Below are 57218 nucleotides of genomic sequence, written 5' to 3'. Positions count from 1 at the left end.
TATTACATGCAGGACCGCTACCGCATCAACAGCGCGCTGGACCCGGAGCGTTTTGCCCAGGCCTGGCAAGCGGTGATCGCCCGCCACGAAGCCTTGCGTGCCTCGTTCTGCTGGAACGTCGGCGAAGACATGCTGCAAGTGATCCACAAGCCCGGCAGCACGCCGATCGAATACCTGGACTGGAGCGCCGACCCGCAGGATGAGCAGGAGCCGCGTCTGCAAGCCTTGCTCAAGGCCGAGCGCGAAGCCGGTTTTGACCTGCTCAACCAGGCGCCTTTCCACTTGCGCCTGATTCGCGTGGACGAGGCGCGCTACTGGTTCATGATGAGCAACCACCACATCCTGATCGATGCCTGGTGCCGTTCGCTGCTGATGAATGACTTCTTCGATATCTACACAGCCCTGGGCGAAGGCCGCGATGCGCAATTGGCGACGCCGCCGCGCTATCGCGACTACATTGCCTGGCTGCAACGCCAGGACCTCAACGAAGCGCGCCAGTGGTGGCAGCAAAACTTGCAAGGCTTCGAGCGCGCCACGCCGATCCCGAGTGACCGCCCGTTCCTGCGCGAACACGCCGGTGGCAGCGGCGGCATGGTGGTGGGCGACTGTTACACCCGCCTGGATGCCCGCGACGGTGCGCAGTTGCGCGAACTGGCCCAGGCGCATCAGCTCACCGTCAACACCTTCGCCCAGGCGGCGTGGGCCCTGGTGCTGCGGCGTTTGAGTGGCGATCGCGACGTGCTGTTCGGCGTCACCGTGGCCGGGCGCCCGGTGGACATGCCCGAGATGCAACGCACCGTGGGGCTGTTTATCAACAGTATCGCGCTGCGGGTGAAACTGCCCGAGGACGGCCAGACGTGCAGCGTGCGCCAGTGGTTGAGCGCCTTGCTCGACAGCAATATGCAACTGCGCGAGTACGAATACCTGCCGTTGGTGACGATCCAGGAACACAGCGAATTGCCCAAGGGCCAGCCGCTGTTCGACAGCCTGTTCGTGTTTGAGAACGCGCCAGTGGAAGTCTCGGTGCTGGACCGTGCGCAAAGCCTGAACGCCACCTCGGATTCCGGGCGTACCCACACCAACTTCCCGCTGACGGCGGTGTGCTACCCCGGCGATGACCTCGGCTTGCACCTGTCCTACGACCAGCGTTACTTCGACGAAAGCACCGTGCAAGGCATGCTCGCTGAGTTCAAGCGCCTGTTGCTGGCGCTGGTGCAGGGCTTCCATGGCGACATGGCCGAGCTGGCGCTGATTGGCGAGCAGGAACGTGAATTCCTGGTGGCGGGCTGTAACCAGAGTGAGCGAGCCTATCCGCTGGAGACGAGCTACATCGAGCTGTTCGAGGCCCAGGTGGCAGAGCATCCGCAGCGCATCGCCGCCAGTTGCCTGGACCAGCAATGGAGCTACGACGAACTGAACCGCCGCAGTAACGGCCTGGGCCACGCGTTGCTTGCGGCCGGTGTGGGCCTGGACCAACCGGTGGCGTTGCTGGCTGAACGTGGGTTGGACTTGCTCGGCATGATCATCGGCAGCTTCAAGGCCGATGCCGGTTACCTGCCGCTGGACCCAGGGCTGCCCGGCCCGCGCCTGAGCCGCATCATCGACATGAGCCGCACGCCGCTGCTGGTGTGCACCGAGGCGTGCCGCGAGCAGGCCGTCGAGTTGCTGCAAGGGGTTGATTGCCAACTGCTGGTGTGGGAGGAAGTGCCCGCCCGTGGCGAAAACCCCGGTGTCTACAGCGGCCCGGACAACCTTGCCTACGTGATCTACACCTCGGGTTCCACCGGCTTGCCCAAGGGCGTGATGGTCGAACAGCGTGGCATGCTCAATAACCAGTTGAGCAAGGTGCCGTACCTGAACCTGAGCGATGCCGATGTGATTGCCCAGACCGCGTCGCAAAGCTTCGATATTTCTGTGTGGCAGTTCCTCGCCGCGCCGCTGTTTGGCGCACGGGTGGACATTGTGCCCACTACCATCGCCCATGATCCGCAAGGGTTGCTGGCCCATGTTCAAGCACAGGGCATCACCGTGCTGGAGAGCGTGCCGTCGCTGATCCAGGGCATGCTGGCCCAGGAGCGTATCAGCCTCGAGGGCCTGCGCTGGATGTTGCCGACCGGGGAGGCCATGCCACCTGAGCTGGCCCATCAGTGGCTGCTGCGTTATCCGCAGATTGGCCTGGTGAATGCCTACGGCCCGGCGGAATGCTCCGATGATGTGGCGTTCTTCCGCGTCGATCTGGCGTCGACCCGTGGCACTTACCTGCCGATTGGTACGCCGACCGACAACAACCGCTTGTACCTGCTGGACGGCGCTTTAGAGCTGGTGCCTCAAGGAGCGGTGGGCGAGTTGTGCGTCGCCGGCACCGGTGTCGGTCGTGGCTATGTCAGCGATCCGCTGCGCACCGCCCAGGTGTTTGTACCCAACCCCTTTGGCGCGCCTGGTGAGCGCCTCTACCGTACCGGCGACCTGGCACGGCGTCGCAGCGATGGGGTGCTGGAGTATGTCGGGCGTATCGACCACCAGGTGAAGATTCGCGGCTACCGCATCGAACTGGGTGAAATCGAAGCGCGCCTGCATGAACAACCGCAGGTGCGCGACGCGGCGGTGGGTGTGCAAGAGGGGGCCAATGGCAAACATCTGGTCGGCTACCTGGTGGCCGCAGACGCCACGCTGGAATCGAGTGAACAGTTGGAGCGCGTCAAGCAACGCCTGCGTACCGAACTGCCGGAATACATGGTGCCACTGCATTGGCTATGGCTTGAGCGCCTGCCCCTGAATGCCAACGGCAAGCTCGACCGCAAGGCCCTGCCGGCCCTGGAGATCGGCCAGTTGCACAATCAGGACTATGTGGCGCCGCGCACTGAACTGGAAACTACGTTGGCGGGTATCTGGGCCGAGGTGCTGAAGGTCGAGCGGGTCGGGGTGCAGGACAACTTCTTCGAACTGGGCGGGCATTCGCTGCTGGCCACGCAGATTGCCTCGCGGGTGCAGAAGACACTGCAACGCGATGTGCCGTTGCGGGCGATGTTCGAGTGCAGCACCGTGGCGGAGTTGGCCGAGTATATCGAGGGGGTGGCAGGCAATGAGATCAGTGCCGAGAAGGTGGATCGGTTGAGCGATTTGATGGCGGAGTTGGAGGGGCTTTAATCTTCGTTGTCTGTCAGGGCCTCATCGCAGCATAGGTATTTACATAACTCTGTAAGCTCAACGGTAACCACGATGCGAAGCGAGCCGCTCTTGATCTTGATCTGCTTTTGATCTTAGGCGCCCCGTTAAACCACGCTGGCGGATTACGGGCACACCGAGCCTAAGCGAGGTGCCGAGTGGTGGGGCAAGAGCGTTTTGCTTACTTTTGTCTGGGCCGGCATTCCGGCTTTTCGAAAGTGAGCCGCCGTCAGGGCGGAACCCTAAGTGGCCGTTACCGCAGGAATGGATATGTACACGGTCCAACTGTGTTGACTGTCAGGCCGTCTTCGCAGGCAAGCCAGCTCCCACCTTGGATCGCGGGGCATCAGTTATATCTGTGTCGGCTGCCAGGCCGTCACGGGAGCAAGCTCCCTCGCCACAGATTTAGCGTCGTGCCGAAGTTGTGTAGATACCTATGCTCATCGCAGGCAAGCCAGCTCCCACATGTTGAGTTGTGAATACATTCAAATGTGGGAGCTGGCTTGCCTGCGATGGCGCCCGCGAGGGCGGCGCTTATTTTGGTCCGAGAATCTTCACTAACTTATCCGGCGAAGGCGCCCCTTGCTGCTGCTGCAACCCACCCTTGTCATCCAGATAGAAAATCGCCGGCGTCGCCGACAACTCCAGTTCATCCATCAGCTTCATATTGGCATCAAGCTTGGCCTCGACCTCGGCCGGGATCTTTTCCAGCGCCTTGAGCTTGCTGCCCTTGCCGGCGGCTTCGTGTTCTTGCAGGGCTTTTTGCGGGTCTTTGGCGGCGAGCAGGGCGGCGGATTTGCCTGGGCTGTCTTCGCGGATGATGCCGACCATGATGTGGCGCAACTGCACCTTGCCGGCCTTCACCCACGGGCGGGCCTGTTCCCAGAACATGTTGCAGTACGGGCAGTTGGGGTCGCTGAACAGGTAGACGGTGCGCGGGGCGTTTTTATCGCCATCCTGGATCCAGCTGCTGTTCTCCATCTTGGCCCAGACTTCCTTGGCCATCGGCGCGTACACCAGTTTTTCCAGGGGCGCGGTGCTCAGGTCATTGCCTTGGGCGTCGTACAGGTTGCCCGCGATCACGTGCTTGCCGTCGGCGGTCAGGTACAGGGCCATGCCACGGTTCTGGTACTGGGCGGCATAGCCGGTGAGGCCGCTGGGGGCATCGAATTTGCCGATGATCTTGGCACCTTTGGCTTCGATCTGTTTGATCGGGGCCGGCAGGTCTTCGGCCTGGGCCAGCGTAGCGGCTAGCGTCAAAGGCAGCAGGGTCAGCAGGTGGCGGAGGCGAGGCATGTCGGTTTCCTTGTCGTGGTGTTGTCGAAGGGTTCCATGGCACGGGCCAGGCTGGCTTCGGAGAGTTCGCCCAGGTGGCTGTTGATCAGGCGCCCATCGGCTTGGTAGAACAACGTGGTCGGCAGCGCCATGGAACCCACAGCCTGGCCGAGGCGGCCGCTGGCGTCGAACAGCACATTGTCGAGGTTCAGGCCCTGGGTGGCCAGGTAGGTGCTGACGCTCTGCATGCTTTCGGCCTGGTTGACGAACAGGAAGGTCACATCGGGGCGCATGCGCTGGGCGTTTTCCAGCACCGGCATTTCGCGTCGGCACGGCGGGCACCAAGTGGCCCAGAGGTTGATCACCAACGGGCCGCCTTGATAATCCGCCAGTTGCACCACCTCGCCATTGGCATTGCGCAGGGTGATATCCGGCAGGCGCGTGCCTTTTTCGTACAGACTGAGGGACAGGCTGGTCATGCCCCAGAACAACAGGCCGGTGATCACCCCGGCGCTGAGCGGCTTGCGCAGGGCAGGGCGACGCCAGCCGTAGACCAGCGCGCCGAGAATCAGCGCGATGATCCCGGGCCAGGCGAGAAAGCCGCCGTCACGCAGGTCGACCATCTCTACCCAGTCGTTGCTGTAATAACTCCAGTACATCAGCACAAAGCTGACGCGGGCGGCGAGCAGGCCCAGCAGAAACAGGCTGAACAGCACCGACTCCGGGTTTTCGCCGCCGCGCTTGGCCACGCGCCAGCCCACCAGGGTGGCGAGAATCAGCGCGCTGATCAGCAGCAGGTGATTCAGGGCGATGGCGAAGGTGCCGATGGTGAGGGTCAGCATCAGAGAGCGTCCCGCGTCTGGGTCCAGCGTTGCAGGAAGGCGGCGGCGTCTACTTCGCCGGTGATGCGTTGGGCGCGGCGTTCTTCACCGTCCGGGCCGATCCACACGAAGCTCGGTGGCCCTGGCACTTTGTAGCGGCCCAGCAGCTCGCGGCTGGCGGCGTTGTCGGCGGTGACGTCCAGGCGTAACAGGCGCACGTCTTTGAGCGCGTCCATCACCTCGGGTTTGCCGAACACCTGTTTCTCCATGATCTTGCACGACACGCACCAGTCGGCGTAGTAGTCCAGCAGCACCCATTGGCCCTGGGCCTTGGCGCTGTCGAGCTGGCTTTGCAGCACGGCCGGGTCGTTGATCGTGGTGAAGGCATCGTGGGCGCTCGGTGCACCGGCGACCTTTGAGCCGCTGTAGACCTTCAACGGTTGCCACAGCTCATCGCTGCCACCGGCCGCACCCACCACCAGCACCGCGCCCCACAGGCCCAGCACCAGGGAACCAGCGCCGAATACCTTGGCCGCCAGGCCGGGCTCACGGGCCAGCGCCCAGCCACAATAAGCCATCACCAGTGCCAGGGCGCCCCACAGGCCGATCCACAGGCTGTCGCCGACCACTGGGCGAATCATCAGCACCGCGGTGCCCAGGAACAGGAAGCCGAAGATGCCCTTGAGCACGTTCATCCAGGTGCCCGGCTTGGGCAGGAAGCGATTGCCCACGGTGACCAGCAGCAACAGCGGAATGCCGATACCGATGCCCATGGCAAACAGGATCAGGCCACCGTGCAGCGCATTGCCGCTCTGGGCGATGTACAGCAGGGCGCCAGCCAGGGGCGCGGTCATGCACGGCCCCACCAGCAGGCCGGACAATGCGCCGAGCACACCGGCACCCACCAGGCTGCCACCGCTTTGCTGGCGGCTGACGTTATCGAGGCGGTCGCGCAGGAAGGCGGGCAGTTGCAGTTCAAAGAAGCCGAACATCGGCAGGGCGAGCAGCACGAACAACGCCGCAAAGCTGCCGAGGATCCACGGGGTTTGCAGCAACGCCGCCAGGTTGGCGCCGAGCAACGCGGCCATCACCCCCAGGGCGGCATACACCAGCGCCATGCACACCACGTAGCTGCCGGCCAGGGCAAAGCCGCGACGCGGGCTGGCGCCGCTACCGACCACCAGGCCAGCGAGGATCGGCAGCATCGGCAGCGAGCAGGGCGCAAACGCCAACAGCAGGCCCAGGCCGAAGAACACCAGCAGGCTCCACCCCAGGCTGCGCTGCTGCAGGCCGCTGGCCAGGCTTTGATCCTGGGCTTGCGCGGTCGCGGCGACGGCCGGGTTGCCGCCCAGGTCCACGGTGATCGACTGCGGCGGATAGCACAGGCCTGCATCGGCGCAGCCCTGCCAGCCGAGCTTGACCTGGCCGGTGGTGCCAGCGGGGATCTTCACTTCCAGGCCTTGGCGATACACCTGTTGTTCGCCAAAGAACTCGTCGCTATGGGCTTCACCCTCGGGCAGCACGGGTTTTTCGGCCAGACCGTCGAACTTCATGCGTTGCTGGTACAGGTAGTAACCGTCGGCAATCTGCCAAAACAGCTGGGTTTCGCCGCTTTCAAGACGTTCGGAGGTAAAGGCGAAGGCTTTGCCTACCGGGAGGAAGTCGGGTTTGGTTTCGAAGGGGCTGCCCGGCGCTGCCTGGGCGAATCCCGCGAACAACACCAGCAGAAAGGTAAACAGATGCCGCATGGTCAAGCCTTAGTTCGATGCAAGTGAGGCACACAATGTGTGGCGTTGATTAACCGATGATTAACCGCCGCTATTCTAGAGCGTAGAGATTGTCCGGTGTTGCGAACTTTAGCGGCATAATGCGCGCTTAATCCGTGGCTTTTCTAATCGCGCCATCTTTCATGAAGGGTTAACCATGCACGTACTGGTCTGTGAAGACGACGAACTGATCGCCAGTGGCATCGTGGCCGGCCTGACCGCCCAGGGCTTTACCGTGGAGCGCGTGGCCACGGCCTCGGCGGCGCGGGCGATGCTCAAGGCCGCGGCCTTCGACATCATGGTGCTCGACCTTGGCCTGCCCGACGAAGACGGCCTCAAGCTGCTGCAACAACAGCGCAGCCAGGGGTTGGACATTCCGGTGCTGATCCTCACCGCGCGGGACTCGGTGACCAACCGCGTCGACGGCCTGCAAGCCGGCGCCGACGATTACCTGCTCAAGCCCTTCGACTTGCGTGAACTCGCCGCTCGCCTGCAAACCCTGTTGCGCCGGGTAGCGGGGCGCAGCGTCAACCTGATCGAACATGGCCGCCTGGCCTACGACCCCAGCAGCCGCGAGACCTTCCTCGGCGGCCAGCCGGTGGACCTGTCCCGGCGTGAACAGGCGTTGTTGCAGGCGCTGTTGCACAACAAGGGCCGCGTACTGTCCAGCGAACAGCTCAAGGACAGCGTCTACGGCTTCAGCGACGAACTGGAAAGCAACGCCCTCAACGTGCATATCCACCACCTGCGGCGCAAGTTGGGCAATGGCATCGTCGAAACCGTCAGGGGGCTGGGCTATCGCCTCGGCACGGCTGATGGCGGAGAAAACACGCCGTGATGAGCTTGCGTCTGCGCCTGACGTTCAAGCTGGGCGCCGCTTTTGTACTAATCTGGGTGCTGGCGGCCGCCTGGATGCTCAACGATTTGCGCAACCAAATGATGTTTTCCCTCGACCAGCGCCTGGTGGCTTCGGCGCGCATGGTGGCCGGGCTCACCGAGCAGATGCCGGGCCTGGCCAGCGTCAGCGGGGGCGCGCATTTGCGCACCGAACAACTGAATGTGCCGGGTGGCATGGCTTGCCAGGTCAGCTCCTTGCGTGGCGAGATCCTGGCGCGCAGCCATACCACGCCGGAGGAAGGGTTGGAGTCGCGCCGCAGCGGCTTTCGCGACCAGATCATCGACGGCGTGGGCTGGCGCAGTTTTACCCTGTCCCGTGGCGACTTGTTGATCACCACCGCCGACCGCCAGGTGGAGCGTGAAGCCCTCAACCTGTCGATCCTGCTGGCGGCGTCGGTGCCGGTCGGCGTGGCATTGCTGGGCTGCCTGTGCCTGCTTTGGCTGGGCATTGGCCAGAGCCTGGTGCCGCTCAACCGTATGCGGGATGCCCTGATGCGGCGCAGTGTCGACTCCCTCGAGCCTCTGCAGATTCACCCGCTGCCCAGTGAACTCAAGCCGTTGCTCGACACCCAGAACCAATTGCTGCAGCGCATCGCCAAGACCATCGAGCGCGAACGTCGCCTGACCGGTGACGCCGCCCATGAACTGCGCAGCCCGTTGACCGCGATCAAGACCCACCTGCAAGTCGCGCGCATGACCGAGGGCGCGGCCCGCGACCAGTCCCTGGCGCACGCCGAGGAGGGCGCCGATCGCTTGCATCGCACCCTGGAGCAACTGTTGTTGCTGGCGCGGGTGGAGGGCAGCCTGTCGTTTGACGATGGCCTGCAGTCCAGTGCCGAGGAAGTCGCCCGGTTGGCGATCCAGGATGCCAACGCCGGCGACAATTCACGCATTGATCTGATCCTGGCGCCGGATCTTTCCCCTGTTCCAGTGGCAATGCCTGTGGGTCTTGCCGTCGCGGCCTTGCGTAACCTGTTGGACAACGCCTTGCGCCATACCCCGGCCGATACCCGCGTGGAACTGCAGGTGTTTTCTACCCCGGATAACGTGGTGTTCCGCGTGCGTGACCATGGCCAGCAGATCTCCAGCGAAGACCTGCAATACCTCACCCAACGCTTCTGGCGCAATGGCAGCAGCGAAGGCTGTGGCCTGGGCCTGGCGATTGTCCAGGCGATCGTGCAGCGCTGTTCCTGCTCGCTGCACTTCGACAGCCAGCCCGACGGTATGCGGGTTGATCTGGGAATGCCGTTGCGGCGCTGAGCTGCCCTTTTCACGTGGCAAATAATTACCGCCCGCCTGAGGCTCAAGCCTTCAGGATGGCGGTAATTTTTTTGCGCTTGAACGGGCCGAATGAGTCGGCCTGAATTGAAAAGGACTGTTCTTATGTTGGTGATCGACACCAGTTTCCCCGCCAGGGATTTCAACGACCGCCGCGGCGAATCCGTGCAGCAGGTGCTTGTGCACTACACGGCCGCGCCCTTTGCTTCCTCGCTACGCACCCTCACCCAAGATGGCGTCAGCGCCCACTATCTGCTGCCCGACCCCGCTGAACCCAGCTACCGCGCTGCCGGTTATGAAGAGCTGCGGGTGTTTCGCCTGGTGAACGAGGACCAGCGCGCCTGGCACGCAGGCGTGAGCTATTGGGCGGGGAAGGCCGATCTCAACAGCCGCTCGGTGGGCATTGAAATCGTCAACCTGGCGCGGGATGAAGCGGGGGTCTTTACCTTTCCGGAGTACGCACCGGCACAGATTGACCTACTGATTGAATTGCTTCGCGACCTGCTGGAGCGCTATCCGCAGGTGGGCCCCACTGACTGGCTCGGGCATTCGGACGTGGCCTACTGGCGCAAGAGCGACCCTGGGCCTCGGTTGCCCTGGCGTGTGCTGCATGAGGCCGGCATCGGGGCCTGGTTTGATGAGTCGAGCCGGGCGATGTACCAGCGCCGCTTTTGTCTCGGCTTGCCGCCGGAGGTCGAAGTGGAGCGGGCGTTTCAGCGTTATGGCTACAAGCCCGCGCAGAATCGCCGGGCCTTTGAGCAGCGCACCCGGGCGTTCCAGATGCACTTTCGGCCACGGGATTATTGTGGATTCCTGGATGCAGAGACGTGCGCGATTCTTTATGCGCTGAATGAAAAATACCGCGGGCTTCGGAGCTGAGCGCTGTTCAAATGTGGGGCTGGCTTGCCTGCGAAAGCGGTAGTGCCGTAACAGATGCAGCGACTGACACACTGCCTTCGCGAGCAAGCCCGCTCCCACATTTTAATCTCCCCACTATCGGTAAATATCCGACCAACCTCCTAAATCCCCGTGCACCTGAAGCGTCTCCACAACAGGAAATCCGTGCGCATGCCCTTGGGCCAGACGCCAACGGATCGGCAGTTTGGTCACGATCATCAGCGTATTGAGGGATCCAGAGATGTCAGTCGCTACCAGCCGTATCGAAGACGCCCCGGTGCAGGCCGCGGAAACGCTCTATCAGTTTGACGAAAGCCCGCTGCTGGCCCGCCAGCGCCAGCAGGAATCCAACGCCCGCAGCTACCCACGGCGCATCCCCCTGGCACTTAAACGCGCCAAGGGCATTTACGTGGAGGACGTGGAGGGGCGCCGGTTCATCGACTGCCTGGCCGGCGCCGGAACCCTGGCGCTGGGGCATAACCACCCGGTGGTGATCCAGGCCATCCAGCAAGTGCTGAGCGACGAACTGCCTCTGCATACCCTGGACCTGACTACGCCGGTCAAGGATCAATTCGTGCAGGACCTGTTCGGTTTGCTCCCATCGGAACTGGCGCGAGAAGCGAAAATCCAGTTCTGCGGCCCCACCGGCACCGATGCGGTGGAAGCCGCGTTGAAGCTGGTGCGCACTGCCACCGGGCGCAGCACTGTGCTGTCGTTCCAGGGCGGCTATCACGGCATGAGCCAGGGCGCGCTGAGTTTGATGGGCAGCCTGGGGCCAAAGAAACCCTTGGGCGCCTTGCTCGGCAATGGCGTGCAATTCCTGCCGTTCCCGTATGACTACCGTTGCCCGTTTGGGCTGGGTGGCGCCGAAGGTGTGCGGGTCAACCTGCATTATCTGGAAAACCTGCTCAACGACCCGGAAGCCGGCGTGCTGTTGCCAGCGGCGGTGATTGTCGAAGTGGTCCAGGGCGAGGGCGGTGTGATCCCGGCAGACCTCGACTGGCTGCGTGGCCTGCGCCGTATCACCGCGCAAGCGGGGGTGGCGCTGATCGTCGATGAGATCCAGAGCGGTTTTGGGCGTACCGGCAAAATGTTTGCCTTCGAACACGCCGGCATCATTCCGGACGTGGTGGTCATGTCCAAGGCGATTGGCGGCAGCCTGCCGCTGGCGGTGGTGGTGTATCGCGACTGGCTCGACACCTGGCTGCCGGGCGCCCATGCCGGGACCTTCCGCGGCAACCAGATGGCGATGGCGGCGGGCTCGGCGGTGATGCGCTACCTCAAGGATCACGACCTGGCAGGCCATGCGGCGACCATGGGCCAGCGCCTGGGCGAACACCTGCGCATCCTGCAGCGCGACTTCCCGCACCTGGGGGATATCCGTGGGCGTGGGCTGATGCTGGGGGTGGAGCTGGTAGACCCGACTGGTACGCCTGATAGTCAGGGCCACCCACCGGTGCATCGCCAGTTGGCGCCGCTGGTGCAGCGCGAATGCCTCAAGCGCGGGCTGATCCTGGAACTGGGCGGGCGCCATGGCAGTGTGGTGCGTTTCCTGCCACCGCTGGTGATCACCGCTGGCGAAGTCGACCAGGTGGCTGAGATTTTCGGGCGCGCCTTGGCGGCGGCCGTGGCCAGCCTGTAATTTTCCAGGCCCTTGGTACGTTTCTACAGATATCAGTGCTGCGCGTGGTGCGCAGCCAGCCTTTGAGCGACGGAGAACAGCAATGACCTCAGTATTTGACCGCGACGACATCCTCTTTCAGGTAGTGGTCAACCATGAAGAACAGTATTCGATCTGGCCCGACTACAAGGCTGTGCCGGAAGGCTGGCGCACCGTGGGCAAGAGTGGCATGAAGAAGGAGTGCCTGGCGTATATCGAGGAAGTGTGGACCGACATGCGCCCGTTGAGCCTGCGCCAGAAAATGGATGGCGCGGCCCTCGCCAACTGATTCACCTGGGTTCAAATGTGGGAGGGGGCTTGCCCCCGATTGCGGTGTATCAGCCAGCCAATGTTTAGCTGACACACAGCTGTCGGGGGCAAGCCATCTCCACATCAAGCATTACCGTGATGTGTGGGTATAGAGGTAATCCGTCGCCAACGACGCCAGCGTCCTCACGCCCACCACCAACGCCGACTCATCCACAAAGAACCCTGGGTTGTGATTCGGCGCCGCCTTGCTCATGTCCTGGTCCCTTGGGGTCACCCCCAGGAAGACAAACAGCCCCGGCGCCTCCTTGGCATAGAACGAGAAGTCTTCGGCACCACCCACCAACGGGCCCTGCACCACGTCATCCTGAGCCGCCCAGCGCAGGCTCGGCAGCATTTTCTCGGTCAGCGCCGGGTTGTTGATGGTGGGGTCGTACTTCTCGATGATCGTCACTTCGGCCTTGGCGCCACCGCTTTCGGCGATTTTCTCTACGGTTTGACGCACGTCTGCATGCAGCTTCTGGCGGATACCGTAGTCGTAGGAGCGAATGGTGCCGCTCATGTCCACCGACTCGGGGATGATGTTATAGCGGGTGCCACCGTTGATGGTGCCGATGCTCACCACAGAGGGGAATGACGAAATATCGGTACGGCGGCTGACCACGGTCTGCAGGCCGACAATGGTTTGCGCGCCAACGGTGATCGGGTCGATACCGTCCCAGGGGCGGCCGGCGTGGGTCTGTTTGCCGAGGATCCTGATGCGCAGGTCATCGGAGCTGGCCAGGGTCGGGCCCGGGCGGTAGGCGATTTGCCCGGCAGGCACGCCGGCCCATACATGCAGGCCAAACACCGCGTCGGGCTTGGGCGCTTTCATCACGCCTTCCTGCACCATCATCTTCGCGCCCCAGGTGTTCTTGCCGTCGGGGATAAAGTCGCTGGGGCCTTCTTCGGCCGGTTGGAAATAAAACACCACGGTGCCGGGCAGTCGCTCGCGCATCCCGGTAAGAATCTTCGCAGTGCTCAGCAGGATAGCGGTATGGGCGTCGTGGCCGCAGGCGTGCATCACGTCGACTTCTTTGCCCAGGTAGGTGCCCTTGGCTTTGGAGGCGAAGGGCAGGTCGGCGACTTCCTTGACCGGCAGCGCATCCATGTCGGCGCGCAGGGCCACGGTCGGGCCGGGCAGGGCGCCTTTCAAGATGGCGACGACGCCAGTGCGGGCCACCCCGGTCTTCACCTCAAGGCCGAGTTCGCGCAACTGTTTGGCGACCAACTCGGCGGTGCGGGTTTCGGTATTGCCCAGTTCCGGATGGGCGTGGATATCGCGGCGGGTTTCCAACAGGCTGGGTTCGAGGATTTTTGCCTGGGCGGCAATGGTTTCCCGGGCACTGTCCTGGCCGCTGCTGGCGGCGATCACTGCACTGCTCGCGACCGCGCCGAGCAGACCCAAAACCCATTGGTGTGTCAGACCGTTCATTCGCATACCAACCTCTCCTTGCTTATTGTTGTGGATCTTTCTCCTGCACGCTGCCGGCGGTCAGCACTTGCACGCTCAAGCGCGGTGTCGCCAGGTCAAGCCCAGCTTCATCCAGATGCCGCTTGAGCGACAGGTTGAACGCCCGCGACACTTCCCACTGCTTGATCGGCGCGGTCTTGAAGCGTGCGCGCAGGATTGCGCTGCCGGACTCGAAGCTTTCCACGCCCTGGATCTCCAGCGGCGACCAGATATTGCGGCGTTGCAGCGGGTCGTTGCGCATGGCATGGCCGACCTCGCGCATCAGTTTGATCGCGTCGTCGATTTCCATGTTGTAAGGGATCGCCACCCGGAAGATCGCGTAGCCGAACTCGCGGGAGTAGTTCTTGATGCTCTTGATTTCGCTGAACGGGATGGTGTGCACGATGCCGTCGATATCGCGCAGGCGCACGGTACGGATGGTCAGGCCCTCTACGGTACCGAGGTGGCCGCCGACGTCCACGTAGTCGTCGATGGCCAGGGAGTCTTCGATGATGATGAACAGGCCGGTGATCAAGTCCGCCACCAGCGATTGCGCACCAAAGCCGATGGCGATACCGATCACGCCCGCACCGGCCAGCAGGGGCGTGACGTTCATGCCCATGTTCGCCAAGGCCACGATGGCTGCGATGATAAAGATGGTCACGAACAGCACGTTGCGGATCAGCGGCATCATGGTTTGCGCACGCGCGTTGGCCAGGCCTTTGCGCGAGCGGGTCAGGGCGTGGTGAATGGCCGTGTCGCTGAGGATCCAGATCAGCCAGGCAAACAACAAGGTCCCACCGAGGCCGAACAGCTTTACGGCTATTTCATGGCCTTCACCTTCGGTAAAGCGAATCATCGACAGGCCCCAGACCCGCAGCCCCAGTTCGATAAATACCAGCCACACCATCAGGTGCACCAGGGTGTAGACAAAGCCTTTGAGGCGTTCGGAGTACAGCGCGTGGCGTTTGTGCCCGCGTTGCGGCTTGAGAGCGTGGCGGCGCACCAGGCCGTTGATCACCATGCACAACACCAGCAGCACCGTGCACAGCAACGACTGGCGCAGGGCGGTGCTGGTGTCGCCGGCCGACAGGAAGGTGGCGAACAGTGAGATGCCCACCAGCAGAAGAGCCGGGATGTACCAGAAGGTGCCGATGATCGACAGAGTATCGGTGAGGGCGCGGCGGGTCAGTCGGCGCGACAGCGGCTGGTTGCGGATCAGGTGCGCGATGGGGCGGCGGAAACGCAGGATAAACACCCCGGTGGACAACGCCGCCATGACATTGGCCACGGTCGCGGCGGTGTGGGCCAGATGCTGGCCGAGCGCGGCAACCAGGCGCGGGTCGCTCAAGGCTTCACCGAAGGCGGCAAAACTGCCGATCCACCACAGCGGGCGGAACGCCTGGTGGCGCAGGATATACAGGGCGCGGTGGCGGTGCGGGCCGTCGAGTACGGAGAAGGCAATCACGCAGATTGCCGAGAAACAGGTGCCGACTACCAAGGCATAGGCCAGCACCATGGCCAGGGATTTGCCCAGGGAGGAAGGCAGGGCGTAGCTCAGGTAAACCGTGATCACCAGGGCGATCAACCAGGGGCCCAGCTTGCGCAGGGCAAAGCGCAGCATGTCCCAGGTGCGTGGGTGTTGCGGCAGCTCTTCGGGCAGGCCGAAGCGCTCGCGCACCCGGTGGCTGAGCCAGATCAGCGCGGCGGCCAGCAGGCTCCATACGGCCAGGATCACGGCAAAACCGAAGATGATCGGCAGCCATTCGCTGGCCGGCAACATCAGGGCGGCCAGTTCATCCTTGGCCAGGTCGACTTCATTGGACCAGCGCCCCAACGGGCTGTCGGCGCCGGAAAACTGCTGCTCAAAGCCCGACAGCGTACTGCCGATCAACCCGAGTACCCCGAGTTCGGCGGCGGGCTGGGCCTTTTGCGTGGCGGCGCGCAGTTTCTTCAGGTCGCTGAGCAACTGGGTGCGCTGTTGGTCGTTTTCCAGGGTTTTGATCACTTCGTCCAGCGACTGCCCCAGGGGCACTTCCGCCTGGGGTTGGGTCTTGCTGGAGCCGCCCAGCATCCCGGGCAAGCCCACGGCTTGGGCGGGCATCACTGGCAGCAGCGTGAGCAGGGCGATCAGCAGGTAGCAGGGCAGGGCAAACAGACGGGAGAACACGAGGCGGTCAACCTTGAAAACGACGAATTGACCGAGTGTACGAGGCCGCTATGCCCAATGCGAGCGCATTTGTCACTGCGCCAGTTTGGCGAGGATCTTGTAGAGCACGGTGCCGAGGATCAACAGCATGCCGATCCACATGCCAAACACGCCCAGAGGCTTGTCGCGAAAGTTGAAGCCGACCGCGAGCATGATCATGCCGATCACGATGGGGATCAGCATGGCGTGGAATGAGGACATTGAGATCATGGCGAGGGGCGGCCTTGTCGGACTGGAAGTTCTGACAAGTCTAGGCCGGATTGGCAGAAGTGCAGTTGATGTGAGTCAGATAGCCTTATATCTGTTTGGAAACCCATCGCGGGCAAGCCCGCTCCCACACTGAAATGCATTCACAGATCAAATGTGGGAGCGGGCTTGCCCGCGATGGGCGCGCCTCGGTCTCAGGGTAAATCGCGGCTGGCGTAGAACGCTCCCAGCACCTTGACCAGATGCGCCAGGTCATGGCTGCCGCACAGCTCGCGGATCGAGTGCATGGCAAAGGTCGGCAAGCCGATGTCCACGGTGCGCACGCCCAGGTGGCTGGCGGTGATGGGGCCGATGGTCGAGCCGCAGCCCATGTCGCTGCGCACCACGAAGCTTTGCACTGGCACTTCCTGGGCCATGCACAGGTGGCGGAAGAACCCGGCGGTTTCGCTGTTGGTGGCGTAGCGCTGGTTGCTGTTGACCTTGATCACCGGGCCGGCGTTGAGTTTCGGGCCGTGGTTGGCGTCGTGTTTCTCGGCGTAGTTGGGGTGTACACCGTGAGCGTTGTCTGCCGACACCAGCAGGGATTTCTGGATGGTGCGTACGAATTCCTCACCTTCTGGCAACAGGCGGCGCAGGGTCTGTTCCAGCATCGGGCCATCGGCACCGCAGGCCGAGCAGGAGCCGACTTCTTCGTGGTCGTTGCACACCAGCACGCAGGTTTCATCGGTGTCGCTGGTGAGCAAGGCTTGCAAACCGGCGTAGCACGACAGCAGGTTGTCCAGGCGCGCACCGGCGATGAAGTCGCCATTGAGGCCGATGACTGCCGCGCTTTGGGTGTCGTAGAAACTCAGCTCGTAGTCGAGTACCACATCGGCGTTCAGCCCATGCTCGCGGGCCAACTGTTCGGTGAGCACGGCGCGAAAATCCACGCGCTCGTCACCGGCAAACTGCGCCAGGATCGGCGGCAGCTCGGTCTGGGCATTGATTGCCCAGCCCTGGTTGGCTTCACGGTTGAGGTGAATGGCCAGGTTGGGAATGATGGCGATCGGCAGCTTGAAATCGATCAGTTGGCTCTCGACCTTGCCATCGCGGCGGAAGGTGACACGCCCGGCCAGGGACAGGTCGCGGTCGAACCAGGGCGCCAGCAGCGCGCCGCCGTAGACTTCCACGCCCAGTTGCCAGAAGCCCTGACGTTGCAGCTCCGGCTGGGGCTTGACCCGCAGGCACGGGCTGTCGGTGTGGGCGCCGACCATGCGGATACCGTCCTGCAGCGGCGATTGGCGGCCGAGCTTGAAGGCGATGATCGAGGAATCGTTGCGGGTCACGTAGTAGCGACCGTTGGCCTCGGTGGTCCAGGTATCGCGCTCGTCGAGACGCTGGTAACCGGCCGCTTCCAGGCGTTGGGCCAGGGCGGCAGTGGCATGAAAAGGAGTAGGGGAGGCCTTGAGGAAGTCGATCAGGCCTTGATTCAACGCTTCGCGCATAAATAGCTCCAGACAGCAGTGGCGAGAGTTTACCGTATTGGCCAGATATTTGGAGTGAGCGTGCAGGGCCGAGAACCACACCAAACCCTGTGGGAGCTGGCTTGCCTGCGATAGCGGTCTTTCTGTGCCAGATGTATTGGCTGGCACGCCGATATCGCAGGCAAGCCAGCTCCCACATTTGACCGCATCAGCCCTTCAAAAAGGGGCTGGGCACTCGAAGCGCAGGCGCTCGCCGCTTTGCGGATGGGTGAAGCTGAGCATGCTTGCATGCAGGCACAGGCGTGGCCAGGCGGTCAGGGCTTGTTCATGGGCGTACAGACCGTCACCCAGCAACGGATGCCCGATGGACAACATATGCACGCGCAACTGGTGCGAGCGCCCAGTGATGGGTGTCAGCTCTACGCGGCACCAGTCGCCGCAACGCTCCAGGACTTTCCAGAAGGTCAGTGCATGTTTGCCGAACTCATGGTCGACCACATGGCGGGGCTTGGTCGGCGGGTCATAGCGCAGGGGCAGGTCGATGCTGCCGCTGTCCAGTGCCGGCTGGCCCCAGGCCAGGGCGGTGTAGGCCTTTTCGGTCTCGCGGTCGTGAAACTGGCGGGACAGTTCGCGGTGGGTATCCGCGTCCCGGGCCAGCAGGATGATCCCTGAGGTTTCCCAGTCCAGGCGATGGACGATGCGGGCTTCGGGGTAGCCGTTTTCCTGCAGGCGAGTGATCAGGCAGTCCTTGTTGTCGTCGGCGCGACCAGGCACCGAGAGCAGCAGGGTCGGCTTGTTCACCACCAGGACGGCGTCGTCCTGATGCAGGATATGGATATTGGACAGCGGCATTAAACAGCCTCGTAACAAACGCCAACGGCGGCTCGCCCACCCGGTTCCCCAAAAGGGATCAAGGTGATCGAGCCGCCGTGGCGACCGCCCGTTCGATCAACGATCGGGCAGGGTGATATTGAGTTCCAGAATCGAGCAGCTGCCGTCATTTTCCAGGGCGACATGCACGTCATCGTTGCCGATATTGACGTACTTGCGGATCACCTCGACCAGTTCCTTCTGCAAGGCTGGCAGGTAATCCGGCGTGCTGCGTTGGCCGCGTTCGTGCGCCACGATGATCTGTAGACGCTCTTTCGCTACCGACGCGGTACTTGGCTTTTTGTTGGCGCGAAAGAAGTCGAGAAATTTCATTGTTTAGTTGCCTCCAAAGATACGCTCGAAGAATCCCTTCTTCTTGACATCGAGGAAGCGGTGTTCCACGGTCTTGCCCAGCAAGCGATCCACGGCATCGCTGTACGCCTGGCCGGCGTCGCTCTGGTCGTCGAGAATCACCGGTACGCCCTGGTTGGATGCCTTCAGGACGGCCTGGGATTCCGGAATCACGCCCAGCAGGGTCACGGCGAGGATTTCCTTCACGTCTTCAACACCGAGCATTTCGCCGTTGTTGACGCGCTCCGGGTTGTAGCGGGTGAGCAGCAGGTGTTCCTTGATCGGGTCCTGGCCTTCTTCGGCGCGCTTGGACTTGCTGGCCAACAGGCCGAGCATACGGTCCGAGTCACGTACCGAGGAGACTTCCGGGTTGGTTACCACGATGGCTTCGTCGGCGAAGTACATCGCCAGGTGAGCACCGGTTTCGATACCGGCCGGAGAATCGCAGACCACGTATTCGAAGGTTTCCTTGAGCTCGGCGAGCACTTTGCCGACGCCTTCTTTGGTCAGCGCGTCTTTGTCACGGGTCTGGCTGGCGGCCAGCACGTACAGGTTCTCAAGGCGCTTGTCCTTGATCAGGGCCTGTTGCAGGTTGGCTTCGCCGTTCACCACGTTGACGAAGTCATACACCACGCGACGCTCGCAGCCCATGATCAGGTCAAGGTTACGCAGACCGACGTCGAAGTCGACGATGACTGTCTTGTGGCCGCGCAGAGCGAGGCCGGTACCGATAGCGGCGCTGGTGGTGGTCTTACCCACACCACCCTTGCCGGATGTAACCACGAGAATCTTGGCCAAGGTGTTTCACCCCTAAGGAAAAAGGACTTTCGGTCCCTGAAAAACATCTCTTGGAACTCGCCGCAGGCGGACAGCCTTTGCAGGAAAAAGACGGGGTTTCCATGGGGAAACACCAACTTCCAAAAAGTCCTACACAAGTCTTGCCGGTTTCGCTTTGCTATCAGAGTCTAGAGATGCTTGGAAAATGCGGCAGTATCCGTTAAAGACGGATGATGTTCAACACATCGCCCGACAGGTTGACCTGTACCGAAGCGCCCCACAGTGGATCGCGGCGCAAATCTTCGGAAACCTTGTACTGACCCGCGATGGAAACCAGCTCGGCGGTCAACTGCTGGCAAAAAATACGTGCCTTGGTATCCCCCTTGATGCCGGCCAGGGCGCGTCCGCGCATCGGGCCGTATACATGGATGTTGCCATCGGCAAGAAGTTCCGCCCCCGGGCTGACCGAGGAGACCACCACAAGGTCGCCACCCTGGGCGTAAATCTGCTGCCCGCCGCGTACCGGCGAGGTGATGATCTTTGTAGGCCTGATCGCAGGCTCGGGTGGTTTTTCCGGTTTTTTCTTTTCTTCGCCGACCAATGGTTCCAGCGCACGCTCGCGGGCGCCGGACGGCGGCAGTACTGGCAGTTCAATGGCGATGGCGGCGGCAATGTCTTCGATGCGGCTGGCGCGGATGGCCAGTGTGCGCAGGCCATGGGAACGGCATACGCGCATCAGGCCGGGCAAATCAATCACGCCCTGGCCAGCCGGCAGCTTGTCCAGCGCCAGCACCAGCGGGGCGTTGTTGAAGAAGTTCGGCGCCAGGGCGACCTTGGCGGCCAGTTGGCGGTCCAGGGCGTCGAGGTCATTGCGGGCCAGTTCCAGCACGGTAATGGCGAGCATGCTGCCTTTTAGCTGGAACACGGGATCTTGGTCTAGCGGTTCGGTTTGGCTCATGGTCGGCGAAAGCGGCTTGTCACGAAAAGTGTCGAGACTTATAACGAGAACACTCACCCGCCGCAAGCCGAGTCGAACCGTTGTAGAATGCGCGGCCCTTGTCTTTACCGGAATCTGTAATGGATCGCCCGCGTTTTCGAGCTGTATTTCTTCACCCGCGTTTTTGGCTGCTATGGCTGGGGCTCGGCCTGCTGTGGCTGGTCACCCAGTTGCCGTACCGGGCATTGTTGACCATTGGTCGCCTGCTCGGTGCGGGCATGTACCGTGTGGCGGGTGATCGTCGCCGTATCGCAGCGCGCAACCTTGAACTGTGCTTCCCGGAAAAATCCGCCAAGGAACGCAAACGCCTGCTCAAGGAAAACTTTGCCTCCACCGGTATCGCCTTCTTTGAAATGGCCATGAGCTGGTGGTGGCCCAAGCCGCGCCTGGCGCGCCTGGCCCATGTCGAAGGGCTGCAACACCTCACCCAGGCACACTTGGAAGGCAAAGGCGTGATCCTCATGGCCTTGCACTTCACCACCCTGGAAATCGGCGCGGCGCTGCTGGGGCAGAAGCACACCATCGATGGCATGTACCGCGAACACGGCAACCCGTTGTTCGATTTTATCCAGCGCCGTGGCCGCGAACGCCATAACCTCGATTCCCTGGCCGTGGAGCGTGACGACGTGCGCGGCATGCTCAAGCTGCTGCGCGCTGGCCGGGCCATCTGGTACGCGCCAGACCAGGACTACGGCGCCAAGCAAAGCATCTTCGTGCCGCTGTTCGGCATCCAGGCCGCCACCGTCACCGCCACCAGCAAGTTCGCACGCCTGGGCAAGGCGCTGGTGGTGCCGTTTACCCAGGAGCGCCTGGCTGACGGCAGCGGTTACCGCCTGGTGATCCATCCGCCGCTGACCGACTTCCCGGGTGAAACCGACGAGATCGACTGCCTGCGCATCAACCAGTGGGTCGAAGCCTCGGTGCGCGAATGCCCCGAGCAATACCTGTGGACCCATCGCCGCTTCAAGAGTCGGCCGCCGGGTGAGCCCAAGCTGTACGAAAAGCGCCGTCGATAATCCCAACCCCTTCTCACCATGGAGTGACGCAATGCGCCCAGCGGAACCGGTCACAGGCTTGATTCTTTCCGGCGGCGGGGCGCGAGCGGCTTATCAGGTGGGGGTGCTGGCGGCGATTGCCGAATTGCTGCCGCCAGGGGCAGCGAATCCTTTTCCGGTGATCGTCGGCACCTCCGCCGGCGCGATCAATGCGGTGAGCCTGGCCAGTGGAGCCAGTGACTTCTGCGCGGCTGTCCAACGGCTGACCGCATTCTGGCAGGGCTTTCGCAGCCATCAGGTGCTGCGCAGCGATTGGCCGGGGGTGATACGCCAGGCCAGTCGCTTCCTGATCCATAGCCTGTTGGGCCTGGGTCGCCAGGTGCCGGTGGCGTTGCTCGACAGCTCGCCACTGTGCGACTTGCTGCAAGCGCGCTTGAACCTGGACGGCATCGACGAGGCGATCCGCCGCCAGCACTTGCAGGCGGTGGCGGTGACGGCCTTTGGTTATGAGTCCGGGCAAGCGGTGACCTTCTATCAGGGCGGCGGCACCATCGATGCCTGGCTGCGCCATCGGCGGATCGGCGTGCCGACCCAACTGACGGTGGAGCACTTGCTGGCGAGTTCGGCGATTCCGCTGTTGTTCGCTCCGGTCAAACTCGATGAAGAGTACTTCGGCGATGGCGCAGTGCGGCAGTCAGCGCCCATCAGCCCGGCCTTGCACCTGGGGGCCAGCCGCGTATTGGTCGTCGGTGTGAGCGGCAACCCAAGGGGCAATGAAGCCTCGACGCAACGCACCTACACCGGCCAGCAACCGACCCTGGCGCAAATCGGCGGGCACATGCTCAACAGCACCTTCATTGACAGCCTGGAAAGCGATATCGAGCTGCTGGAGCGCTTGAACCAGTTCAGCCGCGTCGTGCCTGCGGATGCGGCGGTGCAGGGCCTGGCGCCGGTAGAGGTGTTGGTGATTGCCCCCAGCCAGCCCATCGATGAAATCGCCGCGCGACATCGCCAGGAATTGCCGGCGGCGTTGCGTGTGTTTTTACGCGGGCCTGGGGCAACCAAGACCAGCGGGGCAGGAGTGTTGAGCTATCTGTTGTTCGAGGCGGGATATTGCAGTGAGTTGATCGAACTGGGGCGCAAGGATGCGCTGGCCAAGCGCGAAGAAATCACCCGTTTCCTGGGCCTGACGCCGAACTGAATGTGGGAGCTGGCTTGCCTGCGATAGCGGTATGCCAGCCAACACTGCTGGCACAGACACATCGCGATCGCAGGCAAGCCAGCTCCCACAGGGAACCGCGATCAACCTTTAGAAGTGGTATTTGACCAGGAAGCTTGCTGTGTCCTGAGTCGTTTTGAATGCCCCCGAATCCTCGATCCCGTACTTGTTCTTCCAGTAGTCGTATTCAAAACCCACATATAACTGCTTGTCGCCCCAATGCAGCGCCTTGCCCAGGTCGTATTTGACCTGTGGGTTGAAGTGCAGGTTGGCGTGATAAGTGCCGCGGGCGTTCTTGTCGTTATCCACCACCCAGTCCATGAAACCGTCGATCAGCACGTCGGAATTGCCCACGGGAATAGTGTAGGACCAGACCGGAGTGATCTGCCACACGCCGTCACCCGGACGATTGCCCTCGGTCTGGCGCTGGTAGAAGTTCAACTGGAAGTAGTCGAAACCGGGGATGTTCAAGTCGAATGCCGGACCCAGCAGGTAGGACTCGTTATCGCCCTCGCCGAACTCATAGGTGAAGGCCAGCAGCACGTCCTTGATCGGGCCGAACGACAGGTCCTTGTCCAGGATCTTGCCGAACGACAAACGCGGGCTGAACTCGCCGTAGTAAGTATTCGGGCCGACATTGCCGTCTTCCTTGCCGTTGTAAAAGATACGGTCGAGGAAGAAGAAGTTGTCGCCGTACTTCCATGCGTCGGCATGTTCGAAGGTGACGGTTTGCTGGATCTGCGGGTTGACGGTAAAGCTCTTGCCCCACAGATAAGTCAGGCTGTTGTTTTGCCACTGCAACAAGTCACCGGCGACGGCCTGGCCACCGGCCAACAGTGATCCTGCCAGCATCAGGCCTTTGAACATGGGTTTCATTCGGTTGCTCCCGAGTTAAAGTTTTATGGTTTTTTTTCTTCTACGCAGGCGCTCTGGTATGGCGCCTTTTGGTTCGCTGCAAAAATCGTCTGTTCGGTCAGCTTTAATGCTTTTAGCAAGAGCTGCGCCAAGGTGTTTAAAAAGCCAAAAAATCCCCGTCGGCTGCAGCGGATGCAGTCGAATTCAGGGGACTTTTGCGCACTTTGGCAGCAAACATCAGGCCGGGATAAGTTGGCCTTGAGGTCAGCTTTTACATTCGCTGTTTTTTTTTGAGTCGATTCGAGCGGGCGCGGAGAATACTGGCTCCCAGGCCTGGGCTCAAGTGCGCTGTAACAGAGCGCGAGGGGCAAGAATGGGGCGCGGCGTGTGGCCGGCCCCATGTCAAGGTTGTGCATGTGGGGGTTCCCTGTTTGTTGTTATTTTTGTACTAACAAAGGAATCAATGCGTATGCGCGACTTCGGGGCGCTCAGCGCCGCCGAGGATGTTGAACAGGATGTTGAGCGACAGCGCGCTGAGGGTGGCCATGGCGATGCCGCTGTGGGTAATCGGGCTCATCCACAACGGCAGCTGTGCGAAGAACTCCGGGCGTACCACGGGGATCAGGCCCATGCCGATGCTCACTGCCACCAGCAACTGGTTACGGCGGCCGGCGATGTCGGCTTCCTGCAGAATCTTGATCCCGGTTGCCGCCACCATCCCGAACATCGCAATCGCCGCGCCGCCGAGTACCGCAGGTGGAATTGAAGCCACCAGATAGGCCGCCTTGGGCAACAGGCTGAGCACGATCAAGAACGCGCCGGCCATGAGCGTGACCGAGCGGCAGCGCACGCCGGTCATCTGCACCAGGCCGATATTCTGCGCGAAGGAGGAGTGGGTAAAGGTGTTGAAGAAGCCGGCAAAGAACGACGCGCCGGCATCACACAACAGGCCGCGTCGCAGCATCTTCGGCGTGACCTCCTGGCCGGTGATCTTGCCCAGGGCGAGGAACATGCCGGTGGACTCGACAAAAATGATCACCACCACCAGGCACATCGACAGGATCGGCGCCAACTCGAACTTGGGCATGCCAAAGTGCAACGGCGTCACCACCTGCACCCACGGCGCCTGGGCCAGGCCACTGAGGTCGACCATGCCGATCACACCACATAGCGCGTAACCCAGGCCCATGCCGATCAGTACCGAGATGTTCACCCAGAAACCGCGCATGAAGCGGTTGATCAGCAAGATCGTGGCCAGTACCAGGGCGGCAATCGCCAGGTAGACCGGCGAGCCAAACGTGGCGGCGGCGCTGCCCCCGCCGGCCCAGTTCACCGCCACGGGAAACAGCGAAAGGCCGATGGCGGTGATCACCGTACCGGTCACCAGCGGCGGGAAAAAGCGCACCACCTTGGACATGAACGGTGCGATGAGCATGCCGAAGAACCCGGCGGCGATAGTCGCGCCGAAGATGCCCTGCAAACCGATGCCGGGCATGCCGGCCATGGCGACCATGCTGCCCACGGCGGCAAAACTGGCGCCCATCATCACCGGCATGCGGATGCCCATCGGGCCGATGCCGAACGACTGCACCATGGTGGCGATACCGGCCACCAGGAGGTCGGCGTTGATCAGAAAGGCGATTTCTTCACGGCTCAAGCCGGCGGCCTGGCCAATGATCAGGGGCACGGCGACGGCACCGCCGTACATCAGTAAGACGTGTTGCAGGCCTACCAGGATCAGTTGCAAGAGGGGCAGCCGCACCATGGCGGGCGCGGCAGGAGTCTGCGTTTCTAACTGGGACATGCAACACCTCGAATCTTTTTATTTTTGTGTTGTTTGGCATTCAATTGCCGGATGAAACTTAATCTTCAAGCCATCACTGATCTCCCTTGTGGGAGCTGGCTTGCCTGCGATGGCGGTGTGTCAGTCACCGAAAGCGTTGGTGATCTGCCGCTATCGCAGGCAAGCCAGCTCCCACATGGGAACGGTGTGAAACAGTCAGTTGGTGCGGGCCCCCTGATTGATCCAGGTGCCGATCAGGTCTCTTTCCTGCTGGGTCATCTGGGTAATGTTGCCCAGCGGCATGATCTGGCTGGCCACGGCCTGCGCTTGAATCCGCGCCGCCTGCTGCTGGATCTGTGCCGGTGTGTCGAACATCACCCCAGCCGGGGCCGTACTGAACAGCGGGCTGGTGGGCTTGGCCGAATGGCACACGGTGCAGCGTTGCTCGATCACGTGGTGCACCTGGCCGAAGTCCGTGGTGGCCTGGGCCGGTGCCGGTTCAGCGGCGGGTGCGGCAGGCGCGGCCGGTTTCAAGCCACCGCCCAGTGCGGTTTCTGGCAGGGGTTGGTACTCGATGGCAGCCGGTGCCTTGGCAATCGGTTCAGCCGGCTTGGGCCCGGTCACGTAGGCCAGGCTGATCATCGCCAAGGCGCCCACGGGCAAGGTCCATGCATACTTCTGGCTGTCATGCCGGGTGTTGAAGTAATGGCGCACCAACACTGCTGCCACCGCGATACCGGCCAGGATCAGCCAGTTGTATTGGCTGCCATAGGTGCTCGGGAAGTGGTTGCTGATCATGATGAACAGCACCGGCAAGGTGAAGTAGTTGTTGTGGCGTGAGCGCAGCAGACCTTTGGCCGGCAGCGCCGGGTCGGGCGTGCGGTTCTCGGCGATGGCCGCCACCAGCGCGCGTTGGGCCGGCATGATGATACGGAACACGTTGCCCACCATGATCGTGCCGATCACTGCACCCACGTGCAGGTAGGCACCGCGGCCGCTGAACACCTTGCTGAAGCCGTAAGCCGCCGCAATCAACAGCACGAACAGGATCAAGCCGAGCAGGGCGGGGCGTTTGCCCAGGGCCGAGTCGCACAGGAAGGAGTAGATGAACCAGCCGGCGAACAGTGAGCCGATGCCCAGCAACACGCCTTCGGTACCGCTGAGGCTGCTGCCGGGGGCGAGCAGGTACAGCGTCGGGTTGAAGTAGAACACCACGCACAGCAGCGCGACGCCCGACATCCAGGTGAAATAGGCTTCCCATTTGAACCAGTGCAGGTTGTCCGGCATGGTCGGCGGGGCCAGTTTGTATTTTTCCAGGTGGTAGATACCGCCACCGTGGATCGCCCACAAGTCACCGGCCAGGCCGTTCTTGGGGTTGACGCGATTAAGGTTGTTTTCCAGCCAGACGAAGTAGAAAGAAGCGCCGATCCAGGCGACGCCAGTGATCATGTGAACCCAGCGCACGCTCAGGTTCAGCCATTCCAACAGATGTGCTTCCACAGTCTTTACCTCTCGCCTGTCACCCTTGTTGTCGGGTGATCAGACCTTCTCTTATTGGTGGGGGGCGAGGATCAACCGCTCATCCTCTTTGAAAAAATGCTCATCGCAGTTATTGCCTGTGCCACTGCGATCAACCACCAGGAAGTCATCCCGCTTTTCGATCGTCAGCACCGGGTGGTGCCAGACGCCGCGATGGTAATTAATGCCCTGCCTGCCGTTGGTGACGAAGGCGCGGACCAAGCCCGATACAGGTTCATCGCCAAGTGGCGCGACCACGATCAGAAAGGGGTTGCCGAGCAGCGGAATGAAAGCCTGGCTGCCCAGCGGGTGTCTCTCCAGCATGCACACGGTCAGCGGCATGTCCTGCGCGTCGGCGCGGAAGATGCTGATGATGGCGTGGTCTTCCGGCTTCGCGGTGTCGACCGTGGCCAGTTTGTGAAAGCGCATGGTCGACCCGTTGTTGATCATGAAGTGATCGCTGCCGTCGGTTTCGATAACGTCTCCGAAGGGGGCGAAGGCTTCTTTGGTCAAAGGTTCGATCATCAGTGTGCGCATGGCTGTCTTCTTATCCGAATACTGTGTTGTTTGGTCTATTGCTATCGCGGGCAAGCCCGCTCCCACATTGGGAATGCATTCCCCTGTGGGAGCTGGCTTGCCTGCGATGGGGTCACCGCTTACTTGGCGACTTTGCCCAAAACCCGCAGGCGACTCACACCACCATCCGGGAACACGTTCAAGCGGATGTGGGTAATCGGCCCCAGCGCCTTGATCTGCTCGGCGAAGGTGTGTTCGGCGTGCATTTCCAGCTTCTGCGCCGGCAGCAGTTCGCGCCAGAACAGCGACTGGGTTTCGATCTGGCTGTCGGTGCCGCCTTTCACGAAGGCGCCCTGGATCGAGCAGGTGTCCGGGTAGTTGCCCTTGAAGTGCAGGGTGTCCACCACGATTTTCTCGATCTCGCCCGGGTGGCCCAGGGCGACGATCACCCAGTCATTGCCTGGCGTGCGACGACGCGCGGTTTCCCAACCATCGCCCATGTTGATGCCGCGGCCCGGGTTGAGGATGTTGCTCATGCGGCCGAAGTGTTCGTCGGAACAGGCCAGGGCACGGCCGCCATTGAGCGCGGCGGCCAGGTCGACCTGTTCGTTGTCGCCCACCGAAGACCAGTCGCGGAACGGCACGCCGTACACACGCAGACGGGCCACGCCGCCATCCGGGTAGATGTTGAAGCGCAGGTGGCTGAACGCCTGGTCGTTGTTGATCTCGTGGTAGTGGTGGCTGTTGCCTTGCAGCTCGACGGCTGACAGCACTTCCACCCACTGGGTGTTGGCATCCGGCTCGCCCGAGGCCAGGAAGCAGGCTTCCAGGGAAGCCGACGGCGGGAAGTTGCCGGTGAAGAATGAAGTGTCGATGTCCACGCCTTTGATCGAACCCGGCACGCCCAGGCGGATCACCGCACTGTCGTAGCCTTCGAAGCGCTTGCGGCGTGACTCCCAGCCGTCCATCCACTTGCCGTTGTCATCGAAAACGCCCTCCTTCCACACGGCCGGGGTCGGCTGGAACAGGCGGTTGGCGTCAGCGAACCAGTCATCGGTCACCGAGATGATCTTGGTGCCCAGGCGGGCGTCGGCCAGGTTGACGAACTTTTCGAAAGGTACGGCGTAAGCTTTCATTCTTCTTGTCTGCCTTAGATAGAGTGGCTGGGGATGGACTGCTAGAGGGTCAGTAAACGGAACAACGCGATCTTGTTGATCTCGTCCAGCGCGCACTTGAACTCGGTGTCTGCCGAGTTGTGGATGCGCGTTTCGAACGCGGCGAGGATCTGATGCCGGTTGCTGCCTTTTACCGCCATGATGAAGGGAAACTTGAACTTGGCTTTGTAGGCCTCGTTCAGCTCGGTGAAGCGAGAAAACTCTTCGGCCGTGCATTGGTGAATACCCGCGCCCGCTTGTTCATCGGTGCTGGCTTGGGTCAGTTGGCCCTGGACGGCAGCTTTTCCGGCCAGGTCCGGGTGAGCATTGATCAGCGCCAGTTGCGAGGCGTGATCAGCACTCAACAGGATATCGCTCATGCGCTGGTGCAGGGTTTCGATCTGGTCGATCGACGCGTCCTGGCCCAGGTCGAAGGCCTTTTCGGCCACCCATGGCGAGTGTTCGTAGATATCGGCAAAGGCCTGGACAAAGGCGTCGCGGCTCAAGGTCGAAGGTTTCAGGGTCTGGAACGCAGTCATTTCGCCGCTCCCGGGAAAGGGTGGGTTTGGTGCCAGTGACGGGCGATGTCCACGCGACGGGTGAACCACACCTGATCATGGCTTTTGACGTATTCAATGAAGCGCTTGAGCGAGGCCAGGCGTGCCGGGCGACCGATCAGGCGGCAATGCAGGCCGATCGATAGCATCTTCGGCGCTTCGGCACCTTCGGCATACAGCACGTCGAAGGCATCCTTGAGGTACTCGAAAAAGTCATCGCCCTTGTTGAAACCCTGCACCTGGGTGAAGCGCATGTCGTTGGTGTCCAGGGTGTAGGGGATCACCAGGTGCGGCTTGCCGTTCGGGGTGTTGGGTTCCCAGTAGGGGAGGTCGTCGTCGTAGGTGTCGCAGTCGTACAGGAAGCCGCCTTCCTCCATCACCAGGCGACGGGTGTTGGGGCCGGTGCGGCCGGTGTACCAGCCCAATGGGCGTTCACCGGTGAGTTCGGTGAGGATGCGGATGGCTTCGAGCATGTGCTCGCGCTCCTGAGCCTCGTCCATGTACTGGTAGTCGATCCAGCGGTAGCCGTGGCTGCAAATCTCGTGGCCGGCGGCGACCATGGCGCGGATCACATCCGGATGCCGCTGGGCGGCCATGGCCACAGCGAAGATGGTCAGCGGGATGTCGAATTCTTTGAACAACTTGAGGATGCGCCACACACCGGCACGGCTGCCGTACTCGTACAGCGACTCCATGCTCATGTTGCGCTCGCCTTGCAGCGGTTGCGCCGAGACCATTTCCGAGAGGAAGGCTTCGGACTCTTTGTCACCGTGCAAAATGTTGCGCTCGCCGCCTTCTTCGTAGTTGAGTACGAACGACAGCGCAATGCGTGCCTTGCCCGGCCAGTGGGGGTGAGGAGGGTTACTGCCGTAACCGATCAGGTCGCGTGGGTAGTCAGCGCTCACTGCAGTCTTCCTTCTTGTTCGTGGTAGCAGGTGTGTGTGGCGTCCGGGCAGTGGAATGACTGAGTGGCGTCACAGCGATGAGTGATTGTATACAACTTATTGCAAACTTTGTAAGCCTGCATTTCTGCATTTTTTCTGAACGGGCTCTCTACGGGTCTCTGCAAGAAACTTGCCTGAGTGGTCAGGTTAAGATCAAAAAGCCCACTGTAGGAGCGAGCTTGCTCGCGAATAACCTGAGGGCGCCACTTTTCATCCTGGGAGCCCGCGTTATCGTTGGCGTTTTTCGCGAGCAAGCTCGCTCCTACAGGGGGTTGAAGCGCTGTGAAATTTATTGTGTACAATTTTCTTTGAAAATGTCTTAATCAGCCATCGCCGGCTTTTTCACTGCCCTGAAAGAGTGCGGGTTTCTCTATGACTGACTTCGGGAGGCGCATAAAAGCCATGGGACGTTTGACCACACACGTTTTGGACGCCGCGCACGGTTGCCCCGGCAGCGCAATCAAGGTTGAGCTGTACCGCGTCGAAGGTGCGCAGCTCGAGCTGGTCGCTACCGCCACCACCAACAGCGACGGCCGCTGCGATGCGCCGCTGTTGCAAGGCGACGATTACCGCAGCGGTGTCTACCAACTGCAATTCAACGCCGGCGATTACTACCGCGCCCGTGGCGTGCAGCTGCCGGAGCCGGCTTTCCTGGATGTAGTGGTACTACGCTTTGGCATCAGCGCCGAGCAAGAGCATTACCATGTACCCCTGTTGATTTCGCCTTACAGCTATTCCACCTATCGCGGTAGCTGAGTCGTCACCTCGCTTCATACCCCCAAATGCTCTTCGTTGGTTTCGCCCGCGCACACTGCGGGCTTTTTTTCGCCCGTGGTGTGTTCAACTATCTAACGCCTTTTGAGCCGCGACGCTGCCTAGGCTGGTGTTTGTCCTTCCATCAAGAAGAAAGCACCATGACTTCAGCCATCGGCAACATCTATTCAGATGATCCGGATATCACTGCCGAACGCGTGCAGCAGCACATGCGCGATCAACTGACTCGGCGCATCAACACTCATCCCCAGCCCGGCCGCCTGGTCAACCAGCTCGCGCAGGCCGACCGGCGGTGTTTCCAGTCGACCAGAGTGCTCGCCCGCTTGATAGGTCATGCGCCCCGGGTTCTGGGAGTGATTCGTGCCGCGCTGCGCAAGGAATTTGAAATTGACCCCGACAGCCTGCTGTTTACCCAGGCGGCATTGCCGGGAGCGGCCGCTAAAGTTGACAGTTTGACCGACCGGGCGCTGCTGTCGCTGGCATTGCCTTCGGTACCGGACAACCTCAATCAATTCACCTCCTTGAGTGTCAAGGGCGATCCAAACCGTCGGCTGCCGTATACGCCTTTGCAGGTGTTGCGACGCATGATCGCGATGAACCTGCTGGAGCGGCTGCCTCAAGCGGTAACGGAATATTGGCAGGCTTTGGCGCATGGATCGTGGCACACACGTCAGGAACGCTGGGCTGAATCATACGCCGCAGCTTTTGCCGAGCAGGCTTTCATGGCACGGCAACTGGATGAGATTTCCATTGCGGGAATGACCCTGGTCCAGCAATTGGTGGATGCCCCCGACACCGAGGCCCGCCAGCGCGCCGGGGGCAGTTGGGCCAGCGTGCGGGTAAGCCAATTGATGTGGCCAGGCTTGCCTGCAGTCGCGATTCCCGGGGCACTGCATATTTATCGAGACGGCGACCCCGAGGGTGCGCCGCATGTGATTTACCTGCCGGGCGTGGCCCGCCATTTTTACGAGTACCCGTCGTTCTTCTCGCTTCAATGCGGCCTGTTGGCGTTGACCAGTCAAACGCTGTTCGATGAACTCTGGCAATGCTTGCCATTAAAGCGTCGTCACCAATTATGCAGACCTGATCACCTGAGCCCAGCCTCCGTTGTCGTGCGTGGCGCGGCGGTGACGGAGGATGCGTTGGCGTTGAGCGCCCGGTCGTTGCTGGATGGCCAGTGGGCGAATGAGTTGGCCTGCGCGCTGGCGATCAATCATGCGCATGTGTTCGCTGCAAGCAGGCCGCGGCCTGAAACGTTGTCGGCCACAGCCTTTCTCCGTTCGATCGAGCAAGCTCGCAAACGGCTGGCAGGCAGCGCCCGGCTGCACAACGTGTGCGACCAATTACTTACCTGGGACCGGCAACGACGGCAGCCGGAAATCCTGTTTGCCAGTGCGCTGCCCGAGCTGGCCCGGCTTACGGCAGAGCAACAGGTCAAACGCTATGAAAAAGGCCTGGTTGCGTTGCTCAACCAGGATGATCTGAGTGCGCAGAGCGCGGCGTTCGAACAGGTGTTGGCGCTCGAGCGTCAGCGCAAGGAGCACACGCAGGTGCTGAGTGCACAGATCAAGGATGCGCAGCATCAACTGTTCGATTTGCCGTTCTGGCTTGCGCGCCCTGGGGGAGGGCGCAGGCGTGCTGCGCTGTTTTTGCGCGCCCAGGTCGAAGCATTGCGCTGTGAGGTTGAGTTGCAACACCAGCTCAAGCTCATATCCACGGCGCATCGTGACGTGATTAGCGAAGTGCTGGACCAGCCTGCAGCGCGCAAACGCCCTGGCAGTCAAACCCAGGTGCTGTCGGTCTCGGTGGGCAGCGCGCCGGATGCCTTCTATCCGCTGCATAACCTGTGGGTGGTGACTCGAGTGGCGGCGCTGAAAAAACCGGCAGGCGCAATTCCAGTGGTGCTGTATGCATTTGGAGACTATGGCGGGCTTATGGCTTTTTCCGGCCTGGAGGCGCTGACGCAGGGGCTCAAAGCGACACTGGGCAGCAGTGACTATTCCAGGTTATGGGGTTGTGTCGAACGGGATAAGCTCCACGACTTGCGCGCCCATGCGGTGCGCAACACGCTGGCTGTGCGTTACGAGCCTGTCGACATCAGCCCCACTGGTCTCTCGCTGAAAAACCTGGTGATGTACTACGCAGGGTTGAGCAAACGCATCGGTGGCATGGCGGGGCTTTTCGGCGAGGTGAAGGATGCGATGGTCAGCCGCTTGTTGTGGGTGGTCGAGCTGCACCAACATCTCGCGTTTCCTCCCAACCATGCTTTAAGCCAGGCGTTGGCCAATGTAGACGTGCTGCGTAAAGTTGCGCTTGAGATGAAAAGCTCCCCAGCGTGGCTGGCCAGCGCAACGCCTACCCAAGTCAAACAATTCCAACGCCTAAAGCGCAGGTACCTGGGTAGTGCCGCTGCCGCTGAAAGCGGGCTTGTGCAGATCCTGCCTGACCTGGACACCTTCGCCCGCAGTACGTTGATCGCTCGTTTGACTGAAGACGGTTTTTACCCGGAACTGGACATCGACAAGCCGTTGATCGACTTACCGGATGACACCTACAGCAGTTTTTGTGGCCACGAAAGTCGCTGCATGCCGGGCGATCGCAAAGTCATCGTGACACCCAGCCTCAAACGCCACACGTTCAGCATGCTGCAACTGGCGTTGCATAACCTTGACTCGCAAGCACCCTGGACACGCCCGCGATTGACACGCGGCCGCTATCTGCAACCGCAGTGGCGCCAGCGACTGAACGCCGATTATCTGATCAACACCGTGTCTTCGCTGGATATCGGCGGTAATTACGCGATACGGGCCCACCGTGCATTTTACCCTGCGGGGGCGAGCGGTCAGAGGGAAGAACGTATCCCTGTGCTGATAAATCGCACGTTGCGGGACTGCGCGCAGATGCAGCTTTTTTCGGCGACCGCCCAGGGTTTGAGCGCCCAGGCGCAGAGCCTGTTCAAGGTTGCAATGGCAGCCCGCACGGCTGAGGACCTGTTAAAGAACGGGCATCGGCTGACGCTCAGTGTGGTTCATTTGGTAGGACACACGATGCTGCATGATCGTTACATCGCAGGCATTGTGGTGATGGCGGACCAGGCCAGCGGACGCTGCGTGGTTTACTGGCCGGCCGCGCCCCAAGCCTTGGTCATCAGCGAATACACCAGTGTGGGAGTAGCCCTGGCGGCGCTCAATCGTATGGCTGCAGAGCCCGATTACGTTAAGGTTCTGGCGCGACAGGTTGCACCGGGTTGGGCATTCGAGGCCATTACCCATAACGTCGATGCAACAAATGAGAACAGCTCGATTTCTGACGTGGATTATATCCTCGCCGGTTTTTCGTTCATCGCAGGCGTGTGGAAGGGCTATGAGTTTTTCCGCTCATTCAAAATCACGCACCTTGAGCCTACGCCAGCGGTCAGTGAAATCGAAGCGCTGATCCACGAGCAGATTGCCAGTGCACCGTCGAACTGGTTGGCGGTGGTGCCCACCACCTACCGTGACGCCATGGCACTGCTGCACGCGGCCAGCTCGCTGGAGCTGCAAGGGCGGGTTCAAGCCGTCAGTAACTCCAGCTGGATGTTGGCGACTTATCGGGTTCAACGCCTTGAAGAGCAGAGCGAGGCCACAAGGCGCGGGTTGCTGGGTATTTTGATTCCGTTTTTCGGGAAGGTTAACGCCTTCCACGAGTTGCTGTTGGCTGCCCGACGCTATCATCGCTTTGGTGACCCTAACGATGCCGTGGATGTGGCGTTCATGACCCTGTTTCTGGCGGTCGAACTAGCGACAGACTTTGCGCCTGTTCCCAAAGTGAAGGGCGGTAAGGTCACAGGCATGCGTTCGCCGATGAAGGTTCTGAGTCGTATCCGTCGCTTGCCGATGGCAATGCGTAGTCATTTGCCCAGCGCGTCGTCGTCGCTGGTGGCGCAATCGAAGCTCTTGGAGCGTTTCAGAATCAAGGGTAAGCCCGAGGGCGCCGTAGCGTTGAAAGGACCGGGCAGGCAAGGCGTGCATGTCAAGAACGGCGAGCAGTTCGTCGCGGACGATACGCACCATTACCCGGTTTACCAGCGTGAAAACGAAGAGGTATTTCGCCTGCGAAATAGCCGGGAACCGGGGCTGGATGAGTTGGTCCTCAACATTCAAGAGCCTAAAGAGTGGTTGTTGGGCATGAATGCGCCACAACCTGGGCCCAGCTCCGGGGTGCATAACCCATGGCCCGTTTCCCCATTGCCGGATTGGCAACCCCCTCGTACGCGCACGGCTACTGAGAATCGGATTGTTCAGTCACGTACAACGGACACCCAGTGGCTGAGTTGGGGAATTCAAGTCAACCGCAGTCAAATTGTGGACTTCCCTGCGCCTGGAGTGTTTGAGGTTGGTGCAGCTCCCAGAGGTTCTTCGCTCAATGCCAGGTTTTTACGCGTGGCTCCTCCTTATACCGACATCCAGGATCCGAACAGCGTTTTTTACCGGATGCTCCCGCAGGGTGATCGTGCACCGTTGAACGGCCTGGTGTTTATCACCCGAAATGAGCCACCGGGGCGATCCGCGCTAACCGATATCATGCGCTGGACAAGCACTGATATTCGCGACCAGCCTATTCCCGTATCACGCTTGCCTTCAGGTGGGTGGCAAAATCATCCGGCACTGTTCGACAGGCCGTTGAGGCACTATGTGAGCATGGCCTTTCCCACCCTGACGAATGACGCTCGAACGTTTGCCGTCATAAGGTTGGTTGAGTTGTCAGGTCCTTCCCGGGCTGCCACGGCAAGCCATTTGCTCGACATCCGCGCGACGCTGGACGAATGGCTACCTGCGCCTCCTGCGAGGAGCGGCCAAACGGATGATTTACTCCGGATGTTGCGACCTAATGAACGGCGCAGCGAATATCTACACATCGGTTTTGAAGGCAAGGCGCCCGGCTTCACGCGTGTTGACTTCATGCCGCCTCATCCGTTAGACCCGAGCCTGCAATATGCTGTCAGACCGGTCAGGACGCAGAGGCTTGAAGCAGAGCGCGCCGCCGTCAGAACCGTGTTGGAGCAGCAGGGGTACCGCGTTGAGGACTTGTCTGTGCGACGCCCAGGGTTACCTCTTGGAGAAAGCAGTATTGAATCAGTCGTGACTCATCCCCGTTCGAGCACAATTTACTACGTGGCCTACCAATGGTTTGAGACAGGGCGAATTCGCGTGAGAACGAAGCTTTCGGACAAGTGGGTTCGGGTAGCCATCAACTCCCACCCTGACTCTCTTTTATTAAGGGCGGTTGACAACGCGATGCAAGAACAACGCTTGGTGCGGATTGCGGCCGGCATCCAGTGGCCCACAAAGGGACAGCTGGCCCCCACTGTTTATTTCGTCAAATTGATCCCTTAGCGTTGATGAGAGCCATTGCACCGGCACCGCCAAACAGCGCGGCGCTGGTGCGGTTGAACCAGCTCTGGCCCGAACCGCTGCGCAAATACCGCGCGGCGCCATGGGCGCCCAAGCCGTAAGCCAACTTGCATAACAGGTCGAGCACCGTCCAGGTGGCGATCATGATCAACAGTTGCGGTAAAAACGCCTGCTCGGCGCTGAGAAACTGCGGCAGGAAGGCCGCAAAAAACAGGATGTCCTTGGGGTTGCTGGCCCCCAGTACGAAGGCCCGGCCAAACAACGCACCAAAGCGCGGCACAGCCGGGGACTGTGGCACTTCGGCGCCTGCGCTCGGCAGCCGCGATTGCTGCCAGCTTTGCCAGGCGAGGTAGAACAGGTACAGCGCGCCGACGATCTTCAGTGCGCTGAACAATTGCTCGGATGCCAGCAACAGCGCGCCGAGGCCAAGTGCCGAGGCGCTCAGCAGACAGATCGAAGCAAATACGCCGCCCAGAAACGCCGGGTAAGAGCGGCGCAGGCCGAAGTTGAGGCTGTTGCTGATCATCAGCAATGACAGCGGGCCGGGAATCAGAATCACCACCAGCGCAGCGCCGCTGAACAACAGCCAGGTATCCAGGTTCATCTACAGTTCTCCCTTACGTGCAAAAGCCCCACCCGAAGGTGAGGCGGTTTCTCAGCCCTTCCTGAACTACAGAAAGATGAACTTGGCGATAAAGATCGCGCACAGCACCCACAGGCTGATGGAAATCTCACGGTACTTGCCGGTGCCGGCCTTCAACGCCACATAGGTGATAAAGCCCAGGGCGATTCCGTCGGCGACCGAAAATGTCAACGGCATCATGATCGCGGTCACGATGGCCGGAATGCTGTCGGTGGCTTCATCCCAATTGATATGGGCCATGCTCGCCATCATCAGCATTGCCACGTAAATCAATGCGCCCGCCGTGGCATAGGCGGGAATCATGCCCGCCAGCGGCGCGAAAAACATCGCCGCCACAAACAGCACGCCTACGGTCACGGCAGTCAAGCCGGTGCGGCCGCCGGCAGCTACACCAGCAGCACTTTCCACATAGCTGGTCACGGGCGGCACGCCAACCATGGCGCCGAACACGCTGGAAGCACTGTCGGCCTTTAAAGCACGAGACAGGTTGTCGATCTTGCCGTCTGCCTTGACTAGCCCGGCGCGTTGGGCAACGCCCATCAGTGTACCGGCAGTGTCGAACATGTGTACAAAAAGAAAGGCAAATACCACGCTTATCATGCTCACATTGAACACACCCATCACGTCCATGGCCATCCAGGTCGGTGCCAGGCTCGGTGGGGTAGAGAGAATGCCGTTGTAATGCACCAGGCCCAGGCCCCAGCCCACCAGGGTCACGGCGATGATGCTGATCAGGATCGCGCCGAATACGCGGTGGTAACTGAGGATGGCGATCAGCAGGAAGCACACCGCCGCCAGCAATGGGGCGGGTTCATGCAGGGAGCCGAGCTTGATCAGAGTGGCCGGGCTGTCGACGATGATGCCGGCGGTTTTCAGGCCGATCACCCCCAGGAACAGGCCCACGCCCGCGCCCATGGCATGACGCAGGCTGACCGGGATACTGTTGAGCAACCATTCGCGGATACGCGACAGCGTCAGGATCATGAACAGCACACCCGAGACAAATACCGCACCGAGGGCGGTTTCCCAGTTGTAGCCCATGGTGCCGACCACGGTGTAGGTGAAAAACGCGTTCAAGCCCATGCCCGGCGCCAGGCCCACTGGCCAGTTGGCGTACAGGCCCATCAACAGGCAGCCCAGCGCGGCGGCGATGCAGGTGGCGACGAAAGCCGCGCCGTGATCGATACCGGCATCGGCCATGATGTTGGGGTTGACGAAAATGATGTAGGCCATGGTGATAAAGGTGGTGAGGCCGGCGATCAGCTCGGTCTTCACTGTGGTGCCATGCAAGCGCAGTTTGAACAGGCGCTCCAGCCAACCGCCTCGGGGCGCGGCCAGATCCAACGTAGGGGCTTCGGTTTTACGGCTATCCACAGCGAGTACTCCTCAATCGTTTTATTGTTATTTCCAGCGCCGGTTACATGAGTGGGCAACCGCGCTTTGAGGTACTGGCGGGCTTTGTTGACCAAAAGGTCAGAAACTCGCACGAGGCGAATTATGCTTTTGTATACAAATAAAGCAAATAATGTTTTCGATTGTCTCGGCGAAAACGGATGAAAGGCCCAGGCCAAGGGATTTATTCTGCACGACGCCTTGAAACAAGCCTTCGATACCCGCACCTTGTGGGCGCAAGCATTCGGTCAGCGCGGCGAAAAGGGGAGCCCCATGTACAAGGTTTATGGCGATTACAAGTCGGGCAATTGCTACAAGGTCAAATTGATGCTCAATCTGTTGGGCATCCCGTATGAATGGATCGATATCGATATCCTCAAGGGCGATACCCAGACCCCGGCGTTCCTGGCCAAGAACCCCAATGGCAAGGTCCCGGTATTGGAGCTCGAAGATGGCACCTGCCTGTGGGAGTCCAACGCGATCCTCAACTTCCTCGCCGATGGCAGCGAATTTCTGCCGACCGAACCGCGCCTGCGCACGCAAGTCCTGCAGTGGCAATTCTTCGAGCAATACAGCCACGAGCCCTACATTGCGGTGGCGCGGTTCATTCAGTTTTACCTGAACATGCCCGAGGATCGGCTGGAAGAATACAAGACCACCCACAAAGGCGGTTACAAGGCCTTGAGAGTGATGGAGCGTCAGCTTCAAGCCACGCCTTATTTAGTGGGTGAGCAATTTTCCATTGCCGATATTGCGTTGTATGCCTACACCCATGTGGCCCATGAAGGCGGCTTTGACCTGGCGCCGTATCCGGCGGTGCAGGCGTGGTTGCAGCGGGTGGCCAGTCATCCTCGGTATGTGCCGATGCTCGACTGATTCACTCGGTCCAATGTGGGAGCTGGCTTGCCTGCGATAGCGTCACCCTGGTGCCCCGGCTAAACCGAGGTGTCTGCATCGCAGACAAGCCAGCTCCCACATTCAGCGCGGCGGCGTGTCAGGCAGTGCTTTGTTGAGCAGTTCAAAGCAGCGCTGCGCCGCCGGGCTCAAGCCCATCCCGCTACGGCTGATCAACCCGATCTCCCGATTCACCCCGGGATGATCGATGCTGATCCGCTTCAAACCTTCCAGGCTATCGGCCGCTGACTCCGGCAACACACTGATGCCCAGGCCCTGGCGCACCAAGGCCAATACGGTCGACATGTAGTTGGCCTCCATGCCGGCGTTCAGCGTCAACCGTGTCTCATCGAACAGCGTGTCCACTTGCTCGCGCACACTGCTGTCGCGCCCGGTCAGGATGATCGGCTGGTCCGCCAATTGTTCCAGCGTCAGTTGGCGATGGCGGGCGAGCGCATGGCCTGACGGCACAAATGCGCACAAACGATCATTAAGCACGGGCACGAAGTCCAGGCCGTGGCTCAGGCGGGCGCGCACGCCGATGCCGAAATCCACTTCGCCGTTGCGGACCTTTGCGTGAATGCGCTGGGCCACCAGGTCATGCAGGCGCACTTCAATGCCGGCGAAGCGTTCGCGAAACAGGCGCAAGGCTGGGGGCAGGGCGCCAGCGCAGACTGAGGGCAGGGCGGCGATGGTTACCACTCCACGGCGCAAGGCGGCGAGGTCGCGGGAGCCGGTGACGATGTTGTCCAGGTCCAGCAGCAGTTTTTCCATGGGCCCGCGCGCCTCCTGGCCCGCAGCGGTAATGCTCACGTGGCGCGGGCTGCGGTCGAGCAGCGCGACGCCGAGCCAGTCTTCCAGTTGTTGCACCTGCACGGTGAGGGCCGACGGCGAAAGGTGTAACTCGTTGGCCGCTTTGGTGAAACTGCCAGTGCGGGCCACCGCGAGGAAGGCCTGGATGTGCTGGATCGAGTTTTTCATTTTGTTTTTCCGAACGTGCTAGGCCGAATATTCCAATTTACAAAGACTAACCCGCTTCCAATACTCCAGGGAAAACAATAACCGGCCAACCAGGCCGCCCTGGAGTAACCCATGCTCGCAACCCTGGGTGTCATCACCATCCTGTGCCTGCTCACTGCCGTCATGAGCAAGCGCCTCTCGCCACTGGTGGCCTTGATCGCCTTGCCGATCATCGCTGCGCTGATCGGCGGCTTCGGCCTGCAAACCAGTGCCTTCATCATTACCGGTATCAAGAACGTCGCCCCGGTGGTCGGCATGTTTGTGTTCGCGATACTGTTTTTCGGGATCATGACCGACGCGGGCATGCTCGATCCCATCATTGATCGCATCCTGCGCACGGTCGGCACGCGTCCTACACGGATTGTGGTGGGGACCGCGACCCTGGCGTTGCTGGTGCACCTGGACGGCTCTGGCGCGGTGACCTTTCTGGTGACGGTGCCGGCGATGCTGCCGCTGTATACGCGGCTGGGCATTGATAAACGCATCCTCGCCTGCGTGTGTGCGATGGCCGCCGGCGTCAACTTCCTGCCCTGGACCGGCCCGGTGCTGCGTTCGTCGGCGGCGCTGCATGTGCCGGTGGCCGACCTGTTCCAGCCGCTGATCCCGGTGCAGATCGTCGGGCTGATCTTTGTTTTCGCCTGCGCCTGGTGGTTGGGCCATCGCGAAGAAAAACGCCTGGGCCTGGGCGCCGGTTCCAGCGTGGAGGCGGTGCCGCAACGAGTGCTCAGCGATGACGACATCAAGCTGCGCCGTCCACGGTTGTTCTGGGTCAACCTGGTGCTGACCGTGCTGGTGATGGTGGTGATGATCGCCGGCTGGGTCGACCCGGTGGTGATGTTCATGCTCGGCACCGTGGTTGCGTTGTGCATCAACTACCCCAACGTGGACGCCCAGCGTGCGCGCATTGACGCCCATGCGAAAACCGCCCTGACCATGGCCAGTATCCTGCTCGCCGCTGGGGTATTTACCGGCATCATGCAAGGCACCGGCATGCTCAAGGCCATCGCCGAAGTGGCGGTGGCGCAGATTCCGGCGGGCCACGGCAAGTTGATCCCGGCCGTCGTGGGCTTTTTGTCCATGCCCATGAGCATGTTGTTTGACCCCGATTCCTACTATTTCGGCGTGATGCCGGTGATCGCCGAAGTCGGCAAGGCCCTGGGCGTCGACCCGCTTCAGGTGGCCCAGGCTTCGCTGCTGGGCGTGCACACCACCGGCTTCCCGGTCAGCCCGCTGACCCCTGCGACCTTCCTGCTGGTGGGCCTGTGCAAGATCGAACTGGCCGATCACCAGCGCTTCACCATTCCTTTCCTGTTTGCCGCCTCGGTGTTGATGACCCTGACGGCGTTGCTCCTGGGAGTGATTTGACATGAACACCTTGCGCATCGGCTCCGGCGCCGGCTACTCCGGCGACCGTATAGAACCTGCTGTAGAACTGGCCGAACACGGCGACCTGGATTACCTGGTCTTCGAATGCCTGGCCGAACGCACCATCGCCCTGGCGCAACAGGCGCGTATCAGCGACCCGCAAGGCGGTTATGACCCGCTGCTGGCTGAGCGCATGCGCCGTGTCTTGCCCTTTGTGGGGCAGGGGACGGGGCGTCGACGCCTGCGGGTGATCACCAACATGGGCGCGGCCAGCCCGCTGGCGGCGGCCAGTGAAGTACGGCGCATTGCTGGCGAGCTGGGCCTGGGCCTCAAGGTTGTGGCAGTGGTCGGGGATGACGTGCTGCATACCTTGTCTGCCGAGCAGTTGCTGGATAACGGCCAGACCGTAGGCGCATTGGGTGAGCGGTTGATTTCTGCCAATGCCTACCTGGGCGTGGAGGGCATTGTTCAAGCGTTGCGCGCCGACGCCGATGTGGTGATCACCGGGCGCGTGGCCGACCCTTCGCTGTTCCTGGCGCCGCAGATGTTCGAGTTCGGCTGGGCCTTCGATGATTGGCCGCGACTGGGCCGGGGCACGCTGGTGGGGCATTTGCTTGAGTGCGCGGGGCAGGTCAGTGGCGGTTACTTCGCCGATCCCGGCTTCAAGGATGTGGAGGACCTGGCGCGCCTGGGCTTTCCCCTGGCCGAGATCGACGCCGACGGCAATGCAGTGATCACCAAGGTGGCAGGCTCGGGTGGGCGGGTCAGCCGCGCGACCTGCGCCGAACAACTGATTTATGAAGTTCACGACCCGGCAGCCTACTTGACCCCGGATGTGACGGCCGACTTTTCCCAGGTCGGGTTTGTCGAGGAGGGCGTGGACCGGGTGCGTGCCCAGGGAGCCAGTGGGCGTGCCCGGCCTGATCAACTGAAGGTCAGCGTCGGTTATCTGGACGGTTGGATTGGTGAAGGGCAGATGTCTTACGGCGGTCCCGGCGCTGTCGCACGGGCCGAGTTGGCGCGGGAAGTGGTGCTCAGGCGTCTCGCGTTGATAGGGGTCAACATGCAGGACCTGCGTGCCGAGTTGATCGGCATGGATTCATTGCACGGCCCTCGCAGCAGCGTCGAGCCTTGGGAAGTGCGCCTGCGGGTTGCCGCCCGTTGTGACGAGCGCAGCGACGCCGTGCGGGTCGGCAATGAAGTAGAGACCCTCTACACCAACGGCCCGGCCGGCGGCGGTGGGGCGAGCAAGAGCGTGCGTCAGGTGGTGGCGGTGGCGTCGTTGCTGTTGCCCCGTGAAGCGGTCAAACCGAGGATTGAAGAATGAAACTGCACAGGCTGGCCCATTCCCGCACCGGGGATAAGGGTGACACGTCGAACATCTCTATCATTGCCTATCGCGCCGAGGATTATCCGTTGCTGTGTGAACAGCTGACGGCTGAGCGCGTGGCCGAGTTCTTTGTCGATTTACGCGATCCCGATGCGGCACCGGTTCAGCGCCATGAGTTGCCGAACGTGCAGGCCCTGAACTTCGTCCTGCCGGGAATCCTGCGCGGCGGCGTAACCCGCTCGCTGGCCCTGGACGCCCACGGCAAGTGCCTGGGTTCGGCACTGCTGGATCTCGACCTGACAATACCGACTTAAGAACACCGCAGAGCAAATGTGGGAGCTGGCTTGCCTGCGATGCGGGCACCGCGGTGCAGCAGATGTACGGCGGTGATGCAATCGCAGGCAAGCCAGCTCCCACATTGACCGCCGTGTGCTTCAGATCGCAGCGAAGCGCTTGTCCAGGTAGTCAATGATCACCTTGGAGTCATACATCCAGGTGGTCTGGCCGTTCTCTTCGATGCGCAGGCACGGCACTTTGATCTTGCCGCCTTGCTCCAGCAGGGTCTGGCGGTCCTGCTCGTTGTTCTTCGCGTCCTTGAGCGCCACCGGCACATTCAGGCGGTGCAGGGTGCGACGGGTCTTCACGCAGAACGGGCAGGCGTGGAACTGATACAGGGTCAGGTCCTTGGCTGCAGCATTGACCTTGGCCTGTTGCTCGGCAGGGCGTTGTTTTTTACGTGGGCGGGTAAGAAAGTCGCCCGCGATGATGACGTGGCCGAGGCCCACTCGAAGTGCTTTGACGAACATGGCTGAAACCTCTTGCCCATGACTGAGGGGGCGCAGCTTACCTGATTTCTGCAGGCGAAAAAAAACCGGCGATGAGCGCCGGTTCCTTCCTGCCCAGCCGGTTACTTGATCAGGCTGAGAAATTCGCTGCGGGTGGCCGCGTTCTCGCGGAACTCACCCAGCATCACCGAGGTGATCATCGACGAATTCTGTTTCTCGACACCGCGCATCATCATGCACATGTGCTTGGCCTCGATCACCACGGCCACGCCCAGGGCGCCTGTCACTTCCAATACGGCGTCGGCGATCTGGCGGCTGAGGTTTTCCTGGATCTGCAAGCGGCGCGCATACATGTCGACAATACGCGCGACCTTCGACAGGCCCAGCACTTTGCCGCTCGGAATATACGCCACATGGGCCTTGCCGATAAACGGCAGCAGGTGGTGCTCGCACAACGAGTACAGCTCGATGTCCTTGACCAGCACCATTTCGCTGTTGTCAGAGCTGAACAAGGCACCGTTGGTGACTTCCTCGAGTGTCTGTTCATAGCCGCGGCAGAGATACTGCATTGCCTTGGCGGCACGCTTTGGCGTGTCGAGCAGGCCCTCGCGGGACACGTCCTCGCCGAGTTGACCGAGGATCGCGGTGTAATTCTGTTCCAGGGACATGAAACTACCTGTGGGATTTTCGCAAAGCGCAAGGTTACGGTGGCGGACACATCGCTGCAAGCCTGACGATGGCACTTGTTACTCGTCGCGCCCTTCCATCATGGTGCGCTTGAGCATCACATACACCGCGCCGGCACCGCCGTGACGAGCCTGGCAGGAGGTAAAGCCGAGCACCTGGGCATGCTGGCGCAGCCAGGTATTGACGTGGCTTTTGATCATCGGCCGCTTGCCATCCAACCGCACCGCCTTGCCGTGGGTGACGCGCACGCAGCGGATTTCGAATTTGGTCGCTTCGGCCAGGAAGGCCCAGAGGGTTTCCCGGGCTTTTTCCACGGTCATGCCGTGCAGGTCGAGGCTGCCTTCGAACGGGATCTGGCCGGCCTTGAGCTTGCGCATCTGGCTTTCCTGCACGCCGTCGCGGGCCCACATCAGTTCATCTTCGGGGCCGACGTCGATCACGAACTGGTCCGACAGGCCGTCCACGGTAGTGGCATCGGTGCGCACGGTCGCGGCCTGGCGCAGCTTGGCGATCTGCGCCCGGTCAGTCTTGGGTTTGCCGGTGTCGGCGCGGTCGTGCTTGATCGGCTTGACGCCGCGCAGCTCGTTTTTGAACAGGGAAAAATCGTCGTCTTGCATGTCAGCCTCCGCGAAGGGCGGGCAGTTTACCTAAATCGCGGCGGCCAGGGCGCAGGAAACGCTATCCAAGCGCCATCAGTCGTGTTTTTTCATCAGGTGAGAGGCGATATTCAGCGACAGCGGCTGGCGCATTTTCCGGCGGCTGCGACGCCACAACCACACGCCCAACCACAGCACCAGCAAGCCGATCCCCAGCAGGAGTGCCGAGCCGCCCGGGCTGGCATTCAGTTCGCCCAGGGCGGGCGAATGCCCAAACAGGCCGGCGCCACCAGCGCCCGCCAACAACAAGCCTACTATCGCCAGCAACGCGGCCATGCACGCTACCAGGCGCAGACGCCAATTGCTCGGGCCCTTGGGGCGCAAGCGACGAGCATCAAAACCATCGGATATCTTCATTCCGACCTTTCCTCCAGGGTATCGGCCCTTCGACCGGAAGATACACAGGTTGTTCCGGGGGGAGAGGTAAATGCGCCAAATGAGAGGGCTTTGCGGATGAGCGGAGCAATAAACACACCGCTCACCGCCAGCAGCCTCAGATCAAGTCTTTGGCCAGCGCCAGGGTGGCGAAGTTGTCGGCCATGATGGCCATTTCGGTTTGCTGCACATGCTCGGCGCTCAGGATACCGCCCTTGTAGGGCAGGTCGCGGGTGGCGCAGGCGTCTTCCACCAGGGTGCAGCGAAAGCCCAGGTTCTTGGCCGCGCGCACGGTGGTGCTGACGCTGGAGTGGCTCATGAAACCGCAGACGATCAGGTCCAGGGAGCCGAGGTCTTGCAGGTGTTTTTCCAGGCCGGTGCCATGGAAGGCGCTGGGCAGCAGTTTGCCGATGATGGTTTCGTCACCCTCAGGCTCAAGGCCCGGAATGAATTCGCCGCGCTCGCCCTGGGGGTCAAACAGGCCGCCCACGGTGCCCAGGTGGCGCACATGCACAATCGGGCGCCCGGCATTGCGCGCTGCGGTCACAAGCTGCTTGATGTTCTCTACCGCCGCGTCCATGCCCGAGAGGGCGAGCGGGCCGCTGAGGTATTCTTTCTGGGCGTCGATGATCACCAGGGTCGCATGATTGAGGTTGGCTGCTGCGTAACCGCGACCGCTGAGTTGAAACATCGTCTTTGGAACGGACATTCTGGGGCTCCTGTGAGTGGGGCTTTTGCGACATTGTCCACTGGCTGAGCGCTTCTGTGAATCGCTACTATCGTAAGGTACGCCGTTGCTGGCGTGCAGCCATGTCAAGAGGCAGGCCTGTTTAACACAATGCGGGCAGATTCGATGAAATCCGACGTACGGCGCCAGGTTTTTCGTACATCGTCGGTACAGGTGAAGGCTGTTAGAATCGCCAGTCGTTTTTTCCAGGAGCTTGCCCCCGTGATCACTTCCCGCCTGCGCACCTTGCGCGACCATATCCGTTGGGCTGTCAGCCGTTTCCATGGGGAAGACCTGTTTTTTGGCCATGGCACCGACAATGCCTGGGACGAAGCCCGGCAATTGGTGCTGGGCGCCTTGCACCTGCCGTGGGAAATCGCCGACAGCTATTTGGATTGCAACCTGGAAGAAGAGGAGATCTCCCATGTGCAGCGCTTGCTGCATCGACGTATCCACGAGCGAGTGCCAACGGCCTACCTGTTGAAGGAGGCCTGGTTTTGCGGCATGTCGTTTATCGTCGATGAGCGCGTATTGATCCCGCGTTCACCCATAGGCGAGCTGATTGAAGACCGCTTCGAACCCTGGCTGGCCCAGCCGCCGGCACGCATCCTCGACCTGTGCACCGGCTCCGGTTGCATCGGCATCGCCTGTGCCTATGAATTCCCCGAGGCCGAAGTGGTGCTGGGAGACTTGTCCTTCGAAGCCCTGGAAGTGGCGAACCAGAACATCGAGCGCCATGGCGTCGACGAGCGGGTCTACACCGTGCAGGGCGATGGTTTTGACGGGTTACCCGGCCAGCGTTTCGACCTCATCGTGTCGAACCCGCCCTACGTGGATGCCGAAGATTTCGCCGACATGCCCGATGAATACCAGCACGAACCGGAACTGGGCCTGGCCTGCGGTGACGACGGCCTGAACCTGGTACGCCGGATGCTGGCCGAAGCGGCGGACCACCTGACCGAGAAGGGGCTGCTGATTGTCGAAGTGGGCAACAGCCAGGTGCATGTGGAGGCGCTGTACCCGGAAGTGGATTTCGCCTGGCTGGACTTCAAGCGCGGTGGGCATGGGGTGTTCATGCTCACGGCTGAACAGTGCCGCGATCATCAGGCAGTATTTGCCGCACGGGTCTAACTGAAGAAACTGGGCCAATGTGGGAGCTGGCTTGCCTGCGATAGCGGTGGGTCAGCTTGCACTTGTGCTACTGATACATCGCTATCGCAGGCAAGCCAGCTCCCACATTTTAATTGCATTTCAATCTATCAGCGGTGCGTGGCAATCCAGATCAACAACCCCGCCTGAAACACCGTAAACGCCACCAGACAGGTGATGGTAAAGCGCAGCCCGCTGTCTTCACGCTTGAACTTGGTGACTTTTTCCTCTTCCTTGCGCAGCTTCACTTCCTGCTCCGCCAGATTCTGCTCTGCCTGTTGCAGCATCTGCGCGGCTTCCAGGATCTCTACGAACTGCACTTTTTCAGTGTTCCAACTGTCGAGCACGTCGCTGACCTTGCCGGGTTGCACATTGCCCTTGAGGTGCTGCACATCGGCATAGGCCACATCAAATCCCTGGATACGCAGGAAGTGATCGCGGCGCAGGCGCGTGGCTTCGTTGAGGGCGTCCTTGTTGGCCAGGTCCACGCCGTCGACGCGGTAGTGTGACCACTTCTTCTTCGCCCAGGCGGCGCCTTGGGCCACCAGGAAGCGCCCGATACCGCGGTTGGCCGGCTCGATTTCCAGGCTGTTGCCGGGCCCGAAGTGCACGCGGTGTTTATCGTGATCGACCCAGATATCCAGGTGGTTCTGCTCGCGCCGTACTCGCTGGCCCGGTAACTGGATGACCATGCGCAACAGACTGTGGTGTTTGTCGTGGCGTTCGGCATAGCCGAACTGCACAAAGCGCAACGGCCGTGCGCCGGTCGCGCGGTCGGTGGCCAGCGGGGCCAGGCGCAGCATCTTGAAATGTTCGGCGTGAACGTCGGCCCACGGCAGGGCCGCTGCGGCGCCAGCTTCGGTTGCGGCCGTGGTCTCGGCGGTCGATTCGGGTGTTGTTTCGGTGGTTGTCATGCGGCGCGATCCTGTCCAAGCCCTGCGAGCCGACAGTCTTTTTACTGTCGACTCTGGACTTATCGGCCGTTTTTTCCAGGACTGGAGGCCAATTGCCGCTTAACGGGGTTGAAGTCCTTCGATAAAGCTGACGATACGTTGGCCCAGCTCCGCAGCCAGCGGCAGTTTCGGGTCATTGTAGGAGGCCAGTTGCTGCTTCACGTTATTGGGCACGATGCGCATCACGTGGTTCATGCCTTCGATCACCGTCAACTGCGCGTCGGGCTTGGCCTGCTTCAGTTGCCGGGCGTCGCCTACGCCAACCTGGATATCGTTGGTGCCCTGAATGATCAGCGCCGGCATGTCCAGGCGCGCAAAGGCGGCCGACGGATCGGCGCGGAACAGGCTGATCAGATACGGCTGCACGCTGGGTCGGAAAATACCCTCCAATGGGCGCGGCACGTCGGCGTCCACCTGGCCGGCCTTGAGGTGATCGAGTATTTCATTGCTGCGCAGCAGCAGGGCAGGGGGCAAGTGATCGGCCAGTTGCTGACGGATAACCTGATCTACCGGGCGGGCGCTGCCAGACAAGGAAATGACCCCGGCCGGTTCAAGTTGCGGCGCGGCGAGGGCGGCGACCAGCGCGCCCTCACTGTGGCCCAGAACAATCAGCGGGCCCATGCGCTTGTCGGCCTTGAGCAACTTGCCCCAGGCCACGGCGTCGGCCACATACGCCTCCAGGGTCAGGTTGCGTTCATCCGGCGTGGCCGCCAGGCTTGCGGCCACGCCGCGCTTGTCGTAGCGCACGCTGGCGATGTTATGCCGGGCCAGTACCCAGGCCAGGCGCTTGAGGCTGTCATTGCGCGCGCCGTCGGCGCTGTTGCCGTTACGGTCGGTGGGGCCGGAGCCGGCGATGATCAGCACCACCGGCACCGGTTTATCCGATTGCGGCAACAGCAGGGAACCAAAGAGTTGGCCGCTGCCGGTGTCGAGGCTGATCGGGCGTTGCAAGACAACAGGGGAGGCGGCCTGGGCCACGGCGGTGAACAGGGTGAGGGTGAACAGCAGAACTCGCAGCATCATAGCGCCATCATTGGAGAGGTGCCGGTTGGACCAACGTCTACCGGTAAGGTTTCGAGGATGAACTAGTCGGTTAGCCTGCGTATACTGGCCGCCTTAAGTTATTACGGTTGACTTGATTCAACTGATTTCACGGAGCGCCCTGCATGTCCGGCAATACCTTCGGCAAGCTGTTCACTGTCACCACCGCGGGCGAAAGCCATGGCCCGGCGTTGGTCGCCATTGTCGACGGCTGCCCGCCAGGCCTCGAGCTGAGCCTGGACGACCTGCAGCACGATCTCGACCGCCGCAAGCCCGGCACCAGCCGCCACACCACCCAGCGCCAGGAACCGGACGAAGTCGAAATCCTCTCCGGAATATTCGAAGGCCGCACCACGGGCTGCGCCATTGGCCTGTTGATTCGTAACACCGACCAGAAGTCCAAGGACTACTCGGCGATCAAGGACCTGTTCCGCCCGGCCCATGCCGACTACACCTACCACCACAAATACGGCGAACGCGACTACCGTGGCGGTGGCCGCAGCTCGGCGCGTGAAACCGCCATGCGCGTGGCCGCTGGCGCCATCGCCAAGAAATACCTGGCTACCCAGGGCATCGTCATCCGAGGCTACATGAGCCAGTTGGGCCCGATTGAAATCCCGTTCAAGACGTGGGACAGCGTCGAAGACAACGCCTTCTTCTGCCCCGACCCGGACAAGGTGCCGGAACTGGAGGCCTACATGGACCAGTTGCGCCGCGACCAGGACTCGGTCGGCGCGAAGATCACTGTCGTGGCCGAAGGCGTGAAACCGGGCCTGGGTGAGCCGATCTTTGATCGCCTCGACGCCGAACTGGCCCATGCGTTGATGAGCATCAACGCGGTGAAAGGCGTGGAAATCGGTGCCGGCTTCGCCTGCGTATCCCAGCGCGGTACCGAGCATCGCGATGAGATGACCCCTGAAGGTTTCCTCAGCAACAACGCGGGCGGCATCCTCGGCGGTATTTCTTCCGGCCAGCCGATCGTGGCGCACCTGGCGCTCAAGGCCACGTCGAGCATTACCACGCCTGGCCGTTCGATCGATGTGCACGGCAACCCGGTGGATGTGATCACCAAGGGCCGCCACGACCCGTGCGTCGGCATCCGTGCCACACCGATTGCCGAAGCCATGATGGCCATCGTGTTGATGGACCATCTGCTGCGCAACCGCGGGCAAAATGCCGATGTGCGCGTGAGTACCCCGATACTGGGCCAACTGTGATCGCCTGGGGCAATGAGCGAGCTTGTTGTGGCGAGCGAGCTTGCTCGCGCTGGGCTGCGCAGCAGCCCCAATAACATGCTCCCACCGCTCCCATACTGGCGCCTCTCCAGCTTCTACCTCTTCTATTTCGCCCTGCTGGGGGCGACCGCGCCGTTCCTGGCGCTGTACTTCGATCACCTCGGTTTCTCCAGCGCGCGCATCGGCGAGCTGGTGGCCATCCCCATGCTGATGCGCTGCGTGGCCCCCAACCTGTGGGGCTGGATCGGCGACTACACCGGCCGGCGCCTGGCCATTGTGCGATTCGGCGCGGTGTGCACCCTGGCCAGCTTCTGCCTGATTTTTGTCAGCAAGACCTACGCCTGGCTGGCGCTGGTGATGGCCCTGCACGCGTTCTTCTGGCACGCGGTGCTGCCGCAGTTCGAAGTCATCACCCTGGCCCACCTGCACAAGCAAACCTCGCGCTACAGCCAGATCCGTCTGTGGGGCTCCATTGGTTTCATCCTTACTGTGGTGGTCATGGGGCGCCTGTTCGATTGGCTGAGCCTGGATATTTACCCGGTGGTGGTCGTGGTGATCATGGCCGGCATCATCGGCGCCAGCCTGTGGGTACCGAACGCGCAGCCGGCCAGCCACGGCAACCGCCTGGCTGGCGATGGCTTTCTCAAGCAATTGCGCAGCCCCGGCGTGTTGGCGTTTTATGCCTGCGTGGCGCTGATGCAAATGAGCCATGGCCCGTATTACACCTTCCTCACCCTGCACCTGGAGCATTTGGGCTACAGCCGTGGCGTGATCGGCCTGCTGTGGGCGCTGGGGGTGGTGGCGGAAGTGCTGATGTTCCTGGCCATGAGCCGTATTCTTGCGCGCTTTTCGGTGCGCCGGGTGCTGCTCGCCAGCTTCTTGCTGGCGGCGCTGCGCTGGTGGCTGCTGGGTTCATTTGCCGAGGTTTTCTGGCTGCTGCTGGTGGCGCAGTTAATGCACGCCGCCACGTTCGGCAGCTTCCACGCGGCCGCAATTGCCTTTGTGCAACGCAGCTTCGGTGACCGCCAGCAAGGCCAGGGCCAGGCCCTTTATGCCGCGCTGGCCGGCACCGGCGGCGCGCTCGGCGCCCTGTATTCCGGTTACAGTTGGAACCTGCTGGGGCCAACCTTCACGTTCAGTATCGCCAGCCTCGCGGCCCTGGCCGCCGCCATTATCATTGGCCTTCGATTGCAAGAGCCGAACCAAGGAACCGTGCAATGAGCTATGTAGCCGTCTACTCCATCGCCACCCCGGACACCCCGAACAAAGTGTTGACCCATGCCGACGACATCCAGTCGACCCTGGCCGAGCACGGTGTGCGGTTCGAGCGCTGGCAGCCAAGCCCAATCGAGAAGGGCGCCAGTGCGACGCAGATGATCGCCGCGTACCAGGCGCAGATCGATGCTCTGGGCTACGCCGCTGTTGAAGTGGTCAGCGTGACCCACGACCATCCACAGAAAGACGAGTTACGCGCACAGTTCCTGGATGAACGTACCTACAGTGAAGATGAAGTGCGTTTCTTCATCGCAGGCCAGGGGCTGTTTACGCTGCACATAGGCGACTATGTGTACAGCTTGCGCTGTGAGAAGAATGACTTGCTGATCATCCCGGCCGGTGTACCGCACTGGTTCGACATCGGCGAAAACCCGCACTGTGTGACACTGCGTTTGTTCAACACAGCCCGAGGCGTTGTGCCCTCCTTGACCGGTGATGCGATTGCCACCCGCTTTCCAGGGCTGGATGACTAAGCATAGATAACTGAATGTTCAACCCTGGCAAGTTGGAAGTTGCTGTGGGAAGAAACTTAATTATTTGTAGGGCAAAGCTGTTTGTTCGGTGCTGTGCGCTTTGATTCCACTCTTTATGTAACTCTCTGTTCGGCGTCAATGTTTATGCCATCTGTCAATGGGAGGAATCCGAAAGATGGCAGCGCATCAGCAGATATAAGGAGAGAACAATGAGTGGCCCCGAGGAGACGTATCGCCCGTTGGTTATCGTGCCGACGGCTATCAGAAAACGCATGAGCTTGTCCGGCAAGCCCCTGACTTCCACCGAGCTGGAAATCCTGCGATGGGCCTCCGAGGGCAAGACCGTCTGGGAAATCAGCCAGATTCGCGCCACCTCTGAAGCCACGGTTAAATTTCATCTGCGCAACATCTACGGCAAGTTGGATGTCACCAACCGTGTACAGGCAAAGAATGAGGCCGCCCGCCAGGGCTTATGTTAACGGCATGAAAAAGGGCCGCGACGCTGAGTAGCGTCGCGGCCCTTTTTTCAGATTTCCAGCTTAGGCCGAATGATAAGTCGGCAGCGCAAAGCGGTTCTGGCTTTGCAGCATCGAAATCTGCGGCAGTTCGCTGGCTTGTTCAGCCAAGTCACGGCGAATGGCGCTGATCACCCAAGTCAGTTGGTCGGCAGTGTGCAACTGCTGATAAGAGATCGAGCGCTTGACCTGCTTACCTTCGCTGTTGCGCAGGGTCAACAGGATGCCGCCGTCCGGACGTGGCTGGGTGGTGACGTCGTAGTTGGAGAATACCGAAGCGAATTTATCTTGGATCAGGCTCATGTCTATCAGCTCCATTGGCTCAAGTTGGCAAGCATGGAGTGATAGGTGCAGTGATTGTGCCAGTATTGGGATTAATAGAAAATCCTTATAAATCAGGCATTTATAAATTTATAGGATTTTCATTTTCGTGCAATTTGCATGAAGGGCCATCGTGCATCCTGCATTTTGCGCTATCCGCCCAGTGGTTTTTCCGCAAGGAGCGGAAGGGCTGTAATGATACTGACCGCCTTTTGCTCGGAAAAATCCACATACACGATATAGGCGTATCCCCCCGCTAACTACGATGCGAAGCGAGCCGCTCTTGATCTTGCTCTTGATCTGCTTTTGATCTCAGGCGCCCCGTTAAACCACGCTGGCCGAACGCAGGCTTGAATTCGTGGGTAACCCGGCAGGACGCCGGGTTAGCCGCCCCGCGCCATGGATGGCGCGGGGCGGCGGCCCACGGATTCAAGACTGTGTTCGGGCACACCGAGCCTAGGCGAGGTGCCGAGTGGTGGGGCTGAGCGTTTTGCTTACTTTTGCGCTTTTTCAAAAGTGAGCCGCCGTCAGGCGGAACCCTAAGTGGCCGTTACCGCAGGAATGGATATCTACACAATCCAACTGTGTCGCCTGTCAGGCCGCCTTCGCGAGCAAGCCCGCTCCCACAATTGGATCGTGGGATGTCAGGTAGAGAAGTGTCGGCTGGTAGGTCGTCATCGCAGGCAAGCCAGCTCCCACAGTTGGAGCGCGGGGCGGCAGGGAGATAAGCATCGGGCAGCCGCCACGGGATACAAAACTTTTCAAATCCCGCGTGTACAGCCAAAGAACCGCTGACGTATTTTCCGCTACACCAGTCGATGTACCTGGACCAGACCAAGAATAAGAAAAGGGACGTCCCGCCATGACTCATCAGCAAATCGACATGATCACCTGGCGCATGATGCTGCGTAAGGTGCCTGCCATCGTTCGGGCGCTACCACGGGTGGTGCGCGGCATGCGTGCGGCCAACGTCACCGACCCCAGCCAACCCTGCGGCCTGGGCTGGCATTTCGAACAAGCCACCTTGCGTAACCCGGAGGGTGCTGCCCTGCTGTATGGGGACAGCGTGATCAGCTACCGAGACGCCAATCAGCGCGCCAATCGCATTGCCCATCACTTGCAGGCCCAGGGCATCCGCAAGGGTGACGTGGTGGCGCTGTTTATCGAGAATCGCCCCGAGTTGCTGCTCAACGTGCTGGCCGTGGCCAAGCTGGGCGGCATCTGCGCCATGCTCAATACGGCGCAAACTCAAGGGGCGCTGGTACACAGCCTGACCCTGGTCAATCCGGTTGCCATTGTGGTCGGTGCCGAATTGCTGAGCCCTTACGCAGCAGTGCGTGATCAAGTTCAGATCCCTGCCGGGCGCACCTGGTTCGTGGCCGATCAGCCCGATAGTAGGGTGCCCGACGGCTACATCGACCTGATGGCCGCCAGTGCCGAAAGCCCGGTGGACAACCCGGCAAGTTCGGCGCAGGTGTTCTTCCACGATCCCTGCTTCTATATCTACACCTCCGGCACCACCGGCTTGCCCAAGGCCGGCATCATGAAGCACGGGCGCTGGACCAAAACCGCCGTGAGCTTCGGCAGTATCGCCCTGGACATGGGGCCGCAGGACGTCCTCTATTGCACCTTGCCGCTGTACCACGCCACCGGCTTGTGCGTGTGCTGGGGGGCGGCGATTATCGGCGCTTCGGGCTTTGCCATTCGGCGCAAATTCAGCGCCAGCCAGTTCTGGGACGATGCACGCCAGTTCAAGGCGACCACCCTGGGCTATGTCGGTGAGCTGTGCCGCTATCTGCTCGACCAGCCCGCGAGTGCGCAGGACCGCGATAACCAGGTGACCAAAATGGTCGGCAACGGCCTGCGCCCCGGTGTGTGGGCGCAGTTCAAGCAGCGTTATGGCGTGGAGCATATCTGCGAACTCTATGCCGCCAGCGACGGCAATATCGGCTTTACCAACGTGCTGAATTTTGACAACACCATCGGCTTTTGCCTGCAGCATTGGGCGCTGGTGGATTACGCCCATGACAGCGGTGAACCGCTGCGCGGCAACAATGGGTTCATGGTCAAGGTGCCCACTGGCGGGCAGGGCCTGCTATTGGCGCGCATTGATGATAAGTCGCCCTTCGACGGTTACACCGACCCGGAAAAGAACCGCAAGGTGGTACTGACCGACGTATTCGAAAAAGGCGACCGCTATTTCAACACCGGCGACCTGGTTCGCAGCATCGGTTTCGGCCATGCGCAATTTGTCGATCGCCTGGGGGATACCTATCGCTGGAAGGGCGAAAACGTCTCGACTACCGAGGTGGAAAACGTCCTGCTGAAACACCCGCAGATCGCTGAAGTGGTGGCCTATGGCGTCGAGATCGACAACACCAACGGCCGCGCCGGCATGGTCGCCATCACCCCCTGCGAATCCCTGGCCAGCCTGGACATGCGCGAACTGCTGCAATTCGCCCACGGCCAGTTGCCCCCTTATGCGGTGCCGTTGTTTTTGCGGATCAAGGTGAAGATGGAAACCACCGGCACGTTCAAGTACCAGAAAGTGAAGCTCAAGGAGCAAGGGTTCGACCCGGACAAGGCTGGCAATGACCCGGTCTACGCCTGGTTGCCGGGTTCGGACACCTATGTGCCGGTGACCGGGCAATTGCTGGCGCAGATCCAGGGCGGCCAATTCCGTTATTGATTCTGGCTATGGCGGCTTTTGACAAAAAAGCCATGACACCGGGGAACTCCATCGCGACACTGGGCGCCTTAAACAGTTATGTCAGTCGCCTCAGCAAGGAGCCCCCATGTCAGATCAGCCTAAACAAATGACCGAAGACGAAGCCGCCGAGTTTGCCGAGCAAGTCTTCGACGTCGCTCGGCGCGGCGACGCCGCCATGCTTGCCGCACTGTTGGCGAAAGGCCTGCCGGCCAACTTTCGTAATCACAATGGCGACACCTTGTTGATGCTCGCGGCGTACCACGGCCATGCCGAGGCGGTCAAAGTGTTGCTGGAGTTCAAGGCCGACCCCCTGATCGCCAACGACAAGAACCAGTTGCCGATTGCCGGCGCGGCGTTCAAAGGCAACCTGCCGGTGGTCCAGGCGTTGATCGAGGGCGGCACGCCGATTGACGCGGCCTCCTCGGACGGGCGTACGGCCTTGATGATGGCGGCGATGTTCAACCGCGTTGACATGGTTGATTACCTGCTCGGTAAAGGCGCAAACCCCAAGACCACCGATGCACAAGGCGCGACGGCGCTGGCCGCGGCGCAGACCATGGGCGCGGTGGATACGGCGGCGCAGTTGCAGAAACTGGTGTAGGCTACGCGCCCTTCAAAACTTGCCCGTTACAGGACCGCCCCATGAAAACCGCCCTCGTCGAACTCATCAGCAAAATCAGCGCCGGCGTCATGGGTGAGGACGAAGTAGCGCGTATTGCCGACGAAGCGGCCCAGGCCTACGCGGACCCTGCGGCGTTCCTGGCGGCCAATCCGGATATCAACTACGACGACAGTTTCCCGATCCCGCTGGGAGAGTGGGTGGTGGTCGGTAGCCTGCCGGACACGGTGTTGTTCCAGGCCGACACCTATGGCGACCTGTTTGCCCAGATCGTCGCGTCGTTCGGTCCGGGCGTGGCGTTCAACCTCAAGCCCAAGCAACTGGCCAAGACCGAAGACCTGACCGCGCTCAACCGCATCCAGATCCAGATGAGCGCTCTGAGCCCGGAAGACGGCGGTTATGTGCTGATGAACTTCAGCCAGTTGCTGGATGACGAGATCCAGGCAGTGCTGGTGTTCGGTAACGACCTGCCGCGGGTGCTGGAACTGTGTGCCGAAGTCGGCATCAAGGCCGAGCCCTCGCTTGAAGCCTTGAAGATTGCCGTACACGTCTGAAATAAAACGGAACCCGCGCCAAGGCTGACTATCCTACAAGGGCATGCCCTCACTTAGGAGCGACACCATGGGTTCCACGTTTAATAGTCTGATTGGCCTGATCATCCTCGCGCTGGATATCTGGGCGATCATCAACGTGTTCAAAAGCGGCGCCAGCACCGGCGCCAAAGTGCTGTGGATCCTGTTGATCCTGCTGTTGCCAGTGCTGGGCCTGATCATCTGGGCTATCGCCGGGCCGCGCGGTAACGTGCGGATCTGAGCCCTAATGCCAGTGTAATTAGATGGACTCGCCCAAGCCGAGGCGTCTATGCGCCACGGTGGCATTCTTATAGAAGCCAACGACAGCGAGGGCGAGCCCATGAAAAAGCATACGACGATCAATCAGTCTTTGTCAGCCGA

53 protein-coding genes (1 of these 53 running past the window's edge) are annotated in these 57218 nt (G+C 61.2%); 23 read left to right on the top strand and 30 right to left on the bottom strand.

Features of this window, described 5'->3' with window-relative positions; genetic code table 11:
• Window positions 1-3147 carry the 3' portion of a non-ribosomal peptide synthetase gene (locus JJD66_RS08650; RefSeq protein WP_200647964.1) on the top strand. It extends 9750 nt beyond the left edge of the window, so only the last 3147 of its 12897 coding nucleotides appear in the window; the start codon falls outside the window, past its left edge; it ends in the stop codon at window positions 3145-3147.
• A gap of 552 nt (window positions 3148-3699) precedes the next feature.
• Here JJD66_RS08650 and dsbG read toward each other — a convergent pair.
• From dsbG to dsbD, 3 genes are read right to left on the bottom strand one after another with little or no spacing between them, the layout of a single operon-like run.
• A complete protein-coding gene (gene dsbG, locus JJD66_RS08645) occupies window positions 3700-4461 on the bottom strand; it encodes a thiol:disulfide interchange protein DsbG (RefSeq protein ID WP_020302229.1) in 762 nt (253 codons plus the stop codon).
• On the bottom strand, window positions 4437-5282 hold the full coding sequence (locus JJD66_RS08640; RefSeq protein WP_073527064.1) for a TlpA disulfide reductase family protein: 846 nt from the start codon (window positions 5280-5282) through the stop codon (window positions 4437-4439). Before JJD66_RS08640 ends, dsbG begins: the two co-directional genes overlap by 25 nt.
• A complete protein-coding gene (gene dsbD / locus JJD66_RS08635; protein WP_200647963.1) occupies window positions 5282-7009 on the bottom strand; it encodes a protein-disulfide reductase DsbD in 1728 nt (575 codons plus the stop codon). Before dsbD ends, JJD66_RS08640 begins: the two co-directional genes overlap by 1 nt.
• Before the next feature lie 175 nt (window positions 7010-7184).
• Here dsbD and JJD66_RS08630 point away from each other — a divergent pair, with 175 nt between their 5' ends.
• The 5 genes from JJD66_RS08630 (at window position 7185) to JJD66_RS08610 (ending at window position 12048) form a co-directional block, all read left to right on the top strand.
• The gene (locus tag JJD66_RS08630; protein ID WP_014719307.1) at window positions 7185-7865 is read left to right on the top strand and encodes a response regulator; all 681 of its coding nucleotides are present in this window, start codon (window positions 7185-7187) and stop codon (window positions 7863-7865) included.
• Entirely contained in the window at window positions 7865-9184 is a 1320-nt protein-coding gene (locus JJD66_RS08625; RefSeq protein WP_020302232.1) for an ATP-binding protein, read from the top strand. The genes JJD66_RS08630 and JJD66_RS08625 overlap by 1 nt, the downstream gene beginning before the upstream one ends.
• A gap of 123 nt (window positions 9185-9307) precedes the next feature.
• Complete coding sequence (locus JJD66_RS08620) at window positions 9308-10081, top strand: N-acetylmuramoyl-L-alanine amidase (protein WP_200647962.1); 774 nt, start codon at window positions 9308-9310, stop codon at window positions 10079-10081.
• A 259-nt stretch (window positions 10082-10340) separates the two neighbouring features.
• The gene (locus tag JJD66_RS08615; protein WP_200647961.1) at window positions 10341-11741 is read left to right on the top strand and encodes an aspartate aminotransferase family protein; all 1401 of its coding nucleotides are present in this window, start codon (window positions 10341-10343) and stop codon (window positions 11739-11741) included.
• A gap of 82 nt (window positions 11742-11823) precedes the next feature.
• Complete coding sequence (locus tag JJD66_RS08610; protein WP_003192847.1) at window positions 11824-12048, top strand: MbtH family protein; 225 nt, start codon at window positions 11824-11826, stop codon at window positions 12046-12048.
• A 111-nt stretch (window positions 12049-12159) separates the two neighbouring features.
• Here the strand turns inward: JJD66_RS08610 and JJD66_RS08605 are convergent, their stop codons facing one another.
• The 8 genes from JJD66_RS08605 to minC all read right to left on the bottom strand — a co-directional run bounded on the left by JJD66_RS08605 (window position 12160) and on the right by minC (window position 20353).
• Entirely contained in the window at window positions 12160-13506 is a 1347-nt protein-coding gene (locus JJD66_RS08605; RefSeq protein WP_200647960.1) for an amidohydrolase, read from the bottom strand.
• A gap of 16 nt (window positions 13507-13522) precedes the next feature.
• The gene (locus tag JJD66_RS08600; protein WP_200647959.1) at window positions 13523-15688 is read right to left on the bottom strand and encodes a mechanosensitive ion channel family protein; all 2166 of its coding nucleotides are present in this window, start codon (window positions 15686-15688) and stop codon (window positions 13523-13525) included.
• 72 nt (window positions 15689-15760) lie between these two features.
• Window positions 15761-15928, bottom strand: coding sequence for a hypothetical protein (locus JJD66_RS08595; RefSeq protein WP_003192842.1), 168 nt, complete (start codon window positions 15926-15928; stop codon window positions 15761-15763).
• A gap of 200 nt (window positions 15929-16128) precedes the next feature.
• A complete protein-coding gene (locus JJD66_RS08590) occupies window positions 16129-17418 on the bottom strand; it encodes a M18 family aminopeptidase (protein WP_105227537.1) in 1290 nt (429 codons plus the stop codon).
• A gap of 195 nt (window positions 17419-17613) precedes the next feature.
• Complete coding sequence (locus JJD66_RS08585; protein ID WP_057700864.1) at window positions 17614-18249, bottom strand: RluA family pseudouridine synthase; 636 nt, start codon at window positions 18247-18249, stop codon at window positions 17614-17616.
• 96 nt (window positions 18250-18345) lie between these two features.
• Window positions 18346-18600 (bottom strand): cell division topological specificity factor MinE, encoded by a 255-nt coding sequence (gene minE / locus JJD66_RS08580; RefSeq protein ID WP_003175252.1) that lies wholly within the window; start codon window positions 18598-18600, stop codon window positions 18346-18348.
• Window positions 18601-18603: 3 nt separating this feature from the next.
• Window positions 18604-19416 (bottom strand): septum site-determining protein MinD, encoded by an 813-nt coding sequence (minD, locus tag JJD66_RS08575; RefSeq protein ID WP_003192835.1) that lies wholly within the window; start codon window positions 19414-19416, stop codon window positions 18604-18606.
• Window positions 19417-19615: 199 nt separating this feature from the next.
• Window positions 19616-20353 carry a septum site-determining protein MinC gene (gene minC, locus JJD66_RS08570; RefSeq protein WP_003192832.1) on the bottom strand — a complete coding sequence of 246 codons (738 nt, stop codon included), beginning with the start codon at window positions 20351-20353 and terminating at the stop codon, window positions 19616-19618.
• 119 nt (window positions 20354-20472) lie between these two features.
• Between minC and JJD66_RS08565 the strand changes: the two genes are divergently transcribed.
• Together JJD66_RS08565 and JJD66_RS08560 are read left to right on the top strand one after the other, a co-directional pair.
• Window positions 20473-21408, top strand: coding sequence for a lipid A biosynthesis lauroyl acyltransferase (locus tag JJD66_RS08565; protein ID WP_198715159.1), 936 nt, complete (start codon window positions 20473-20475; stop codon window positions 21406-21408).
• 31 nt (window positions 21409-21439) lie between these two features.
• Window positions 21440-22588: a patatin-like phospholipase family protein gene (locus tag JJD66_RS08560; RefSeq protein ID WP_105227533.1), complete on the top strand. Its 1149-nt coding sequence runs from the start codon at window positions 21440-21442 to the stop codon at window positions 22586-22588.
• A gap of 108 nt (window positions 22589-22696) precedes the next feature.
• Here the strand turns inward: JJD66_RS08560 and JJD66_RS08555 are convergent, their stop codons facing one another.
• From JJD66_RS08555 to puuE, 8 genes are all read right to left on the bottom strand, one after another.
• Window positions 22697-23482, bottom strand: coding sequence for an outer membrane protein OmpK (locus tag JJD66_RS08555; RefSeq protein WP_003192827.1), 786 nt, complete (start codon window positions 23480-23482; stop codon window positions 22697-22699).
• A gap of 23 nt (window positions 23483-23505) precedes the next feature.
• The gene (locus JJD66_RS08550) at window positions 23506-23877 is read right to left on the bottom strand and encodes a hypothetical protein (protein ID WP_200647958.1); all 372 of its coding nucleotides are present in this window, start codon (window positions 23875-23877) and stop codon (window positions 23506-23508) included.
• Between the two features lie 44 nt (window positions 23878-23921).
• Window positions 23922-25265, bottom strand: a complete 1344-nt coding sequence (locus JJD66_RS08545) for a nucleobase:cation symporter-2 family protein (RefSeq protein ID WP_200647957.1) — start codon at window positions 25263-25265, stop codon at window positions 23922-23924.
• A 195-nt stretch (window positions 25266-25460) separates the two neighbouring features.
• Complete coding sequence (locus tag JJD66_RS08540; protein ID WP_105227531.1) at window positions 25461-26744, bottom strand: urate hydroxylase PuuD; 1284 nt, start codon at window positions 26742-26744, stop codon at window positions 25461-25463.
• A gap of 51 nt (window positions 26745-26795) precedes the next feature.
• Entirely contained in the window at window positions 26796-27299 is a 504-nt protein-coding gene (locus JJD66_RS08535) for an ureidoglycolate lyase (protein ID WP_014719295.1), read from the bottom strand.
• A gap of 119 nt (window positions 27300-27418) precedes the next feature.
• Window positions 27419-28414 (bottom strand): allantoicase, encoded by a 996-nt coding sequence (gene alc, locus JJD66_RS08530; RefSeq protein ID WP_017137848.1) that lies wholly within the window; start codon window positions 28412-28414, stop codon window positions 27419-27421.
• Window positions 28415-28455: 41 nt separating this feature from the next.
• Window positions 28456-28971: a 2-oxo-4-hydroxy-4-carboxy-5-ureidoimidazoline decarboxylase gene (gene uraD, locus JJD66_RS08525; protein ID WP_014719293.1), complete on the bottom strand. Its 516-nt coding sequence runs from the start codon at window positions 28969-28971 to the stop codon at window positions 28456-28458.
• Window positions 28968-29894: an allantoinase PuuE gene (gene puuE / locus JJD66_RS08520; RefSeq protein WP_198862310.1), complete on the bottom strand. Its 927-nt coding sequence runs from the start codon at window positions 29892-29894 to the stop codon at window positions 28968-28970. Before puuE ends, uraD begins: the two co-directional genes overlap by 4 nt.
• 441 nt (window positions 29895-30335) lie before the next feature.
• On the opposite strand from puuE, the gene uraH reads away from it, so the two are divergent.
• Together uraH and JJD66_RS08510 are read left to right on the top strand one after the other, a co-directional pair.
• A complete protein-coding gene (uraH, locus tag JJD66_RS08515; RefSeq protein ID WP_034126134.1) occupies window positions 30336-30689 on the top strand; it encodes a hydroxyisourate hydrolase in 354 nt (117 codons plus the stop codon).
• Between the two features lie 131 nt (window positions 30690-30820).
• Window positions 30821-36082: a dermonecrotic toxin domain-containing protein gene (locus tag JJD66_RS08510; RefSeq protein WP_234452187.1), complete on the top strand. Its 5262-nt coding sequence runs from the start codon at window positions 30821-30823 to the stop codon at window positions 36080-36082.
• Here JJD66_RS08510 and JJD66_RS08505 read toward each other — a convergent pair.
• Window positions 36066-36704, bottom strand: coding sequence for a LysE family translocator (locus JJD66_RS08505; RefSeq protein WP_034126136.1), 639 nt, complete (start codon window positions 36702-36704; stop codon window positions 36066-36068). The genes JJD66_RS08510 and JJD66_RS08505 overlap by 17 nt on opposite strands.
• Before the next feature lie 66 nt (window positions 36705-36770).
• Window positions 36771-38117 carry an NCS2 family permease gene (locus JJD66_RS08500; protein ID WP_200647956.1) on the bottom strand — a complete coding sequence of 449 codons (1347 nt, stop codon included), beginning with the start codon at window positions 38115-38117 and terminating at the stop codon, window positions 36771-36773.
• A 291-nt stretch (window positions 38118-38408) separates the two neighbouring features.
• Here JJD66_RS08500 and JJD66_RS08495 point away from each other — a divergent pair, with 291 nt between their 5' ends.
• Complete coding sequence (locus JJD66_RS08495) at window positions 38409-39011, top strand: glutathione S-transferase family protein (RefSeq protein WP_105229169.1); 603 nt, start codon at window positions 38409-38411, stop codon at window positions 39009-39011.
• Between the two features lie 102 nt (window positions 39012-39113).
• On the opposite strand, the gene JJD66_RS08490 is transcribed toward JJD66_RS08495, so the two are convergent.
• Window positions 39114-40010, bottom strand: coding sequence for a LysR family transcriptional regulator (locus tag JJD66_RS08490; RefSeq protein WP_105227523.1), 897 nt, complete (start codon window positions 40008-40010; stop codon window positions 39114-39116).
• Between the two features lie 111 nt (window positions 40011-40121).
• Here JJD66_RS08490 and JJD66_RS08485 point away from each other — a divergent pair, with 111 nt between their 5' ends.
• Genes JJD66_RS08485 through JJD66_RS08475 form a run of 3 tightly spaced genes read left to right on the top strand, consistent with a single transcriptional unit; the run spans window position 40122 to window position 43058 of the window.
• Window positions 40122-41414 (top strand): CitMHS family transporter, encoded by a 1293-nt coding sequence (locus JJD66_RS08485; protein WP_198715156.1) that lies wholly within the window; start codon window positions 40122-40124, stop codon window positions 41412-41414.
• A gap of 1 nt (window position 41415) precedes the next feature.
• Window positions 41416-42741 carry an acyclic terpene utilization AtuA family protein gene (locus JJD66_RS08480; RefSeq protein ID WP_200647955.1) on the top strand — a complete coding sequence of 442 codons (1326 nt, stop codon included), beginning with the start codon at window positions 41416-41418 and terminating at the stop codon, window positions 42739-42741.
• Complete coding sequence (locus tag JJD66_RS08475; protein ID WP_105227518.1) at window positions 42738-43058, top strand: AtuA-related protein; 321 nt, start codon at window positions 42738-42740, stop codon at window positions 43056-43058. Before JJD66_RS08480 ends, JJD66_RS08475 begins: the two co-directional genes overlap by 4 nt.
• 120 nt (window positions 43059-43178) lie before the next feature.
• Here the strand turns inward: JJD66_RS08475 and JJD66_RS08470 are convergent, their stop codons facing one another.
• The 5 genes from JJD66_RS08470 to JJD66_RS08450 all read right to left on the bottom strand — a co-directional run bounded on the left by JJD66_RS08470 (window position 43179) and on the right by JJD66_RS08450 (window position 45956).
• Window positions 43179-43550 (bottom strand): glutathione S-transferase N-terminal domain-containing protein, encoded by a 372-nt coding sequence (locus JJD66_RS08470; RefSeq protein WP_020302241.1) that lies wholly within the window; start codon window positions 43548-43550, stop codon window positions 43179-43181.
• A 101-nt stretch (window positions 43551-43651) separates the two neighbouring features.
• Window positions 43652-44197 (bottom strand): GTP cyclohydrolase I FolE, encoded by a 546-nt coding sequence (gene folE, locus JJD66_RS08465; protein ID WP_014719282.1) that lies wholly within the window; start codon window positions 44195-44197, stop codon window positions 43652-43654.
• A gap of 78 nt (window positions 44198-44275) precedes the next feature.
• The gene (locus JJD66_RS08460; RefSeq protein WP_003192796.1) at window positions 44276-44833 is read right to left on the bottom strand and encodes a Smr/MutS family protein; all 558 of its coding nucleotides are present in this window, start codon (window positions 44831-44833) and stop codon (window positions 44276-44278) included.
• Window positions 44834-44908: 75 nt separating this feature from the next.
• Entirely contained in the window at window positions 44909-45229 is a 321-nt protein-coding gene (locus JJD66_RS08455; protein ID WP_014719281.1) for a hypothetical protein, read from the bottom strand.
• 136 nt (window positions 45230-45365) lie between these two features.
• Window positions 45366-45956, bottom strand: coding sequence for a cysteine hydrolase family protein (locus JJD66_RS08450; RefSeq protein ID WP_057977001.1), 591 nt, complete (start codon window positions 45954-45956; stop codon window positions 45366-45368).
• A gap of 240 nt (window positions 45957-46196) precedes the next feature.
• On the opposite strand from JJD66_RS08450, the gene prmB reads away from it, so the two are divergent.
• Window positions 46197-47105 carry a 50S ribosomal protein L3 N(5)-glutamine methyltransferase gene (gene prmB, locus JJD66_RS08445; protein WP_105227516.1) on the top strand — a complete coding sequence of 303 codons (909 nt, stop codon included), beginning with the start codon at window positions 46197-46199 and terminating at the stop codon, window positions 47103-47105.
• Between the two features lie 128 nt (window positions 47106-47233).
• Here prmB and JJD66_RS08440 read toward each other — a convergent pair whose 3' ends face one another.
• Together JJD66_RS08440 and JJD66_RS08435 are read right to left on the bottom strand one after the other, a co-directional pair.
• Window positions 47234-48037 (bottom strand): hypothetical protein, encoded by an 804-nt coding sequence (locus JJD66_RS08440; RefSeq protein ID WP_034126144.1) that lies wholly within the window; start codon window positions 48035-48037, stop codon window positions 47234-47236.
• A gap of 99 nt (window positions 48038-48136) precedes the next feature.
• The gene (locus JJD66_RS08435) at window positions 48137-49099 is read right to left on the bottom strand and encodes an alpha/beta hydrolase (RefSeq protein WP_019818577.1); all 963 of its coding nucleotides are present in this window, start codon (window positions 49097-49099) and stop codon (window positions 48137-48139) included.
• A 143-nt stretch (window positions 49100-49242) separates the two neighbouring features.
• Between JJD66_RS08435 and aroC the strand changes: the two genes are divergently transcribed.
• The 4 genes from aroC to JJD66_RS08415 all read left to right on the top strand — a co-directional run bounded on the left by aroC (window position 49243) and on the right by JJD66_RS08415 (window position 52579).
• Complete coding sequence (aroC, locus tag JJD66_RS08430; RefSeq protein ID WP_198715153.1) at window positions 49243-50334, top strand: chorismate synthase; 1092 nt, start codon at window positions 49243-49245, stop codon at window positions 50332-50334.
• A gap of 75 nt (window positions 50335-50409) precedes the next feature.
• Complete coding sequence (locus tag JJD66_RS08425) at window positions 50410-51573, top strand: MFS transporter (RefSeq protein WP_034126374.1); 1164 nt, start codon at window positions 50410-50412, stop codon at window positions 51571-51573.
• Window positions 51570-52100: a 1,2-dihydroxy-3-keto-5-methylthiopentene dioxygenase gene (locus JJD66_RS08420; RefSeq protein WP_105227512.1), complete on the top strand. Its 531-nt coding sequence runs from the start codon at window positions 51570-51572 to the stop codon at window positions 52098-52100. Before JJD66_RS08425 ends, JJD66_RS08420 begins: the two co-directional genes overlap by 4 nt.
• A 209-nt stretch (window positions 52101-52309) precedes the next feature.
• A complete protein-coding gene (locus JJD66_RS08415; RefSeq protein ID WP_054896323.1) occupies window positions 52310-52579 on the top strand; it encodes a response regulator transcription factor in 270 nt (89 codons plus the stop codon).
• Window positions 52580-52639: 60 nt separating this feature from the next.
• Here JJD66_RS08415 and JJD66_RS08410 read toward each other — a convergent pair whose 3' ends face one another.
• Window positions 52640-52918, bottom strand: a complete 279-nt coding sequence (locus JJD66_RS08410; RefSeq protein WP_003172952.1) for a DUF3509 domain-containing protein — start codon at window positions 52916-52918, stop codon at window positions 52640-52642.
• Between the two features lie 880 nt (window positions 52919-53798).
• On the opposite strand from JJD66_RS08410, the gene JJD66_RS08405 reads away from it, so the two are divergent.
• The 4 genes from JJD66_RS08405 (at window position 53799) to JJD66_RS08390 (ending at window position 57078) form a co-directional block, all read left to right on the top strand.
• Window positions 53799-55625: a long-chain-acyl-CoA synthetase gene (locus tag JJD66_RS08405; RefSeq protein WP_200647954.1), complete on the top strand. Its 1827-nt coding sequence runs from the start codon at window positions 53799-53801 to the stop codon at window positions 55623-55625.
• 106 nt (window positions 55626-55731) lie between these two features.
• A complete protein-coding gene (locus tag JJD66_RS08400) occupies window positions 55732-56247 on the top strand; it encodes an ankyrin repeat domain-containing protein (RefSeq protein ID WP_200647953.1) in 516 nt (171 codons plus the stop codon).
• A 41-nt stretch (window positions 56248-56288) separates the two neighbouring features.
• Complete coding sequence (locus JJD66_RS08395; RefSeq protein WP_200647952.1) at window positions 56289-56819, top strand: hypothetical protein; 531 nt, start codon at window positions 56289-56291, stop codon at window positions 56817-56819.
• A gap of 67 nt (window positions 56820-56886) precedes the next feature.
• Entirely contained in the window at window positions 56887-57078 is a 192-nt protein-coding gene (locus JJD66_RS08390) for a PLDc N-terminal domain-containing protein (protein ID WP_003192770.1), read from the top strand.
• Window positions 57079-57218 lie beyond the last annotated feature (140 nt).

It is taken from the genome of Pseudomonas sp. MF6751 (assembly GCF_016613265.1).
Classification (GTDB): Bacteria; Pseudomonadota; Gammaproteobacteria; order Pseudomonadales; family Pseudomonadaceae; genus Aquipseudomonas; species Aquipseudomonas fluorescens_BV.
This window is presented reverse-complemented; position numbering and strand designations above follow the sequence as displayed.

Coding starts and splice junctions, on each gene's coding strand:
- dsbG (WP_020302229.1), bottom strand. CDS start 4,461: ATGCCTCGCCTCCGCCACCTGCTGACCCTGCTGCCTTTGACGCTAGCC.
- JJD66_RS08640 (WP_073527064.1), bottom strand. CDS start 5,282: ATGCTGACCCTCACCATCGGCACCTTCGCCATCGCCCTGAATCACCTG.
- dsbD (WP_200647963.1), bottom strand. CDS start 7,009: ATGCGGCATCTGTTTACCTTTCTGCTGGTGTTGTTCGCGGGATTCGCC.
- JJD66_RS08630 (WP_014719307.1), top strand. CDS start 7,185: ATGCACGTACTGGTCTGTGAAGACGACGAACTGATCGCCAGTGGCATC.
- JJD66_RS08625 (WP_020302232.1), top strand. CDS start 7,865: ATGAGCTTGCGTCTGCGCCTGACGTTCAAGCTGGGCGCCGCTTTTGTA.
- JJD66_RS08620 (WP_200647962.1), top strand. CDS start 9,308: ATGTTGGTGATCGACACCAGTTTCCCCGCCAGGGATTTCAACGACCGC.
- JJD66_RS08615 (WP_200647961.1), top strand. CDS start 10,341: ATGTCAGTCGCTACCAGCCGTATCGAAGACGCCCCGGTGCAGGCCGCG.
- JJD66_RS08610 (WP_003192847.1), top strand. CDS start 11,824: ATGACCTCAGTATTTGACCGCGACGACATCCTCTTTCAGGTAGTGGTC.
- JJD66_RS08605 (WP_200647960.1), bottom strand. CDS start 13,506: ATGCGAATGAACGGTCTGACACACCAATGGGTTTTGGGTCTGCTCGGC.
- JJD66_RS08595 (WP_003192842.1), bottom strand. CDS start 15,928: ATGTCCTCATTCCACGCCATGCTGATCCCCATCGTGATCGGCATGATC.
- JJD66_RS08590 (WP_105227537.1), bottom strand. CDS start 17,418: ATGCGCGAAGCGTTGAATCAAGGCCTGATCGACTTCCTCAAGGCCTCC.
- JJD66_RS08585 (WP_057700864.1), bottom strand. CDS start 18,249: ATGCCGCTGTCCAATATCCATATCCTGCATCAGGACGACGCCGTCCTG.
- minE (WP_003175252.1), bottom strand. CDS start 18,600: ATGAAATTTCTCGACTTCTTTCGCGCCAACAAAAAGCCAAGTACCGCG.
- minC (WP_003192832.1), bottom strand. CDS start 20,353: ATGAGCCAAACCGAACCGCTAGACCAAGATCCCGTGTTCCAGCTAAAA.
- JJD66_RS08565 (WP_198715159.1), top strand. CDS start 20,473: ATGGATCGCCCGCGTTTTCGAGCTGTATTTCTTCACCCGCGTTTTTGG.
- JJD66_RS08560 (WP_105227533.1), top strand. CDS start 21,440: ATGCGCCCAGCGGAACCGGTCACAGGCTTGATTCTTTCCGGCGGCGGG.
- JJD66_RS08555 (WP_003192827.1), bottom strand. CDS start 23,482: ATGAAACCCATGTTCAAAGGCCTGATGCTGGCAGGATCACTGTTGGCC.
- JJD66_RS08550 (WP_200647958.1), bottom strand. CDS start 23,877: ATGCACAACCTTGACATGGGGCCGGCCACACGCCGCGCCCCATTCTTG.
- JJD66_RS08545 (WP_200647957.1), bottom strand. CDS start 25,265: ATGTCCCAGTTAGAAACGCAGACTCCTGCCGCGCCCGCCATGGTGCGG.
- JJD66_RS08535 (WP_014719295.1), bottom strand. CDS start 27,299: ATGCGCACACTGATGATCGAACCTTTGACCAAAGAAGCCTTCGCCCCC.
- alc (WP_017137848.1), bottom strand. CDS start 28,414: ATGAAAGCTTACGCCGTACCTTTCGAAAAGTTCGTCAACCTGGCCGAC.
- uraD (WP_014719293.1), bottom strand. CDS start 28,971: ATGACTGCGTTCCAGACCCTGAAACCTTCGACCTTGAGCCGCGACGCC.
- uraH (WP_034126134.1), top strand. CDS start 30,336: ATGGGACGTTTGACCACACACGTTTTGGACGCCGCGCACGGTTGCCCC.
- JJD66_RS08505 (WP_034126136.1), bottom strand. CDS start 36,704: ATGAACCTGGATACCTGGCTGTTGTTCAGCGGCGCTGCGCTGGTGGTG.
- JJD66_RS08495 (WP_105229169.1), top strand. CDS start 38,409: ATGTACAAGGTTTATGGCGATTACAAGTCGGGCAATTGCTACAAGGTC.
- JJD66_RS08490 (WP_105227523.1), bottom strand. CDS start 40,010: ATGAAAAACTCGATCCAGCACATCCAGGCCTTCCTCGCGGTGGCCCGC.
- JJD66_RS08485 (WP_198715156.1), top strand. CDS start 40,122: ATGCTCGCAACCCTGGGTGTCATCACCATCCTGTGCCTGCTCACTGCC.
- JJD66_RS08480 (WP_200647955.1), top strand. CDS start 41,416: ATGAACACCTTGCGCATCGGCTCCGGCGCCGGCTACTCCGGCGACCGT.
- JJD66_RS08475 (WP_105227518.1), top strand. CDS start 42,738: ATGAAACTGCACAGGCTGGCCCATTCCCGCACCGGGGATAAGGGTGAC.
- JJD66_RS08470 (WP_020302241.1), bottom strand. CDS start 43,550: ATGTTCGTCAAAGCACTTCGAGTGGGCCTCGGCCACGTCATCATCGCG.
- folE (WP_014719282.1), bottom strand. CDS start 44,197: ATGTCCCTGGAACAGAATTACACCGCGATCCTCGGTCAACTCGGCGAG.
- JJD66_RS08460 (WP_003192796.1), bottom strand. CDS start 44,833: ATGCAAGACGACGATTTTTCCCTGTTCAAAAACGAGCTGCGCGGCGTC.
- JJD66_RS08455 (WP_014719281.1), bottom strand. CDS start 45,229: ATGAAGATATCCGATGGTTTTGATGCTCGTCGCTTGCGCCCCAAGGGC.
- JJD66_RS08450 (WP_057977001.1), bottom strand. CDS start 45,956: ATGTCCGTTCCAAAGACGATGTTTCAACTCAGCGGTCGCGGTTACGCA.
- JJD66_RS08440 (WP_034126144.1), bottom strand. CDS start 48,037: ATGACAACCACCGAAACAACACCCGAATCGACCGCCGAGACCACGGCC.
- JJD66_RS08435 (WP_019818577.1), bottom strand. CDS start 49,099: ATGATGCTGCGAGTTCTGCTGTTCACCCTCACCCTGTTCACCGCCGTG.
- aroC (WP_198715153.1), top strand. CDS start 49,243: ATGTCCGGCAATACCTTCGGCAAGCTGTTCACTGTCACCACCGCGGGC.
- JJD66_RS08425 (WP_034126374.1), top strand. CDS start 50,410: ATGCTCCCACCGCTCCCATACTGGCGCCTCTCCAGCTTCTACCTCTTC.
- JJD66_RS08420 (WP_105227512.1), top strand. CDS start 51,570: ATGAGCTATGTAGCCGTCTACTCCATCGCCACCCCGGACACCCCGAAC.
- JJD66_RS08415 (WP_054896323.1), top strand. CDS start 52,310: ATGAGTGGCCCCGAGGAGACGTATCGCCCGTTGGTTATCGTGCCGACG.
- JJD66_RS08410 (WP_003172952.1), bottom strand. CDS start 52,918: ATGAGCCTGATCCAAGATAAATTCGCTTCGGTATTCTCCAACTACGAC.
- JJD66_RS08405 (WP_200647954.1), top strand. CDS start 53,799: ATGACTCATCAGCAAATCGACATGATCACCTGGCGCATGATGCTGCGT.
- JJD66_RS08400 (WP_200647953.1), top strand. CDS start 55,732: ATGTCAGATCAGCCTAAACAAATGACCGAAGACGAAGCCGCCGAGTTT.
- JJD66_RS08395 (WP_200647952.1), top strand. CDS start 56,289: ATGAAAACCGCCCTCGTCGAACTCATCAGCAAAATCAGCGCCGGCGTC.
- JJD66_RS08390 (WP_003192770.1), top strand. CDS start 56,887: ATGGGTTCCACGTTTAATAGTCTGATTGGCCTGATCATCCTCGCGCTG.